Here is a 57671-nt window from a genome sequence, read left to right on the forward strand (position 1 = left end):
TTCCACCGCCACTCCTATTCGGGCTGCAAGCCGGCCATCGGCGACATCATCCTGGGCAGCGCCGCCCTGGCCGCCGAGGTGAACAATGTGCAAAAAGCTTCCCACATCCGGGAAAAACTGGCCGAAATCATCATGACCACCGAGCTGGGCTATGCGGCCGGCTATACCGCCTCCGACCTGGGCAAACCCGAGGTGTACATCCCGGGCGTCGGCTTCATGCCTTACGGCCCCGGCTCCTACATTCCCAACTCCATCTATTGCAACGTGGGCCGCTGTCTTACCGGCGAAGCGGTCTACCGCGAAGCGGAAATTCTGTGCGACATCGCCGGCGGCGTGGTGGCCACTTTTCCCCACGAAAAGGATTTCGCCAATCCGGAAACCCGGGACCTGCTACTCAAGTACACCCAGCGCAACCCCAACATGCCGGTGGAGGACCAGGCCCAATTCTGGCGCTACCTGGGCGACAGCCTCTGCTCGGCCACCGGCGGCATCAACTGCGTGGGCAACTACCACGGCGGCGGATCGCCGGTCATGGAACAGATCGCCATCACCACCCAGTACGATATCGAGTCCCGTAAAAAGCTGGTGCGCCACATCGCCGGCATGAGCGAAGGGGACCGCGAGGTATTCAGCAAGAAGCAAAAATAAAATCGACACGATATCCCCGGCGAAATCGGCGTTCGACCGCGAAAAAGCACCCCGAAAGGGCAGAGCGGCGGACGCCGCTGCCGCCGATTCAGCCGTACCACCATGCCAAGAGCGCCGGAAGGCTTGACGGCCGTCCGCAGATGCCCTTGGCCACTATTTCTTGGAGCCCGAATGTCCCAGAACAGCACCGGCCGCCTGAAGGCCAAAACCGCCATCATCACCGGCGCCGCCAGCGGCATCGGCCGCGCCGCCGCCATCCTCTTCGCCCGCGAGGGCGCCAACCTGGTCCTGGCCGACATGCAGGCGCCGGCCCTGGCCGAAACCTTGGCCATGGTCAAGGACAACGGCGCCCAAGGCGTCACCCGCATCACCAACGTGGCCGATGAGCAGGAGGTCAAGGCCCTGATCGCCTTGGCCCTGGAAAGCTATGGCCAAATCGACATCGTCTGCAACAACGCCGGCATCACCGGTCAATACGTCGGCCCCGAAGAGTGGGAAGGCGAGGACTGGCTGCGGGTCTACAGCGTCAATGTGCTGGGAGCGGTTTACACCATCAAGCACGCCGCCCCCCACATGAAAGAAAGGCGCAGCGGCGCCATCGTCAACACCGCCTCGGTGGCCGGCATCCGCTCCGGCGCCGGCGGCAACGCCTACAGCGCCAGCAAGGCGGCCTTGATCAACTTCACCATGACCGCCGCCTGCGACCTGGGCGGCTACAATGTGCGCGTCAACGCCGTCTGCCCCGGTCTGATCGAAACCGGCATGACCAAGCCGGTGTTCGATTACGCCCGCTCCAAGGGCAAGGAGGAAAAGTTGGGCAGCCGCTGCGAGCTGCGGCGCTATGGCCGACCGGAGGAGGTGGCCGCGGCCATCCTGTTCCTGGCCGGCGACGAAGCGAGCTACATCACCGGCCAGGCCCTGCCCGTGGACGGCGGCAACACCGCTTCCCTCAATTTGCCGGGCATGAAAGTGTAAGCCGGCTGCGCCGGACCTATTACAGCCGGACCTATTGCAAACGAAGTGCCGAAGGGCGGCCCGCGGCCGCTTCGCGATGGACATTGAACAGGACGAATAAGGAGAAAAGCCATGGCCCGACCCGTTTTGCGAACCCCTTTGTGTGACATGCTCAATATCGAGTATCCCATTCTCAGCGCCGGTATGGGACCGACCCTGATCGGCGAGAAAACCGGCGCGCCGGTGGAACTGGTGGTGGCGGTTTCCGAAGCCGGCGGCCTCGGCGTGCTGGGCGGCAGCGGTTATACGGTGGAAGAGCTGCGCGAGGCAATCCGCGAAATCAAGAAACAGACCGACAAGCCCTTCGGCGTGGATCTGCTGCTGCCCAAAAAACTGGACCTGGACGGCGGCATGGGCAGCAAGCAGGTGGAAAAGCTGCCTCTGCAGGCCATCCTGGAGACCATTCCCAAACCCCACAAGGATTGGGTCAATAAGATCAAGACGGAAATGGGCCTGCCCGATACGCAGATCATGGTGCGCATGAACACCACCACCATGCGGCCCAAGGAATCGGTGCAGGTGTGCATCGAAGAGAAGGTGCCCCTGTTCTGCGCCGGTCTGGGCAATCCCGGTTTCATGGTGCCCGAGGCCCACGCCAACGGCATGAAGGTGCTGGCCATCACCGGCAACGCCAAAAACGCCAAACGTTTGGCCGAGGCGGGCATCGACTTGCTGGTGGCCCAGGGCCACGAAGGCGGCGGGCACACCGGCCGCATCGGCACGATGGCATTGCTGCCCGCCGCCATGGACGCCGCCGCGCCCGTGCCCCTACTGGCCGCCGGCGGCATCGGCGACGGCCGCGGTATCGCCGCCGCCCTGGCCATGGGGTGCACCGGCGTCTGGATCGGCACCCGGTTCCTGGCCACGGATGAGGGCGGCGCCCTGCCGGTCAACAAGCAGCGCATCCTCTCCTCCACCGACGAGGACACCCGCGTCAGCACCGCCTACACCGGCAAAACGCTGCGCGCCAGCTACAACAAGTTTCACGACCTGTGGGCCGAGTCGGGCCTGGCGCCCCTGCCCTTCCCCACCCAGGTGATGATCTCATCGGCCCTGTTGGACGGTTTCATCGCTGCTAACAAGGACGAGTACGTCGGCGGCCTGGCCGGACAGATTTCCGGCATCATCAAAGAGATCAAACCCGCCCGCCAGGTGCTGGAAGAGATGGTCGCCGAAACCGTCGACATCCTGGGCCGCCGTTTGCCCCAGACCGTAAAAGTCAAATAGGAGCGCACCCCTCATGACCTCGCCCGTCTACACACGCCTGCGCGAACAGCTGGACCAATACTCGGTGGGCTATCCCGCCACCGCCTCGGGGATCGAACTCAAAATCCTGCAGCGCCTCTTCACCGAGGAAGAGGCGGCCCTCTATCTGGACATGACCATGATGCTGGAAACCCCGGAGGAGGTGGCGACACGCACCGGCGCCGACCCCGCCGTCATGGCGCAGATGCTGGAAACCATGGCCGCCAAGGGCCTTTTGTTCCGGCAACGGCGGCCCGATGAGGTACGTTACGGCGCCGTGGCTTTCGTCATCGGTTCCTACGAGTTTCAGCTCAAGAACATGGATCGCGAGCTGGCCGAAATGGTGGAACAATACCTGGAGGAGGGCTTGCTCGATTTTACGCCGGGCAAGAACATCCTGCCCCTGCGCACCATCCCCATCCGGCAAAGCATCCCCGTTTCCCACCCGGTGGCACCCTACGCCCAGGCCCGGGAGATCATCATGAAGAAGGACAAAATCGCTCTGGCTGACTGCATCTGCCGGGTGCAGCAGGGACTGCTGGACAAGGGGTGCGACAAACCCCTGGAGGTGTGTCTCTCCTTCGGCTCCCATGCCGAATATTACGTGGAAAACAAGATGGGTCGTTTCATCAGCCAGGAAGAGGCCCTGGCCGTGCTGGATGTCTGCGAAAAGGCCGGCCTGGTCAACCAGCCGGCCAACATGGTCAACCCCGGCGGCATGTGCAACTGCTGCGGCGACTGTTGCGGGGTGCTGCGTTCCCTTTCCAAATTGCCCAAGCCGGCCGAGGCGGTGCACAACGACTATTATGCCGTGGTGGACGCCGACCTTTGCACCGGCTGCGAAACCTGCATGGACCGCTGCCAGATCGCGGCCATCACCATGAACGACCAGCCGGCCGCCGTGATCGACCGGGACCGCTGCATCGGCTGCGGCTTGTGCGTCACCACCTGCCCGGTCGAAGCCATCCGCCTGGAACTCAAGCCCGCGGAGCAGCAGCTCAAACCGCCGTCCAGCGGGCGCAAACTGATGACCCGCACGGCCAAGGTGCGGGGAACCTCCTTGATCCCGCTTTCCATGATCGATCAATGAGCAATGGAAACCACGAAAGGGTATTGCAACAATTCCGGGACTTGACTATAAAGCGGAACATCCCGGCCGTATGCGCCACCCGGCCACCAAATGGAAATTGATCCAACAACGACCGCGTATGCATGCCCGGGCCCCTGCGGTCCGGCATGCACGCGCATATGCAGGCCCCGACACAAGGCCGAAATGTATAATTGAAACGGATGTGCACCATCACCCGGAACCGTCAGCCGAACACCGCAAAGGCACCGGACCGAACATCGATCTGCAACATCCCCGATTTGCCATGCAAAAGCCGTTGGACAACACAAAACTGAATGCCTGCCTTGTCGCCCCGAACTCTGTCGGACGCTGCGGGCCCACGCCCCATGTCCTCGACGGGGCCGGCCGGCGGGACCTGCTGGTCCATGGTATGGCGGCCTTCACGCCGGAGAATCCGGCCGAGGGAATCAACGGGGAGTGCTACGGTCAGCGCCAAATGACGGGTTATGCGACAGGCTGGGACAATCGGTGCAACGGCGTGCGCGCGGGCTGGGAGGAGGACAGCCGATGATCGTGCATGCAATGGATTATGGCAACAGGATGATTTTGGCGTTCACGTGCGCGTTCCGGCGCCCAGCGGGTCCGGGAACGGGTACGATTCGGCAATGGATGCAGATTGACTGAAAGATCAGGAGGCGCAAATGGAAACACGGATCTGGCACGACCACTACGATTTCAGCGTTCCGCCCACCGTTCGATATCCCCGCATTCCGGCCCATGAATTGCTCAACATCGCGGCCAACACCATGCCCGACAAGGCGGCCCTGAACCTGTACGGCACCGAGCTGACCTTCTGGCAGGTGCGCCAACAGACAATGCGCATGGCCAACGCCCTGGCCGGGCTGGGTGTGAAAAAGGGCGACCGGGTCGCCGTCCATTTGCCCAACAGCCCCCAGTATGTGATCGCCTATTATGCCGCCATGTCCCTGGGCGCCATCGTCGTCAACCTCAATCCCATGTACACCGCCGAGGAGCTGACGGCCATCGCCGGCAACACGGGCATCAACACCCTGTTCACCTTCGACCTGGTGCTACCCAACATTCAGGCATTGTGCGCCGCGGTGGAAATCCCCCATGTCATCGTCACCCGGGTCACCGACTACATCGACGGGTTCGGGGTGAGCACCGCCGCCGACTTGCAACTGGCCGAAGGGTGGCACCATTTTTCCGCCCTACTGGACAGCAGCACCCGCACCATTCCCCAGAAAATCAACGTGCTGCCGGCAGACCCGGCCCTGATCCAATTCACCGGCGGCACCACCGGCGTACCCAAGGGGGCCGTGCTGACCCACGGCAACATCATCGCCGCCACCTTGCAGGCCAGCCTCTGGGGATCGTACCTGAACAACATGACCCCGCCGGAAAAACGCAGCGTGCTGGCCATACTGCCCTTTTTCCATGTCTACGGCGACATCATCGTGCTCAACTGGGGCATGCTCAACTGTGCCACCCAGTACCTGGTGCCGCGCTTCGACATCGAGGAGATCATGGGGCTGCTGGCCGGCATCGAGCGCATCCAGTTTTTTCCCGCCGTGCCCACCATGATCAATGCCATTCTCAACCACCCCAAGGCCGAGTCCATGGAATTGGGCAAGAAATTCGGTCTGCTCAACAGCGGCGGCGCCCCTTGCCCCGTGGGCCTGATCGAACGCGCCAAGGACCTGGGCGTGGCCTTCAGCGAAGGATGGGGCATGAGCGAAACCACCTCCACCGGCACGGCCAACCCCAACCTTGGGCTCAAGAAACCGGGCAGCATCGGCATTCCCATCTGCGACACCGACATCAAGCTGGTGGACCCCAACGACGGTGTGACCGAGGTTGCGCCGGGCGAGCGGGGCGAGCTGCTGGTCAAGGGCCCCCAGGTGATGCAGGGCTACTGGAACAACCCCGAAGAGACCGCCAATCAGCTCAAGGACGGCTGGCTCTACACCGGCGACGTGGCCGTGCAGGACGAGGACGGTTACATCTTCATCGTGGACCGCACCAAGGACATGATCATCGCCGGCGGCTACAACATTTATCCGCGGGAGATCGACGAAGTATTGTTCCGCCACCCCAAGGTGGCCGAGGCCGTGGCCGTCGGCGTGCCCGACGAATACCGGGGCGAAACCATCAAGGTGTTCGTGACCCTCAAGCCGGGCCAGAGCGCCACCGAAGAAGAGATCATCGATTTTTGCAAGGACAAACTGGCACCCTACAAACGGCCCAAGATGGTGGAGTTCCGCGACACCATACCCAAATCGGCGGTCGGCAAGGTGCTGCGCAAAGTACTGCGCGCCGAAGAGGAAGCCAAATTGAAAGGTTCATCCTCCTGATGGCGCGTGTGAATCCGGAAATCCCGTCCCAATTTTTTGCGGGATTCTTTTTATCATCCATTCAACCAAGGAGAGAAAAACATGTCGGAAAGAGAAGTCGTATTTGTTGATGCCGTAAGAACCGCATTCGGCCGCATGGGCGGTACCCTGCGCGACATCCCCGCCACCAAGCTGGCCAGCATCGCTATCAAGGGGTTGTTGGAAAAGACCAAGATTCTGGAAAAGGGCAAAGTGGATAGTGTCTTCATGGGTATCGCCGCCCACTGCTCCGTGGCCGTCAACCCGGCCCGCTGGGCACTGCTGGACGCCGGCCTGCCCTACGAAACTTCCGCCTCCTACGTGGAGATGCAGTGCGGCTCGGCCATCGACTCCATCAACCACGCCGCCTGGAAAATCCTCTGCGGCCAGGCCGATGTCATCATTGCCGGCGGCTCCGAGGCCTACAGCCAGATCCCGGCCAAGTTCTCCATGTCCAACCCGCCTTACAAGTTGATCCCCCCCATGCCCCTGCGCCTGACCCTCTCCCCGAAGGACGAGGAAGCCATCGGCATGGGCCTGACCGCCGAAAACCTGCAGAAGATGTACAACATTCCCCGCGAGGCATCGGACGAATTCGCCTACAACAGCCAGATGCGGGCCAAGCACGCCATGGAAAACGGTTACTTCGACGATGAAATCGTTCCTGTCACCTTCCCGGCCACCCGCAAGACCCCCGAAGTGGTGTTCAAGGTGGATGAGCACCCGCGTGCCGACACAACACTGCAAGGGCTGGCCAAGCTGCCCCCCGCCTTCACCAAGGACGGCACCGTCACCGCCGGCAACGCCTCCGGGCGCAACGACGGCGGCGCCATGGTGCTGATGATGACCGCCGAAAAGGCCAAGGAACTGGGCTACACCCCCATGGCCAAATGGCTCAGCGGCGCCGACTACGGCGTGGATCCCAAAATCATGGGCATCGGCCCGGCCTACGCCCTGCCCATCGCCCTCAAGCGCGCCGGCATCAAGCTCTCCCAGTGCGACGTCATGGAGTGCAACGAAGCCTTCGCCGTGCAGAACCTGGCCGTGATCAAAGAGGTGGAAAACCTGACCGGCGAAAAAGTGGACATGGACAAGTGGAACCCCAACGGCGGCGCCATCGCCTTCGGCCACCCCAACGGCGCCTCCGGCGCCCGCGTCTGCATGTTCGCCATGCGTGAGCTGATCCGCCGCGGCGGCCGCTACGGCTTCTTCAGCTCCTGCTGTGGCGGCGGTCTCGGCGTGGCCACCGTGATCGAAAACCTGCAGCGCTAAAAAAGCACCAGCACCGACGCAAGATACAATGCCCCGGAACCCTTGGGATCCGGGGCATTGCTTTTCCCTTTATAGGGGCCAGTAAGGGGACGCCCTTTATATTTTTATATTTCTGCCTTTTTTGGGCAGAAATATAAAAATATAAAGGGCGTCCCCTTTTACACGAGAAGGGCTGCTATCCCGCCGCCCGCATGAGGCCGTCTATCGGGCCTTCTTCCTGAAACATGCGCCACATCCCCAGAAAGGCATTTTCGAAGGATCGCTTTTCCATGCCGGCGCGGGCGGCACGCCCCATTGACCTGCGTCGGTCGCCATCGACGACCAGGGTACGGATCGCCGCCAACAGGCTTTCGGCGTCGTCGCGCCGGCACACGATGCCGGTCCGGTCGGGGATCATGTTTTCGGCAGGACCGCCGCAATCCGAGACCACAACCGGCAAACCGGAGGCCTGGGCTTCCAGCACGACATTGCCGAAGGTGTCGGTGGTGCTGGGAAAAACGAAGATATCGCTGGATGCATAGACCGCGGCCAGCCGGTCGCCCTCCAGATAACCGGTGAACCAGCAGGGCAGACCGTGCATCGCAGTGCGCATCTCCTCCAGATAGGGGCCATCGCCCACCACCACCAATTGCACCTTTTGCCCTTCGGTCACCAACTGCCGGAATACCCGGGTCAGCAGATGCAAATTCTTCTCCTTTGAAACCCGCCCCACGTATAGCAGCTTGACACCGTCCGCCTGCACGAACCGCTTGTGCAACAGCCCGTTGCGCTTGGCCGGGTGGAAACGCTCGACGTCGATCCCCCTTGGGTAGATGCGGATTTTTGTCGGATCGATCCCTTTTGCAACCAGCTCGTCTTTTGTACTGCGCGACGGCGCATAGATGGTGTCGAGCTGATCGTAGTACCAGATCACGTACTTCCAGGCCAACTCGGCGATGGTGCTGTCCCCCGTAAGAATTTGGGCATACTGGGGAATGGCGGTGTGATACGTGCCGCTGATGGGCAAATTGAGAATGCGGGCGATTGCCAGGGCTGCCAGCCCCAGGGGGCCGGGGGTGGCGGTGTGGATTTGATCGATTTGGTTCTCGTAGCAATAGGCCAGCATGTCCAACAGGGGTGGGTAGAAAATCTTCTGCTCTGGGTACTCCGGCAGACAATAGGTGCCGATGGGCTGGAAGTTGCAGACGCCGGGCATTTCCGATGCCTCGTCGTCTTCCCGGCAGGTGATCAGCGTATAGGATTTGTGATTTTTCAGCGCCGCCTGTACCTGCTGCTGCAAGGTGAGGGCCACGCCATTGACTTCGTAAAAGGTGTCGGTGAAGTGGGCCAGACGAAAATCGTCCTCCGTTGTGCTATCCGGCGCCGGACAGAAGCGCCGCTGCAATGCCCGGCTGAAGAGCCGATCCTTGGAAAATTGAGCATAAGCGACAAAATAGGGGGCCAGCAGGGTGTAAAGCCCACCGGCCGATCCGATGGTGGAGAAGATATTGAACACATTGGCGCCGGACAAATTATCGAGCAGGTGATCGCCGAAATGGCGCATCACACCCTTTGATGCACGATTGACGAAGGCGTGCCACTTGCGCTCTTTGGTATCGCCCCCCGCCGCCATATCGTCTCCGGCGAAGAACGACGGGTCCTCATGCATCAAGTGCGCGCTTTCGTGACGCAGCAAGTGCAGCAGCGAGTCGGTCAAGGGTGCCTCGGCCCGCCTCTCCTTGCGATGCTGCCAAAACAGGTAGACCCGTGCAAACAGGCCGGTGTGCCCGTCGGCATCCGGCCGCAACTGGCGATCCATGAAACGCAACAGCGCATCCTTGTCGGTGTACCGGTCCAGGTCGAATTTACTGCGATAGAATTGATAGGCGATGCTGTAAAAGTTGTGTCCCATGGTCAGGGGGGTGGCCGGCCGACTTTCGATGCGCAGGATCGGAATCGTCCCTGGATCGTTGAGCGCCGCAGGTGTTTCGGCATGGCCGATGTCGGTGAAGGTGTGCGCGATGTTCAAGCCGCTGTGATCATCGGAGCCGGCCCACAAGTACTTCTGCCACGGGTCCGGATAATGGGGCGCCAAATCGTGGCGCTCACTGAGCCGTACCATGATGTCCGGCGTCAATCGCCCCACCACCTGGCGCAAACAGTCGTTCTCCCGGGGACTGCGGGCACCGTTGAGCTCCAGGTGCTGAAACAGCAGCAGCAATCGCTCCACGTGGTCCATGGTCAGCAAACCGTTGACGGCGAACAGCGGATGGGCCGCGATGGCGATGATCCGCTCCCGATGCAGATAGGCCACCAGGTCGAAGATGTTCTCGCGCACCTTCTGGATTTCACGGTGCTGTGCTTCGCTGATATGCAAGGCCAGGACGTGGATTTTACACCCGTTGTCGGGAAAATAGGTCGTGATCTCCTCGCTGATGAAGGCGCCGGGCAAATGGGCGATTTCCAGGGCGCCGTCGATGCAGTTGTGGTCGGTGATCGTGACATGGCTCATGCCCCGGCGTTTGGCGGTCTGGTAAAGCTTCAAGGGTTCGGTGAAACTCTCCGGGCACCCCATCTTCTGCAAAATCCATTGGCTTGGGCGTTTCGAGTGTTTCGAGTGCACATGAATGTCGATGCGCATAAGATGGCCTCCTTTGGCGGTTATTCGCATTGACCCTTCAATTGCCCCACGAAGATTAGAACGGGATTAGGATTGCAATAGAATTTGATGAAGACGCACCTTTTTTCGGGCAGTAGGAATGGTAATGACCAAAGAGCTCCGCATGCCGTTGTTGGGGTCATCCGTGTGTGTTAGATTTGTGTTAGAGAATGGTTCGGCAAAAGTGAGGCCGCTGCAATACACCTTGCCGGCGGCCTTCCGGGAGAGATGGCGATGAGACCCAAAACATTACGACGCCGTGTCGGCACGGCCTGCTTGATCGGCGCCGCCGGCCTGCTGCTCCTGGCGGCGGTGGCCCATGCCTTCCTGCAGCGTCCTTTGTCGTCCGATCACGCCATCCACATCGCCTTCGGTTTTCACGTGAACCTTTACCACTCTTTTCGCAACGACACCAACGATGCCTCGGGCTTCGGCCAGGACATCCGGGTCATCCGCCACATCATCGACGCCCTGGACCGCCTCAATGCGCAGGGCGTCCCGGTCAAAGGGGTGTGGGACTTCGACAATCTCTTCTCCCTGGAGGAGATCCTGCCCCGCCACGCGCCGGACATCATCGAAGCCATCCAGCGACGGGTCCGCCACCATGGCGATGAAGTGATCCTGATGTCCTACAACAACGGCATGGTGTCGGCCATGACCGCCGACGAACTGCGCACCGCCATGGCATGGGCGGTGTCCAATCCGCAGCGCAGCGGCGTGGCCGATCTCTTTGACACATACAGCCCCATCGTACGGCCCCAGGAGATGATGACCACCCCGGGCAGCTTCGCCATCTACCGCGAAATGGGCATCCAGGCGGTGGCTCTCTACTACAGCGCCACCCCCTTCGATGCCTTTCGGGTTTTCACGCGCCCCCTGAGCCCGGCCGAGGCCCACAACCCGATCCTTTACCACGATCCCCGCACCGGGGAAGAGATGACCATCGTGCCCACCTACCATTTCGGCGATCTGGTGGACCAGGTCAGCCTGCGCCGTTGGGTCAACCGCCTGCGGGCCCTGCAACTGCGGGGAGAGCTGAACCACGACGCCCTGATCTTCATCAACTACGATGCCGACTCGGAGTTGTGGGGCGGCATCGATCTGCCCCGCGGCCTGCGCTGGCTGCCCAACACCGGCGGCATCGAAGCCCTGGTGCGGGAAGTGAGCGATCTGGAATATGTCCGCTTCACCACCGTCGGCGAATACCTTGCCGACCGGCCGCCCGTGGGCACCTTCCATTTCGGCCAGGACACCGCCGACGGCAGCTTCAACGGCTACAGCTCCTGGGCCGAAAAGGCCGACGCCACCCGCTACTGGACCAGCATCGAACGCAACCGCCGGGTGTGCGCCGCCGCCCGCCGCGCCACGGCCCTGTCGGCGGATGACGCGATAAAAACAAGAATCAGCGCCATGATCGAACAGGCCGTGCAACTGCGCCTGCGGGCCCTGTCCACCACCCATTTCGGCATGGCCACCCCGTTTCTCGCCGCCCAGCGGCAAGAGGTGGCCGATGCCTTGCTGACCGACCTCGACCGTCTTTCCGAAAACCTTGAGCAGGCCCTGAGAACGCACTTGCAACAAACATTGAACGACCAGGCGCCATCCGACGATAATCGAGCGGAACGGTTGGACACCCTCATGGTGATCGGCACATCACCGGCGGCCGACAGCGGCGGCCATCGCTTTATATCCATGCCGCTGCCCGCTGCAACCGATATGCGTGGCCGCTTTCACCTGACGGGCACCGACGGTGTTCCCATTGTGGCCGTGCCTTTAGGCATCACCCCGGACCGTTGCGGCGCTCATCGGCACCTTTTTTATATCGACAATGCCCGGGGACTGGCCGATGGGGTGTATGGCCTTTATCGTTCCAAAACAAATCCCGCGAACAACGCGCTGTCGCGTGGAGCCGTGTCGGCGTCCCACCATGGGTTGGCCAACCAACGGCTTACCGTTCGCCTGGACCATCAAGGCGAACCGGAAGGCATCTACCTCGACGGCCGGCGCCAGGTGGAAGCCGGTAGCCTGTTGCCGCACCTGGTCTATGCCGGCCGGCGCATCGAAGTCACCGATCTGGTGGTAACGACACACACGGCGGCCGACGGCGGATCGGCCACCCTTGCACTCAGCGGCACGCTGCCGGCGCCCGGCGCCGACGCCATCTCCAATGGCCGGATGGTGTATCGCCTGAGCGTCGCGGCGCACCTGCCCTATCTCTTCCTGGAAGGCCGCCTGACCTACCCCGCCACCGCGACGACGGACCGGATCAAACCCGGTGTGCCGGGCCTGGAGCGAACGGCGGACCTGCGCTGGGAAGAGACAGCCCCGGCGGAGATCCGTTTCGCACCCCGCGCCACGCCGCGGCAGCCGCCCCGGGTGCTCAAGCACAACTACCTGGGCGTGACCAGCGCATACGCCCTGGACTACTTCCGCCATGACCGCCGCAACCTTGACCTGGACAATGTCAACAACCACATCACGGCGACCTATGCGGCCGTGGTCGCCGACCGACACGGATTGGCCCTGGCCATGGACACCGGCCTGCAAGCCAACTTCGCCTTCGCCCCCATGCGCATGGCGCACGAAGCGGACAGCGACACCCTGGCCGTGAAGATCAATCCCTTCGGCACCTACCACGGCCGGCAATACCGTCCACCCACCACCGGCAACGGCCACGGCTTCGAAGCGACCCTGCAGGCCGGCGAACAGTTCGCCGCCTCGGCCCCCACCTTCAACGGGGTCTCGCAGAATTTCGGCCTGATGCTCGCCTTCTTCCATGGACCGGAACTGCCCGCCGATCTCCAACGCGATCTGATCGCCTACGCACGACAGCCGCTGGTCTTCTCCATGCGGCATGTGCCGGCGGCGCCTTCCCGTAAAGAGACCACCGCCGCCGCGCCCTGCGGCCAAATCGAACACCGGCAGGCGGACGCACGTCTGCAAGACGATAACCGGATCCGGGCCAACAAAACCGTCCCCGCCCATCAGCCGGAGATGCCCCTTTTGCTCGGCCTGCGGGTGGTGTGGGCCAATCTGCGCGCCCTGCTTGCGGCGCATTTTCGCTAAGGGCTCACGCAAACTATGCCGTGATCTTGGAATAGCCGCGACATTCAGGGTAGGCAGCACAACGAAACCGAATCCGGCCGCTTTGACGGCGATACACGTGCATCGCAGATCCACACAACGGACAGCGGGGCCGCTGCGCCATGGGCGGAGACGACTGCTTCTTGACCGGAACGAACTGGCGGTTGCACATCAGGCACAGGAAGCGCTGCTTGCCGTTCTTGATCCTGCCGTAGGCATAGAGCGCGTCCGCACCGCACCGCGGGCATCTGATGGTTGCCGCCATGGCCCTCCCTTGCGATTCCATAAAGCAAACTATTAAGCCGGATTTATTAGGCGAGAATGAGCATACGGTCAGAAATGGGTTTGGATGGGCCACCCAAGAGGAAAACCCCAACCCACCGCTACAGCGCACGGCCCTGACGATCCGTTGTTGGCCATGAGGTTCGTGTGGGGAGGGACGCTGTGTGGAGGGACGCTGTTTCAATGTTGCAATCAGGCGGAAATTGCAATTATAAATATCAACGATGAAACAATGCAACAGCGTCCCCATTAGAGACGTCCCCTTTAGACGACATTAGGCCCCACCTGTCGAAGCCCTTTCTTGAAAACACACTTGCAACGGTGTAGAAGAAGCCCCTGATCGCAAGATGTGCCGGACGATCGGCAATGCGCATGGAGTGGACCGAATCGTGGAAACAATGACCATCGGCTTGACGCCGGGCGGGAATCTGCGGTTACACGCGCCTGAGCAGGCGGGGGCGCCGGCGTCCAAAACCGCGGCGACGCTGGCCAAGGCTTTCGCGGAGGACTGGCGCGAGGGGTTGTTCGCCCTGGCGGCGGAAAAAATCGCCACCGATGGGCAACCCACCCTGCGTTTCTGGCAACAGATGGCCGACCGCTTGCTGACCGCGTTGTGTCATATCCCCGACGAACAGACCAACTTTGAAATCCCGCCGCCGCCCGCCGCGGAGTTGCAGGCGCTTTCCCTGGCGCCGCCGCCCATGCCCGGCGGCGAGTACCTGTCCGAGGAACGCCTGGCGGCGATCTGGCACGCCCTGGCCCAATGGACCATGACAGCGACGGCCGAGGCCGGCGGGCCGGCGGCCTTGCTCCAACTGCGGGCGCCCAAATGGCGCCAGGTGGGCCGGGTCTGTTTTCACTTGGCGGAAAACAAGAAGGATCCGGACCGCCCCTTCGCCTTCATGGCCACCTATGCCACCGGTTTCGGTGCCGCGGGCCAACTCAAGCATCTGCCGTTGGGCAAGGCATTGGATCAATATGCGGGTAGCAACAACCAGGCCGCGCTGATCAAGCTGCTGGCTCCGGTGCACCAGGCCGCGGAAAGCTGCGCCTGGGTCGCCGATATCGTCAGGGACGGGACGATTTTCCGGCCCATGGCCTGGCGGCCGGAACAGGCCTACCGCCTGCTGCAAAGCGTGCCGGTGTTGGAACAAAGCGGTCTGTCCGTGCGGCTGCCCGACTGGTGGAAAAAGAGGCCCCGGCCGCGGGTTTCGGTGAGCATCGGCAACCAGACCAAGACTGTTCTGGGCGCCGGCGCCATGCTCGATTTCGACGCCCGGGTGGCGGTGGGCGACGCACACCTGAGCCCCGAGGAGCTCGCATCGCTGCGCAACAGCGGTGACGGACTGGTGTGGTTCAAGGGACAGTGGGTGGAGGTGGACCAGGCCAAACTGCAAGAGGCCATCGCCCACTGGGAGCGGTTGCGCAGGGCCAATCGCAACGGCGAAATCTCCTTCATCGAGGGCATGCGGCTGTTGGCCGGCGCATCGGCCGATCTCAAACGCAACGACCAAGCCGAAACATATCGTCCCTGGACGGAAGTGACCGCCGGCGCGGCGCTGCGCGAGGTGTTGGCTCGCCTGCGCGATCCCGAATCATCCCCGGCGGGAAAGGCCGACCCCGCGTTGAAAACGGTTTTGCGGCCCTACCAGCGCGAAGGGGTCGCCTGGCTTCATCTGTTGAGCGAACTGGGCCTGGGCGCCTGCCTGGCGGACGACATGGGCCTGGGCAAAACCATCCAGCTGTTGGCCCTGCTGCTTCATCTGCAGCGCACCGCGCCGGCGGACGGAGTGCGCCGGCCCTGCCTGCTGGTGGTGCCGGCATCGCTGCTGGGCAACTGGCGTGATGAGGCGGCCCGCTTCGCCCCGTCGCTCAAACTACTGTTCGCCCACCCGGCGGAGACCGAGCGGGCGACCCTCGACGCCTTGGCCAAGGCACCCGAAACGACCTTGGCCGGCGTGGACCTGGTGGTCACCACCTACGCCATGGTGGGCCGCCAGCCGTGGTTGGCGCGCAGCGCGTGGCGCCTGGTGATCCTGGACGAGGCGCAAGCCATCAAAAATCCGGCCACCAGCCAAAGCAAGGCGGTTAAAAAGCTCACCGCCGGTGGGCGCATCGCCCTGACCGGCACGCCCGTGGAGAACCGCCTCGGGGATCTATGGTCCCTGTTCGATTTTCTCAATCCCGGCCTGCTGGGATCGGCAACGGTTTTCAAATCCTTCATCAAGCAGCTGCACGACCACCCGGACACCCCCTTCGCCCCCTTGCGGCAACTGGTGGCCCCCTACATCCTGCGCCGCCTGAAGACCGACCGGCGAATCATCGCAGATTTACCGGACAAGACCGAAACCGCCCGCTACTGCCACCTGACCAAATCCCAGGTGCGGCTCTACGAGCAGATCGTGCGCGGCCTGCAGGAGCATCTGGCCGAATCCGAAGGCATGGCCCGGCGCGGGCTGGTGCTGCAAACCTTGATGCGCCTCAAGCAGGTGTGCAACCACCCCAGCCAGCTCTCCGGCGACATGACGTACAACCCGGCCGAAAGCGGCAAATTCCGGCGCCTGGGCGACATCTGCCAGGAGCTGGCCGAACGGCAGGAGAAGGTGCTGGTCTTCACCCAGTTCCGCGAAATCATACCGGCCCTGGCAGACCACCTGGCGGTCATCTTCGGGCGTGCCGGGCTGACTTTGCACGGCGGCACCAACGTGGCCCGTCGCCGGCGCATCGTGGAACAGTTCCAGGATGAGACCGGACCGCCCTTTTTCATCCTCTCGCTCAAAGCCGGCGGCACGGGCCTCAACCTGACCGCCGCAACCCACGTGATCCATTTCGACCGCTGGTGGAACCCGGCCGTGGAAAACCAGGCCACCGACCGGGCCTTTCGCATCGGCCAGCAGCGCAACGTGCTGGTCCACAAATTCATCACCCGCGGCACCATCGAGGAGCGTATCGACGCCCTGATGAACGACAAGCGCCGGTTGGCCGAAGAAGTGCTCTCCGGCGAAGGCGAAGTGAATCTCACCGAACTGGACGACGAAGCATTGATCCGCCTGGTGCAACTGGATGTCGGCCGGGCATCGGCGTAAACGACAGCCTCAGAAAGGGAAAGAGCACATGCGTTTTTGGAGTCGCTACGTTCCAGTAGCCGAACGACGGGCCAAGGCCCAGCGCCGGATGACGAAGCTGCAAAAACAGGGCAAGACCATCCAACCGGTGGAGATCGACGGCCGCACCATCGCCCGCACCTTCTGGGGCAAGGGATGGTGCGATCACCTGGAGTCCTTTTCCGATTACGCCAACCGCCTGCCCCGGGGCCGAACCTACGCGCGCAACGGCTCAATCTGCCATTTGGAGATTCTACCCGGTCGCATCGAAGCGATGGTCAGCGGCAGCGAACTGTACGAGGTGACCATCGCCATTGAGCCTTTGAAAGCCAAATTGTGGAAAGCGATTCGGCAACAGTGCGCCGGGCGGATCGGCTCCCTGCTCGAACTGCTGCGGGGCCGTTTTTCAGACCAGGTGATGGCCGTGGTCACCCACCGCACCACCGGCCTCTTCCCCCAGCCAGGAGAAATTCGGCTACAATGCAGCTGCCCGGATTGGGCCGTGATGTGCAAACATGTGGCCGCCGTGCTCTACGGCGTGGGCAACCGACTGGACGACCAGCCCGAACTGCTCTTCTGCCTGCGGGGCGTGAATGCCGGCGAACTGATCGCCACGCCTGTCGCCCTGCCCACCGAAACGACCGATACGGCCGCCGACACCCTGGCCGACGATGCCCTGGCCGACATCTTCGGTATCGACCTGGAAACTGAAGCGCCGGCCGAATCCAAACCGACCCGCACCCCAAAAAAATCGCCCCAACCGGCCCGGTCCAAGACCCGCCAGTCCACCGCTACCCCCAAAAGGGCCAAAAAATCGCCGCCAGCCGCGCCCAAGCGCAGCGCGGGCCGGAAAGCGGTCAAACCAACACCGATGAAAACGCCCACCGGCAAATCCCTGGCACGCCTGCGCAAGCAAATGGGCCTCACCGTGGCGCAATTCGCCACCGCCCTGGGAGTGACCGCCCCCAGCGTTTACCGCTGGGAGAAAACACCCGGCAAACTCAACTTGCAACAGCGGCCCCTGAACGCCCTTCGCGCCTTGCAGGGCCAACCTCCTGAAAAATCACCCAAACAGACGGGCGACGCACCACGCCAGGAATAAGGACACCCCATTGAACAATCGCCCTGCCAAGACACCAAGAACCGGTTCAGTGAAGTATGGTCGGCACTTGCCGTTGTCCCGCCGTACGATGAAAAAGGAGCGTCACCAATGAAAAATCCAAAGCATGGGGTCTGCCCCGTCCAAAGAGCGGGCAGCCTCGACAGCAGCATCCGCAGATGGTTTCAAAACCCGCGCAAAATCCTCGCACCTTACATCCATGAAGGCATGGTGGCGTTGGATGTGGGCTGCGGCCCGGGCTTTTTTACCGTTGCCCTGGCCGACATGGTGGGCGACGCGGGTCGGGTCGTGGCTTGTGACTTGCAGGATGAAATGCTGCTCAAACTGCGCGCCAAGATCGATGAAACGCCACAGCAGGATCGCATCACCCTGCACAAGTGCGAAGCGGACCGGATCGGCGTGACCGGGAGGGTTGATTTTGTTTTGGCGTTCTACGTACTCCACGAAATCCCGGACCAGCTCGGATTCTTCGAAGAGATGCGGTCCATACTCTTACCGGTCGGTCATGTTCTCGTGGTTGAACCGCCTTTTCACGTCTCCCGCAAAGCATTTAATGCAACCATCGGCAGGGCGCTTGAAACCGGTTTTGCGACCGTCGCCGCCCCAAGGATATTATTCAGCAAAACAGCCCTGTTACAACTGGTCCCGTAGCGACGAGGTCCGGTTCGGACTGCTATCTGAACGCACAATCATCACTCTCCCGTTTGCTACAAAATCCGCTTGCGAAAGGGATAGGTGATAGGGGGCACACCTTATCAGATGAATTCACAATTCAAGGTTTGATCTATCCCCCGCCTCATCCCCTTCATCTTTCATCTCACACAATCCTGACCAACAGCTAATACTGTCCTGACATTGCCCTGGCAGGGTGACGGCACCGGTGGCGGTGATGAACGCCCCCCCGGATCGCGGTCGCCGGCACGATAAACGTCCTCATCCAACGCCGCAGCACACGAAAGGAGGTTTTTAGGCGCGGGCACCATCGGCGCAGGCATAAAACTTGAAGAAAGCAAAACCCCATCCCCGGCAATCATTGCAACCAAAACCAAAGGAGTGTTTCCAAATGGTAAAAGGTAGAAAACTGACATGTATTATGTTGTTGATCCTTGCGCTGCTCTTTTCCGCCGCGAGCGCCGCGGCCGACCAGCCCAAGTACGTGTTCTTTTTCCTCGGCGACGGCATGGCCAATGCCCAGATCCAGGCCACCGAGGCCTACCTGACCACGATCAACGGCGGCTCGGCGGAAGTTGCGGAAGATCTGCTGCGCCGCGACAACCGCTTGAACATGAGCCGGATGGCTGTCCAGGGCATGCAGACCACCTATGATGCTTTCGCCCTGATGACCGACTCGGCCTCCTCGGCCACCGCCTTCGCCGGCGGCATCAAGACCCGCAGCGCGGTCATCGGCATGGACCACAGCCTGACCCGCAGTTTCAAAAGCGTGGCCCAACTGGCCCGGGAACAAGGCAAAAAGGTGGGCGTCATCTCCAGTGTGCCCCTCAACCACGCCACGCCGGCCGCCTACTACGCCAGTGTGACCAATCGCGGTCTGTACAACAGTATCGCCACCCAGATGGCCGAAAGCGGTTATGAATTTTTCGGCGGCGGCGGCATTCTGTCCCCCACCGGGGCGGCACGCGACGGCGACACGGGCAACGACATCTGGGCGCTGCTGGCCGAAAACGGCTACGAAGTGCTCAACGACCGGGAAACGATCCTGAACCTGCAAAACGATCCCCGCGACATGGTGTTGGCCATCAATCCTTTTCTGCAAGACAGCCAGGCCATGCCCTACGCCATCGACAAGCCGGCCGAGAATCTCTCCCTGGCGGAGATGACCGAGGTGGCCATCGCCGTGCTCAGCGCCAAGGAGAAACCGGGTCGCGGGCCGAAGGGGCCCGAGCACTGGAAGCATCCTAAGAAATTCAAGCACCCCCGGAACGACGGTTTCTTTCTGATGGTGGAAGGCGGCAAGATCGACTGGGCCTGCCATGCCAACGACGCCATGGCGGTGATCGGCGACATGCTCGATTTCGACGATGCCGTGGGCGTGGCCTTGGCGTTCCAACGCCGCTATCCGCGGGAAACCTTGATCATCGTCACCGGCGACCATGAGACCGGCGGCATGACCATCGGCCATGCCACCACGGCCTACCGCGCCTATTACGAGCGGTTGCTGGACCAAAAGCACAGCTTCACTCACTTCGGCCAGAACCAGTGGCCGGCCCACAAAGCGGCCCAAGGCGAGGGTTACGACTGGACCAACCCCGCCAACCTCGCCGGCAGCGCCGAGATGATCGCCCTGATGGCCGACGCTTTCGGACTGAGGTGGGATGAGCTGAACGAATACGAGCAGGAACGGCTGGAGGACGCCTACGACATGTCCATGGTCCGCCGCAACAAGAACAGTGGCCCCAAGAACGCCGTGCTCTATGGCTATTATGAGCCGATCATCGTAACCATCACCCACGTGCTCAACGAACGGGCCAGCATCGGCTGGACCTCCTATGCCCACACGGGCGTGCCGGTGCCGCTGTATGCCCAGGGCCCAGGGGCCGAGCGGTTCGCCGGGTTTTACGACAACACCGACATCGCCAAGAAAATCGCCCGGGTGCTGAACGTGCGCCAGGCCCTGCCCATAGAGAAGTAATTCGCCTTTCCAGCGCCATTTCAACTCACGGCGCCGCCGTTATGGCGGCGCCGTTGCTTTGGAGCCGCCATGAACCCATCCCGACGAGAGTGGGCCTTTTGCCTGCTGATCCTCGCCATCTGCATCGGCCTCGCCTTCCTCGACCTGGCCAAAATCCCCCCGGCCCCCAGCGGCCTGCACGCCCGGGCGCGGGTCGTGGCAGTGGACGACAGCCAGGTGCTGACACACCTGTTCATCCGTACCGAAACCCAGCACCTGACGGTGCAATTGCTCAACGGCCCCCACAAGGGGCAGCAGATGACCATCGTCAATACATTGACCGGCAAATTGGAGTTCGATGAGTTCTATGAAGTGGGGGCGACGATCCTGGTGGAGTACGATGCGGTGAACGGGCGCCCCGACCACGGCACTGCCCGGGGATATTACCGTTTGCGGCTGCAGGGGATTCTGATCGGCCTGTTCGGGGCTCTGCTGATCGCCGTGGCGGGGGTGACGGGGCTCAAGGCCCTGCTTTCGTTCATCTTCGCGGCCATGGTGCTGTGGCAGCTCTACTTTCCCCTGATACTGCGCGGCTGGCCACCCCTGGCCACCGGTCTGGCGGTAGTGGGGCTGCTGGCAGCGGTTATCGCCTTCGCGGTGGGTGGCTTGAACCGGCGCGGCGCGGCCACCTTCGCCGGGTCCATGCTGGGGGTGTTGCTCACCTGCGGCCTGGCGGTGTTGTTCAACCACGCATTACAACTGCACGGCGCTGTGCGGCCCTATGCCGAGGCGCTGATGTACGCCGGTCACTATGAACTGCGCCTGACCGATATCTTCATCGCCAGCGTCTTCATCGCCGCCTCCGGCGCCATCATGGACCTGGCAATGGACATCGCCGCCAGCATGGAGGAGATCAAGCGCAGTAATCCCGCCATCGGGATGCCGGCCCACATGCGGGCGGGCATGCGGGTGGGCCGGGCCGTCATCGGCACCATGACCACCACCTTGCTGCTGGCCTACACCGGCAGCCACATCACCCTGTTTCTGCTTTTCATGGCCAAAGGGCTGGCGCCGGCCAATCTGCTCAACGCGCCCTTCGTGGCCGCCGAGGTGCTCAACATCCTGGTGGGCAGTTTCGGGCTGGTTACCGTGGCGCCGTTCACCGTGGTGGTCTCCGGACTGCTGTTCCGTCGCTAAGGGGACGCCCTTTATATTTTTATATTTCCGCCTAAAAAGGCAGAAATATAAAAATATAAAGGGCGTCCCCTTTTTACCTTCTTATCCCAATCGGCAGCAGTTGCGGCCTTCGTCCTTGGCGCGGTAGAGGGCGGCGTCGGCGCGGCGAATGAGGGTTTCCTTGTCCTGGGTGGCGGCATCCAGCACCGCCACGCCGACACTGATGGTGACGGACAAGGGTTGGTCGTTGTGCATCACCTGGTGTCCGGCCACCGCCAGGCGGATGCGCTCGCCCACTTGCTCGGCGGCTTTCAGATCGGCCATGGGCAGGATCACGGCCATTTCTTCGCCGCCGTAGCGGGCCGCGGTGTCTTCGCCGCGACATCCGGTTTTGATGATGCGGGCCACTTCCCGCAGCACCTGGTCGCCCACCTGGTGGCCCCAGGTGTCGTTGAACTGCTTGAAGTGATCGATGTCCATGAGGATCACGGCGAGCTGCCGCCCGTGGCGCCGGGCGGCGTCGAACTCCTGTCCCAGCAGGTTCTGGAAGTAATCGTGGTTGAACAGTTCGGTCAGGCCGTCGATGACCGCTTTACGGGACAACTCCAGCCGGCCGGCGGCGGACATGCCGATGATCTCCAGGGTGGCGAAGCGTTCTTCGGTGAAGGTGGCGCTGGCGCGGTTGTTTTCCAGGTAGAGCATGCCGATCAGCTCACCGCCGGCGCCCCGGCCGGTCAGCAGGGGCAGGCACAGCACGGAACGCACCTTACGCTGCCGGATGCACGGATCCTTGAGCAAACCCGGTATCTGATCGTTGGGCGCCTGGGCATCGTGCACCACGACGGCGGTCAGGGTCCGGGAGACGTAATTGACCACCGCTTGGGATAGGGGCGCCTCGGCCACGGGAATGGATTGCAGAATGCGCGCATCGCTGCGGTCCACGCAGGCTTCGGCTTCCATGCACAGCTCTCCGTCGGGATTGCGCAGCAAGAGCATCCCGTGCTGGGCGCCGGCAAAGGCCATGGCGGTGGTGATGATGACCTCCACCATGCGGCTGTGGGCCGTCTCTTCGGCGATGGCCTTGAGCGCCTTGGTCAGCGCGCCGATGTCGATTTCGGCGGCACTGGCGCCCCAGGTGCCGGTTTTGGTGGTGGCGGCCTTGGCCATGGCGGGCGCCGGTTTGGCCAACCGCGGAAAGCAGGCCAAGAGATAATCCACCTTGGCCTTGGCGCCCCAATGGGCGTAAAGATCCCGCGCCTTGGCCAGATAGGGGTCGGCCAGGGTGTCGCGTCCGGCGGCGGCGTGCATGGTGCCGCACAGCTCGTAGGCCCCGGCCTCCTCGTTGAGAAAGCCATGCTCGCGGGAGAGCCGAATGGCGTCGTCATAGGCGGCGTGGGCCTCGAAATCGCGCCCCCGCGCCTGCAATATGGCCGCCGCCAGCAGCCGCTCCTTGTTGGCGGCGTTGGCCGGGTTCGAACGGGCAACGCGCTTGAGCTTGGCATGGTTGCCGGCCGCTTGCCGCAGCAGGCGGCGCCGCTGCGCCTTGCCGGCCGAAGGCACGTTGGCCATGCGAATCAGGCCGTCCGTAAGGTAGTGGGTCAGGCTCAAATACATGGCTTGCGCACCACGGCCGGTATACGGCAGCGCCTTGTTCGCATAAGCCAGCGCTTCCATGGGGCGCCCGAAACTGTAACTCATGTACATCTGCATGGTCAGATCGGTGCTGATCAGGCTCTTGTCAAGGGAACGCTCATGGTCGGCCATCATGCGCTCGATATCGTAGTAGCGCCCCTTGAGCAGGGCCGGATCCTCGGCCTGGCCGCGCAGGTTGGCCACCGTCTGCTGGGTGCACTCCAGGTAATGAACGCGCGACCCCTGCCGCAGGGGCTGAAGTGTTTCCTGGTAGCGCTCGATTTCCGCCGCCAGCCGTTCGAGTGGCACACCGCAAGAAAATTCATAGAGTTGGCGCACGCACACGGCGTGGGCCGCATACTCGAAATCGCCGTGTTCCAGACACATCCGGAACGCCTCGTCCAAAGGATCGAGGCAGTTGCGCACCGGCTCCCGCCAGTGGCGTACCAGGGCGTTGTAAACATGGCGCACGCGCCCCTCGATGGTGTGCATCTTCAATCTTTGGGTCAGCTCCAGGGCCAGTTTCCCGAAGGCGTCACCGCGTTCCACCTGTCCCAGGGCTTGCGCCAAGATCATCCCGTAGGAAGCGTAACTGGTCAGTGAGGCCCGGGTGATGCCGTGGTCCAGGGATACCTCCACCCCCTTGATGATCATCAGGGGCAGCAGGTGAGGCTGGGTGAACATGGCGGCCCCGCCGATACGCTCGCCGATGGCCATGGCGGCCAGATGGCGCGGATCGGTCATCACGGGCAATTGCCGCAGGGTATCCATCGACACCTTGCGCAAGCGCCGCTGCATGCGGAGCAGGCGCAACACCACATGTGCCTTGGTGGCCTTGGCCGGGTAGCGGTGACCGAACCGGGCCAGCAGGGGCAAGGCGATGTCGATGGCCTCCTTCAGTTGGTCGCGGGCCATGCAGGCGGAAAGTTGCACCACGTACAAGGGGACCTGGTCAACCTCCTGCTTCGCCTGTGCGAAGCCGACGGCCAACAAATCGTCCATGGTGTCGTAAGCCCCGCTGAGATAGGCCGCCTCGGCTGCTTCGGTGTGCAACGCCAGGGCCAGGGCGTAGTCCGCTTGCCAGGCATCCTCGGCCGGCAAGGCCAAGGCCTGCTGAAAATAGTCCAGGGCGGCCGGATAGGCGTTGGACTGCTTGGCCTGTCGACCGGCGGCCAGGTTGAGGCGGCACAGGTCACCGATCTCCCGGGCGTCGTTCATCAGGGAGGCGCCCAGATTGAGGTGGTTGACCGTGGCGAAGAGCTGTTCCGCTTCGGGCGCTTCGGCGGCCAGGGATTCGCGCATGAAGCGTCCGATGGTCAGATGGGCGCGCAGGCGTCGATCGTCGTCCAGCAGGGTGTAGGCCGCCTGTTGAATACGATCATGGGCAAAGGCCAGGGTGACCGTCAGTTCCTGCACATCGGCGGCCAGCTCCAGTTCGATGAGTTGATAGGCATCGCCGATGGGCGCGACCAAGGCTTCCAGGATGGGGGCCTGGAGCCGGCCGGCGACCACCTTGGCGGGCTCCCGCGATATCCGCGCCAGCAAGTCGAGGGAAAAGGTGAACCCGATACAGGCCGCCAATTCCAATGCCTGGCGCTCTTGGGGCGCCAATTGCCGCAGTTTGGCGGTCAACAAAGCCACCACGTTGTCGGTCAACGCTTGTTCCCGGATGCGTTCCACGTCCCATTGCCAGCCTCCCCGGACGTGGGAGAAAACGATCAACTCCTGCCGATGCAAAATTTTAAGAAACTCTTCGGTGAAAAAGGGGTTGCCCCCGGTCTTGCTTGCCACCAGATCGGCCAGGGGCGCCACATGGGACGGCGCGCTCCCCAGGGTGTCGGCCACCATGGCGGTCAAGGCATCGGCCGTCAGCGGCTGCAAACGGATTTCGTCACTGAAGGCGCCTTGGGCTTGCCGCTCCTTGAGCCACACCGTCACGGGATGACCGGGTCGCAGTTCGTTGTCCCGATAGGCGCCGATCAACAGCAAATGGGGCATCCGCGCATCACCGCCGATCAACAGATCGATCAGCCGCAGGCTGGCGTTGTCCGCCCATTGCAGGTCGTCCAGAAAAATCGCCAGGGGATGATCGGCCTTGCAGAACAGTTGGATGAAGGTGCGAAAGGTACGATGAAAGCGCTGCTCCGCTTCCAGCGGCGGCAAGGGGGCCGGCTCGGTTGTGGGGCCGACGATCAGGGCCAGATCGGGCACCCCGGCCACGATCAAACCGGCATTGGCGCCGAGGGCCGCCATGATGCCGCTGCGCCACTTGGCCAGGCGTTCCTCCGGCTCGGTCAGCAGTTGGCGCACCAGATCGCGCAAGGCGCCCGCAATGGCCCGATAGGGCATGTTGCGCTGCAGCTGATCGAACTTGCCGGCGATGAAGAACCCTTTGCGCTCCGTGACCGGCTTGTAAATTTCCTTGACCAGACAGGTCTTGCCGATGCCCGAGTAACCCGATACCAGAACCATCCGGCCAGGGCCGTCGCCGGCCAGGGAAAAAGCGTCCAACAGTTGTTGCACCTCCTTTTGCCGGCCGTACAACCGCTGGGGGATCTGGAAACGGTCCGCCACATCCTGTTGCGCAAGATCAAAGGGCGTGATCCGCCCTTCGGCGACCCACTCATCCAGGCAATCCTGCAAATCGGCATGAATGCCGCGGGCGCTCTGGTAACGCTCCTCGGCGGTTTTGGCCAGCAGCTTCATGACCATATCGGACAACACCCGGGGAATGCGGGCATCCACTTCGGCGGGCGGCACGGGCTGCTTGGCGATATGGCAATGGAACCACTCGATGGGCTCGCTGACCACGAACAGGGGCCGACCGGTGAACAACTCGTAAAGGGTGGCGCCGAAGGAGTAAAAATCGGTGCGGTAATCGATGGCGCGGTTCATGCGCCCGGTCTGCTCAGGGGAAATGTAGGGCAAGCTGCCTTCGAACACCTCGGCACTGGCCACCGCCGCCTGTTCGCGGGTCAAGGCGGTGGAAATGCCGAAGTCGATGATCTTGACCACGCCGCTGTCCGGATTGTAAACGATGTTGGAGGGGTTGATGTCCTTGTGAATGATGTTGGCCGCATGAATCTCGATCAACCCGCGGGCCACCTGGATGGCGATCCGCAGCAACTCCTCCACTTCGAAACGCCGGCGCCGGGCCAGATGGTTGAGCGAATCGCCGCCGAAATCCTCGAACACGATCACCGGTAAATGGTCTTGTTGCTCGAGGGCCAAGGCCCGAATGACCGTGGGCACCATCAGGCGGCGGGTGATTTCAAATTCGTGTTGCAAACAAGCCGCCGCCTGGCGCGCGGCGTTTTCATCGCGCAATGCCTTGAGCATCACCGGCATCCCGTCCCTGAGGCGCCGGGCCCGGTAAATCCGGGTCGGATCCCCGTCGAACACCACCGCTTGCACATCATAGGCGTCCAATTGGTCGATGACCGCATGGTCGGCCTGAACCATCGGTGCCATAAAAAACCCCCTTGGTTTTGAATACGAAGGGTGCACCTACGGCAACCCGGCATCGTCCGGTACCGGTTGGCGCATCCCCGACGTTGGCGAGGGTTGCGACAAGGTCGACAGGAGATCGAGAAACAGCCGCGGCACGGCTGCCGGAACAAGCGGCCGGACAGTGCCGACCGAACCCTCTGCGTCGATATCGGTAATTCGGTTGAAAACTTAAGCAAAAGTGGAGTGGGGGACGTGGAGTGGGGGACGTCCTTTATATTTTTATATTTCTGCCCAATAAGGAAAAGGAAGAAATATAAAGATATAAAGGACGTCCCCCTATGTCTGATCAAGTGGTAGCGCGATAGCACACCAGGCGTTGGCTCAAGACATCCGATTGGAGAATCAACCCCTGCTCGCGCACATCGCACACCTTTACCACAACGGCCAAGCGGCTGTCGCCGGGGGCCGCCTCGGGCAGCAGGTTGGGCAGGATTTCCAGCCAGGCGGTGTCGAGGCGCACATCGGGGTTCTCCGGGTAGATGGCCAGATAGAAAATGTTGGTTTCGGTCAGATCGTGGAAAAAGTGGGTGCCGAAGGAGAGATCGGGAATCAGGCTGCCGTCCTGGTAGCTCACTTCGGCCAGCGCACTGATGTGGTTGATCTCGGAAAAGGTGACCGGCACGCCCATGGCCGGGGTGTGAGTGCCCCAGCGGCCCGGCCCCAGCAACAGGGCGGGCATGGTGTCGGGATGGACCAGGCGGCGGTTCAGTTTGCCGATCAGGCGCGCCACGCTGTAGCGATCGGTGGTGGAAAGGGCGGTGTAGGCTTCGGCATCCACCCAAATGATCAACGCGATGGGCAAGGAGACGTTGCCGCCCATGAAACGGCCTTCGCTGCGAATGAAGGTGCGTTCTTCAGGAATGTGTTCCGGCATGACCACGCCGGCCCGGCGGCCGATGGTCTGAAACGGCCGGCACTGGAGCAGGTTCACCTGCAGATCGCCGGCCTGATTAAAATTGACGGTGAATTCGATGTCCACCGGCACGCCGTAGGCCTGTTGCAAGGCGCCCAGCATGCGGCACATGATGCGGGTGAAAGGGCTGCTGGTCAAGAAATCGTCGAAGGTGAGCACCCACTGCTCCGGGATGGGCCGCCCGGCGGCCCGGGCGCGGTCGGCCGTCTCGGTGTCGCGCACCGCCACCCGGTCCAGGCGGAGCCCCAGATCCTTGGCGGTCAATTCCTCTAGGGGCATGGTTTGCAGGGCGTTTTCCTCCAGGTTGAGGTGGTCCACGTAGTGCTGGGAATATTTGCGGATGTCCTGCAACCCCGTCAGCGGCTTGACCAGGGGTTGATCCAGAGCCACGATGCGCGGGTAGTCGTTCTCCACGCGGTTGACCGCCCGGGTACCCAGCCCCAGCACCAGGCGCAGCATGCCGGCGTCGGCATCCATGCCCTTTTTCCAGACATAGGGGTTGTGGGAAAGCCCCACGCCGGCCATCTCCGGAAAGAAGTAGTTTTTGCGATAGGCGCCCGAAACCCGCTGCACCAGCAGCGCCATCTGCTCGTCCATCTGGTCCAGGCCGCGCTGGCGGCGGTAGGCCAGCGCGTCGGGGTTCATGGTGCTGGCGTAGATCTTGCGGACCGCCTCCTCGAAGGCTTCGTAGCGCTGCTCGGGAGATCCCTGGTTGACGCAGAAGAAGCTGTCGTACTTACCGGCGAAGGCGCTGCCGAAGGCGTCTTCCAACAAGCTGCTGGAACGCACGATGATGGGCGACTGGCCGAAGTATTCGAGCATCAACTGAAAACGCTCGCGCACCGTTTCGGGAAAGGCCCCCGCAAGGATGTTGGTCTGCAAGGCCTCGGCCTTTTCGAAGAAGCCCTCCGGGGTTTTGTGCTCCATGAACAGCTTCCACCAGCCGTTTTGCACGATGTAGGAGTAGAAAACATCCGAACCGATGTAAAAGGAGTCGTGGGGCTCCAGCACCTCACCCCAGCGGTCGTCGCTGTCGGCCGCCAGAATCTGGCGCGCCAGCAACATCCCCAGGGATTTGCCGCCGATGAAACCCGTGCCGATCAGGCGCGACTTGATTTGAATCAGATCGGCCAGGGTCATGTGGCGCCGGATGAGCCCCAACAGTCGTTTGTTGCGGCTGAGCAACAAACGGCTGAGTTGTTCCACCATGTCCTGCCGCTCCTCGGCCCCGGCCGCCCCATCGACCAAGGCCTTGGCCTGCATGAACAGCCGGTCCCAGTAGTCCAGGTGCCGTTGGGCATCGGTGGCCGGATGGCGGGTCAGGGAGGCGAACAGGCGACTGGCCTCCACGCTGCTGATCACCGGGACCAGCTCGCCGCCCTCTTTGACATGGGGGAAAAACATGGTGGGCGAATAGCGGTCCTGAATCTTGATGGGGTGCACGCACAGCTGTCGTTTGTGATTGTACACATCGATCAGCACCTGGGTGGTCTCCCGGATGCGGGCGATGGCCTTGAAGGAGTGGCGATTGCGCAGAATGGCGAAGTAGGCGATGGTGTTCAGTTCGTACAGGTAGGGACAGGTGATGAAAAAGAAATTGACGATCATCAGGTCCGTGGCCCACACGTGGAGCAGATCGGACAGCGAATCGAACACATAGAAGATGTCCCGCCCCTCGCGGGTGATGATGGTGTGCACCTGGGCCGAAAAGGACTCGAATCCGCCGTCCACGTTGAGATGGTGGACGGTCACGTTGCCCCGTTCCTCCAACAGCGGCCCGTGACGCGCGAAACGCATGTACACCACCCGCTCGCCGGCGGCCGTGGCCCGATTGACGAACAGAGACACCAGCTTCTGGTAGGCCTCGATGGTGTCCACCTGCCACACCACATTGTCGCCCATGCGCAGATGGTCGATGATCCGGTCCAGACTGTCCCAACCGGTGCTGACGTGTGAGTAGAAAGCCATATCGGTTTATTGAGTTCGTTGAGTTTATTGGGTTGTTTGGGTTTGTTGGGTTGGCTGCCGGCACCGGGCGCTATGATCGGGCATAGCCCCATTGCTGACAGGCCGGCGCAACACTTATCCCAATAAACACCAACCCCCCAAAAAACGCAACCAACCCTTTCGACCCAACAAACGCTATAAACTCAACAAACCCAATCAACCCTTTCAACTCGACCACCCGCTTACGCGCCGATGTAGGCCTTGCGTACTTTTTCGTCCTTCTTCAGTTCATCGCAGGGGCCTTCGAGGGTGCAGCGGCCACTTTCCAGAACGTAGCCGCGGTCGGTGATGTTCAGGGCCATGTTGGCGTTCTGCTCGGAAAGAAAGACGGTGGTGTCCATCTCGTGGTTGATGTTCTCGATCACCTCGCCGATCTGCTTGACGATCAAGGGCGCCAGGCCCATGGAGGGTTCGTCCAGCAGCAGCAGCCGGGGTTCGCCCATCAGGGCGCGGGCGATGGCCAGCATCTGCTGCTCGCCGCCGCTGAAGGTACCGGCCTGCTGAAAGGTCCGCTCGCGCAGAATTGGAAACAGGTCGTACACTTTGTCCAGATTCTTCTGAATGCGCGTTTTGTCTCCCCGCAGGGGGAAGGCCCCGAGCAACAGATTCTTCTGTACGCTCAATTCGGGGAACAACTGTCGTCCCTGGGGGCACAGCACCAGCCCCATTTCCACGATTTTATGCACCGGCAGCTTGTCGATCGCCACCCCGTCGAGCTCGATGGATCCGGTTTTGGGTTTCAAAACACCGGCAATGGTTCTGAACAGGGTCGTCTTGCCGGCGCCGTTGCTGCCCAGCAGGGCGACGAATTCTCCTTTTTCGATGTTCAAGGAGACATCCTGGATGATGTGCAGGCCGCCGATATGGGTGTTCACCTGATTGAGTTTAAGCATGAACATCACCTCCCAGGTAGGCCTCGATCACGGCCTGGTTGGTTTTGATTTCATCAGGCGTGCCCTCGGCGATTTTTTGCCCGTAATTCAATACGACGATGCGGTCCGCCATGCCCATGATCATTTGCATCTTGTGCTCGATGATGCAGACCGTGGTGCCTTGATCGCGGACTTTTTTAATAAAAAGCGCGATGCGTTCGGTCTCCTCCTGGATCAGGCCGCCGGTCGGCTCGTCCAACAACAGCAGCTTGGGTTTGCACACCAGGGCGATGCCGATGGCCAACCGTTTTTGCTCCTCCTGGGAGAGGGTGGGAATGAACGCCAGGGCCTTGTCGGCCAGCCCCAGAAAGTCAAGGGTCTCCAACGCGTTCCGAGCCGCCTGGTCATGCTGGGATTTCCAAGCCGGCGTGTGAAACAGGGTGTTCCAGAACCCCAGGCGCGTGCGCCATTTATAGGCGATCAACATGTTGTCGATCACCCGCAGTTGATCGAACAAGCTGGTGGTCTGAAAGGTGCGAGCCACTCCTTTTTTGACGATTTGATAGGGTTTCAACCCGGTGATGTTCTCTTCATGGATGAACACCTTGCCGCTGGTCGGCGCCAAGGTGCCGGTCATAAGGTTGAAGACGGTGGATTTACCGGCCCCGTTGGGGCCGATGATGGCCAGGATCTCCCCTTCCCGGATATCGAAACTCAGCTCCTTGACCGCCACCAGTCCATCGAAATTCTTGGTCAGATATTTAACCGAAAGCATAAACCACTCCCATTAAGATTTCGCTTGGCGCCGCGCGGCGATCTTGTCGTTGAGCTGGCGCACCGCGCCAACAAACCCACGGGGAAAATAGATGATGGTGGCCACCAGCAACACGCCGAAAAACAGCATGCGGAAGTGACCCAGATCCTGCAACAATTCCATGAGGATGGGAATGGCGAAGGCACCGACCACCGGCCCCGCCAGGCTGGCCATGCCTCCGAGAATCAGGAAAATCAGAAAATTGAAGGTGAGCAGATGGGCGGCCACGCTGGGGCTCACGGCACCGATGATGGCCGCGTAAAGACCGCCCGCCAATCCGGCGAAAAAATTGGCGATCACAAAGGAGATCAATTTGGTGGTGAAGGTGTTGATGCCCACGGCGTCGGCCAAGGGCTCATTGTTGCGCACGGCCATGAAGGTCAATCCGAAGATCGAATAAACGATGCGGTGCATGATGAACAGGGTGAGCAGCAGAAACACCAGCACCAGGTAATATTGAGCGGGCTGGTCGAAAAATTCGATTGCGCCGATGAATGGAATGGGAATCGGGGTGGGTCGGGGAATGCCGAAGATGCCGTTGTGGCCGCCGGTCACCTGGACCCAGTTGCCGGCCACGATCCAGACGATGACGCCGAAGGCCAGGGTGACGATGGCGAAGTAGGACCCTCGTGTGCGCAACGCCGGCGGACCGATGATCAGCCCGATCAGCGCCGATATGGAAGCGGCGGCCGGCAGCGCCAGCCAGAAGGAGATACCGGCCTTGGTCATGATCGCCACGCCGTAAGCGCCGAAACCGAAAAAAGCGGCATGGGCCAGGGAGGCCTGACCGGTGAAACCGATGATCAGGTTCATGGCCAGCACGGCGATAGCAAAGATCAGGCTCATGATGACCACTTGAAACATATAGGGATCGGGCACATACAGCGGTAACAGCAAGGCTGCCAGAAGAATGAAACCGTACAGCAGTTTGGTGTGGAGCGGTTTGGTTATCATGGATCAGCCCTCCTTCTTGCCGAACAGGCCGGTCGGCTTGATGGAAAAAATAACGATGAGGGCTCCGAACGCGATGACATCCTTGTAGGCGGCGGAAACATACCCCCCGCCGAGGGACTCGATCAGCCCTAGAAAATAGCCGCCTATGATGGCCCCCGGAATACTGCCCATCCCACCCAACAATACGATGATGAAGGCCTTCATGCCGATAATGGCCCCCATGGCCGGCGAAATCACGAAGATGGGCGCGATGAAGCTGGCGGCCACGGCGGCGGTGCCGGAGGAGATGAAAAAGGTCAAAGAGGAGACCCGGTTCACATTGATGCCGTTGAGCATGGCCCCTTCCCTGTTCTGGGCCACGGCCTCGATGGTGGTGCCGGTGAGGGTCTTTTTAAGAAAAAGGTGCAGTAACACAATCAACAGGATCGCCCCGAATATGACCAACAGCCGCTGCACGCTCATGATGATCCCCAGAAACTCGAAGGTGTGCGGATAGGGGTTGGGAACGCGCATACCCTGCGGCCCCCAGATCACTTCCACCGCCGACTCCAACACCAGCAGCGCGCCGATGGCCGCAATGAAGGCATTGATGTGCGGCTGCTCGTTCAACGGCCGGTAGACGACCGCTTCCATAATGATCCCCACGAAGCCCAGCACCACGATGGCGATCAGCAGGCTGGGCCAGTAGCCAAGCCCCAGGGTGGCCACAAAGAGATAGGTGATGTAGCCGCCGAGCATGTAGAGATGCCCATGGGCGAAATTGGGGATGTGCAGGATGCCCATCACCAGCGTCAGCCCGAGCGCCACGATGGCATAGGTGCTGCCGAACATGATGCCGTTGAAAACCTGTTGCAGAAATAGCTCCATTGAAACACCCTTCGATCATTGGTGGAATGAGGTGGAATGCCGCGGGCGGCGCCGGCCGTCCCTATAAAACTGCCCGAGGCGCGCAAAACGACACTCACCTCGGGCAGCTTGCTGCAAGGGGTCGGTCTATTTCATCACGTATCCTTCCAACGGCAGGATTCTGCGATGTACCTTGTGTTCGGGCGGTTGCATATCCACCAGCCGCTGGAGCTCCTTTTCGTCATCGATCCACCAGAACGATTGAATCGGGGTCTTGTATTCATTCTCTTCGATGAACTGGATGGAGGCCTGCACCAGCAACCGGCTGCCTTGCAAGCCGACGTACATGATCGGGTTGTCCTCTACGGGCAAGGGCAACACTTCATTGAAGGCGGCCTTGATCTTGGCGGGATCGCTGACGGTGCCGGCCTTCACCATGGCCGCCGCCAGAATCCGCATGGCCGAGTAGTTCAGGAAATTTTCCGAAGTGGGAACCTTGATGTTCTTTTCTTGCACGAAGCGGTCGATCAGGGCCTGCGTTTCGCTGTGCACCCCCAGATCCAATGTCCGGACAACGCCCCAGACATTGTTCATCTTGGTGATATCCCCCTTGAAGGTGACATCCACGATGTAGTTCAGTTTGGCTTGATCGACCATCATGAAACCGCCCTTGAACCCCAGGTTCTTGGCTTGTTCGATAACCAGGCCGGTGGGGTCGGACGGTCCGCCGACCAACAGGAACTCGGGGTTGGTGGCCAAGGCGGCCGCCAGATGGGAGGAAAAATCGGTTTCCGTATAGTAGTTGGCCGGTTGATCGGCGGTGATTTCACCACCTTTCGCCTCCCACACGCGACGAAACTCCTTGCGCCACTCGTCGCCGTAGGCACCCAAGGTGACCACCATCGCTCCCTTGCGCCATCCTTTTTCCCAGGCACGATCGGCGAATGCGATGGCATAGGCGGCAAAAGGCGGTGGAATGGCGACCGTCAATTGATTGGGAATCTTGTCGAGGGCGGGGGTGCTGGTGTAGGCCATCATCAAAAACTCGGACCCGCGCTGTTCGTTGATCTGCATCATGGCCGCGATGGTGTTGAAAACCGGGTTGAAAACAGCCACGGCCTTCTCCCTGGAGACCAGGCGCCGCGAGTTGTTGACCGCCGCCGTTGGGTCGATCATGTCGTCATAGGAAGCCACCTTGAAGGTGTAAGCCTTGCCGTCGATCTTAATGCCGCCGGCACGGTTAATATCCTCCACGGCCAGCTCCACGCCGGCCAGACAATCACGCCCGTATTGGGCCGCGGGGCCGCTGAGGGGGCCCGTGTATCCAATCACCACCTCTTCGGCCCAGGCGCCGCCGGCGAAAACCGCGAACAGCGTGAAAAAAGCAAGTGCAATACCCAATGAGGAACATTTCAGCGTACGCATCATTTTACCCCTCCTGTTGATTGAAGACGCGACAAATCATTGATCATCCAAAACAATAGTGGTGATCGGCGGCCGAGTCGGAAAAGTCCGAAAGGCCCTTCTTGTGGCTATCGTGACAAATGGGCTGGATGTGCAACCATGAAACCATTGGCTGAAGCGTAATTCAGAATTTTCAACCCTGTCAACTACAATCTGCGGCGTTCAGCTTTATCGAGTTGGCAATATAGACCAAATCTCGTTCGACATGGCGGAACGCATCATTAACTCAACCTTGAACCGACCGAAACTGTTCTTATTATAGGCCTGCAAACAAAATCCGGATCGATCACCGCGCTTCCCGCGACGATCCACGGCAACCGACAGGAGGAGAACCCGATGCCGATCTTCGAATATCGATGTGAGGATTGCGGCCACTGTTTCGAAAAACTGCGCATGGCCGGCGACGAGGAACAAGAAAAAACCACCTGCCCTTCCTGCGGCGGCACCCGAACCGCCAAGCAGATGAGTTGCGCCAGCTTCATCGGCGGCGCCACCGGCGGCCTCTGCGCCCCCGGCGGCTCGGGCTTCTCCTGAGCCACCTGACCCAAGCCGGCGGGTCCGCCGGCACCACGAAAACAACCACACCAAACCCATGATAACACAAGGGCCGCCCACCGAACACTCGGCACCAGGCGGCCCACCACCCCATCCAACCACCGGAATTCCTTCAACTTAAAACCTAAAACTTAAAACTGGCCCGCAGGGCCTCAAAACTGGCCCGCAGGGCCCATGAATCGACCAACCTTTACGGCTACTGCGACCGATGACGAAACAGCCGGCCGGCAACCGGCAGAGTCACGGCCGCCATGACCAGCAAGGGCCACAGTTGCGGCCAGACGGCGGCGGTGTCCGCGCCTTGCAGGAAGATCAGGCGCAGGGCGGTGATGATGTAACGCACGGGGTTGAGCAGGGTGCCGGCTTGCAGCCAGCCGGGCATGTTTTCGATGGGGGTGGTGAAGCCGGAGAGGATGACCGCCGGCATCATGAACACGAAGGCACCCATCAGGGCCTGCTGCATGGTCTTGGCCATGGAGGAGACCAGCAGCCCCACCCCCACGATGGTCACCACGAAACCGATCAGGACCAGCAGCAGGGCCGCCGGGCTACCGCGAAAGGGCACGCCGTACCAGAAGACCGCTCCCAGGGAGAAAAGCAAGGCATCGATCAGACCGAAGCAGATACCGGGCAGGGATTTGCCGATTAGAATCTCCGCAGGCGTGAACGGGGCCACCAGCAGCTGATCGAAGGTGCCGAACTCCCGCTCCCGCGCCACCGACAAGCTGGTGAGGATCATCACCACCACCATGCTGATGATGCCCCCCAGGGCCGAGACGATATACCATCGGCTCTGCAAATTGGGGTTGAACCAGGCGCGCTCCACCAGTGCCACGCCCGGTCCGCTCAAGGCCACCAGCCCTTCGGCGGCCAACTGCCGGTTGAACTGTTCGACGATGGTGCCGATGTAGCCTAAAGCGAGCAAGGCGGAGTTGGAGTTGCGGCCGTCCACCAGCACCTGCACCGCAACCGGCGCGCCGTTGTGCAGATCGCGGCTGAATCCGGACCCGATGTGCACCACCAGCCGGGCCTGGCGTCCATCGAGTACCTCGGCCACCTGATGGCCGGCGGTCAAGGTGCCCACCCGCGCGAAGCTTTCGGAGCCGTCCAAACGCGCCAGCAGCCGGCCGGAGATGGCGCTGCGGTCTTCATCCAACACCGCGTAACGTACGTTTTTAAGATCGTAGGTGGCCGCATAGCCGAAGACGAAGAACTGGATCAGCGGCGGCACGATGACCACGACGCGGCTTTTGGGATCCTTGAGGATCAGCGCGAACTCCTTGCGGATCAGGGCGATGATGCGACGCGGGACGGTCATGGCGCCTCCAGCCGCTTGGTGATGTTGCGATAGGCCAGGGCGATGAACAACACCGCCATGACCAGCAAGGCCAGGGCGTTGGGCAAAAGCACGGACCAGACGTTGCCGGCCATGAAGAGCGTGTGGATGATGGTGACGAAGTAACGAGCAGGCACCACGTGGCTGACGATCTGAATCGGCAGCGGTGTGCTTTCCAGATCGAACAGCAGCCCCGAAAGAAAAACCGCCGGCAGGAAACCGGTCACGATGGAGATCTGGGCGGCCACGAACTGGACACGAACGGCCGCGGAGATCATCAGCCCCAGGCCTAGGGCCGCCAGCATGAAAAGCGCGCTGAGGACAAAGAGCACACTGAGGGAGCCGCGCAGCGGCACCTGGAACAGGGTGACCGCCAACGCCACCGATAGCCCCATGCCGGCCATGCCCAGAAAAAAGTAGGGCAGCAGTTTGCCCAGCAGCAGATCGATGCGGCGCAGGGGCGTGACCAGGATCGCCTCCATGGTGCCCCGCTCCCACTCGCGGGCCACCACCAGCGCGGTGAGCAGGGTGCCGATCAAGGTCATGATCAGGGCGATCAAGCCCGGCACCAGGAAATTGCGACTGACCGCCCCCTCATTGAACCAGACGCGCTGGACCACCGTCACGGCGGGCACGGCCGCCGCCTCGCCCCGCGCATGGCGCAGGGCACCCCACTGCTGCAACACGCCGCGGGCATAGGCCTGGATCAGACGGGCGCGGTTGGCATCCACCCCGTTGACGATCACTTGCACCGACGCTGCCTGTTGCCGCTGAATATGGGCGGCAAAGTCGCTTTGCAGGCAAACGATGCCTTCTACCTTGCGCTGATCCAGCCACCGCCGGGCCTCGGACAGGGAGGCGGCATGGCGCACATCGAAATAGCGCGATCCCTCGAAGCGCGCCGCCAGTTCCCGGGCCGGTGCGGCGCGGTCCTGCAGCACCATGGCCAGGGGCACGTGCTCGGCATCCAGGGAGACGCCGTACCCGAACAGGAACAACATCACCAGGGGCAACACCACGGCCAGGGCGATGCTGCTCGGATCGCGCAGGATCTGACGCAGCTCCTTGCGCAGCAAGCCCGCCATGCGCATCCGGAAAAGCGATTGCCGGGTCATTGGTGCGCCCCACTGCTCGCGGCGCCGGCGCGGCCCTCGGCCAAAGCGATGAAGGCATCCTCCATGGTCGGCGCGGGAAGATCCGCCGAGCGGGCCAATGCCCGGATCTGTTCCGGCGTGCCCACGGCCAGGGTGCGACCCCGGGACATGATCAGCATGCGGTCACAATACTCCGATTCCTCCATGAAGTGGGTGGTAACCACCACGGTGACCCCCTGCTGGGCAAAGCCGTTGATGCGCAGCCAGAACTCGCGCCGCGCCAGGGGGTCCACACCGGAGGTGGGTTCGTCCAGGAAAAGAATGTCCGGTTGATGCAGCAGGGCGGTGGCCATGGCCAGGCGTTGTTTGTAACCGCCGGGCAGTTCCCCGGCCGCGCGGTCGCGCCAGGCGGCCAGGCCGAACTCCGCATAAGCCCAATCCATTCGGGCCTGCAGCCGGGCACCGGCCAGACCGTAGGCGCGCCCGTAAAACTGCAGGTTCTCGCGTACGCTGAGCTGGGTATAAAGGGAAAACCGCTGCGCCATGTAGCCCAGGCGTGCACGGGCGCGGGCCCGCGACCGCCGCAGGTCCCGGCCGGCCACGGTGAGCTTGCCGCCGCCGGCGGTGGTCAGCCCGCAGAGCATGCGGAAGGTGGTGCTCTTACCCGCGCCGTTGGGGCCGAGCAATCCAAAAATCTCGCCGCGACGCACTTCAAAGGAGAGATCCTGAACGGCGGCGAAGGCGCCGAAGTACTTGCTCAACCCCTCGGTGCGCACCACCACCTCGCCGACCTCGACGGCCGCGGCGCCGTCATCGATCTGCGCAGCAGGTGCGAATGCCGCTTCGCGACGGGGCAAAAGCGCCATGAAGGCATCTTCGAAACAGGGTTCGGCCGGTTGCATGCCGGCCCGCCATGTTGCGGGCAAATCGAAGGCGGCCCCGGCGGCGGCGTCCGCCGCCGTCACCAGGCGCACCCGGCCGGCACGGATGGTCACGTCCTGGATGCCCGTCGCGCGGGCCAGGCGGGTGTGGATACGCCGCGGCGCCACCCCCGCGGGAGGCGCGATCAGGAAAACCCGGCCCCGCACGCGGTCGTGAAAGGCGCGCGGCGGCCCCTCGGCCATCAATCGGCCTTCGTGCAGCAACGCCACATGGTGGCAGCGTTCCGCCTCATCCAGATAGGCCGTGGCCAGCAGCACGCCGATGCCCTCGCCTTCGGCCAATTCATAGACAATCTTCCATAGCTCGCGCCGCGACACCGGATCCACCCCCACGGTGGGTTCGTCCAGCAGCAGCAATTGCGGCGACTTGATCAGGGCACAGGCCAGTCCCAGTTTCTGCTTCATGCCGCCGGACAGATCCCCCGCCCGGCGCCGGGGAAAAGGTGCCAGGCCGGTCATGGCCAGCAACCGGGGATAACGCCGGCGGCGTTCGGCCTTGGGCACCCCTTGCAGATCGGCGTACAGATCCATGTTCTCGGCCACGGTCAGATCCTCGTATAGTCCGAAGCGCTGGGGCATATAACCAACCCGGCTCTGGACGGCCAGGCTGTCGCGCGCACTGTCCAGCCCCAGGACGGTCACCGTCCCTTCCGTGGGCACCAGCAAACCGGCCGCGATGCGCAGCAAAGTGGTCTTACCCGCGCCATCGGCGCCCACCAGGCCAGCCACCTGCCCGCGGTCCACCTTGAGAGATACCCCTTGAAGGGCCGTCACCACCTCCGCCTTGGCCTTTGCGGCGGCAAAGGTCTTGGTCAGTCGCCGGGCCGTCAAAACCGACTCTGTGGTGACCGAAGGATCGCTATCCGGCGGACGGACCACGGTCGTCACCGCCGCGCCTGCGACCGCGCCGGGCTTGGAACCCCGGACGCGGCGGCCGGATCCACCCGCACACTGACCGGCATGCCCTGACGCAGCACATCCTCCGGATCGTTCACGTGAATGCGCACCTCGTACACCAGCTGGGTACGCAAATCGGTGGTCTCCACATTCTTAGGCGTAAACTCGGCCTTGGGAGAAATGAACCCCACCCAACCGGACAAGGGCTGTTCGGGGAACGTGTCGTTGTTCACCCGGGCCGCCATGCCGCTGTCGACCCGGCCCAAATCCGGACCCGGCAGCCAGGCCCGCACCCATTTGGTCCCGGTCAGCGCCAGCACCACCACCGGCCGGCCCGGATCGGCCATTTCGCCCGGTTCCAGAATCCGGCTGCGCACCACACCGGCGGCCGGCGCATACAACGCCATGTCCGCCAGCCGAATGCGCAGCAAATCCAGGGCGGCACGCTCGGCGGACAGACGGCTTTCGGCCTCCTCGATCTCCTCGCGCCGGGGCCCCTCCAGCACCAGTTCCAAGGCCTTGCGCCGCACTTCGCGCTGCGCCTTTGCCTCTTGCAACCGGGCGGCCGCATCGTCCAGCGCCTGGACGCTGGACGCACCGGCGGCCGTGGTCTGCCGCAAACGCGCGACGGTCATGCGGGCATTGGTTGCCCGCACCTCGGCCGCCGCCAGCTCGGAACGCACCTGGGCCACCTCCTGGTGCCGCGCCCCCGCCAGCAGGCGATCCAGAACGGCCTGCTGGGCGGCAATGCGGGCCTCGCTCTCCCGCACCCGGGCCTGCAGCCGTTCGGCATGCAGGCGGGCCACCACCTGACCGGCCGCCACCCGCTCCCCCTCCTCCACCAGGACCGCCGCCACCCGCTCCTGCTCGCTGAAGGCCAAGCGCACATCGCGCATCTCCACATGGCCGAAGAGCCGCACCACATTATCGGCTTCACGGCCGTCGCCATCGAACCACCACCAAACGGCCCCGCAAACCGCCCCCGCCAATACCACCACCAGCGGCACCATCTTGACCGACCATCTCATATCGCCCCCAATCGTTCGCATCGCCCCAAGGCCCTATCCAAGGGATACCGATGCATTTTTCTCTCCCATCCCCTGCAGAACGAAGCGGGTCTGCTCCAGCACCACCCGGCGAATCTCCTCCGTCTCGTCAGCACTGTAGCCCGCCATGTCCAGCATGCGCACCATGGACTCCCGCGCCACCCGGAAAGCCATCACCTGGCCGATCATGGACAGCGCACGGATACGCAGCCGCCGCATGTCCGTCGTCCCCGTGGCCACGGCCAACAGGCGGGCGATGGCATCGATCAGCGGGGCCATGATCCGGTTGAAAATCGTCTCGTAGGCCGACGAAGGGTGGAGCTGCTCCCTGAGCAGAATCCGCGCGAAACGCACCGCCCCGGATGAACCCACCATGAAATCGATCAAATCTCCCAACAACCGTTCGAGCAGCGCCGGCGCCGCCTCCCCGGACGGCCGCCCCTCGGCGGCCAGCGCCCCGACCGCCGCCAACGTATCGGCCATGCGTTCTTCGATGCGCTGCGCCACATGGGCCACCACCGCCAGGTACAACCCCTCTTTGCCGTCGTAATAATAAGGAATGGCCGCCATGTTCACCCCTGCCCGGCGCGCGATGGCCCGCGTGGTGGACGGTTCGAAACCGTAACGCCCGAAAACCGCCAACCCGGCCTCCAACAACCGCTCCTTTGCCGATATGTTCTCGCTGTTCGTGGCCACCTGTCCTCCTGGTGCTCAAACTTTCTGAGTAAGCATGTACCTGAGTAAGCATGTACGCAACCATATTTATTCATTCGATTGATTAAGTCAATCGATTAATTTTTGATGTTCGTAGGTAAAATGAAATGCGGTTATGCACAAAGCCCAAGTTGAGGCTTGCCCCGTTGGAAATCGAAATCGCTATCGGGATCGCTATCGACATCGAATCGAAACGATGCGCAAAACGGACAAAACGGATCTGAATCGATTTCGATCCCGACTTCCATTTCGATTTCGATACTGCTTTTGCCCGCTTCTCATCTTACTTGGGCTTTGTGTATAACCGCAAAAAAGAAAGGGCGGCGCTGCGATGTGCATGCAACGCCGCCCTGGTGGGGTGCGGAAAGCCCTGGTGCAGGGACAAGGCAGCCGTCTTAGCGTGGCGGCAATCGGTTCACGACCGGCCGCCGGTTGATGCCGCATACCCTGCCAAGGCGCATGAAAAGATTGCCTGGTGCGATCAGGCCAGGTCGAAGCGGTCCAGATGCATCACCTTGCTCCAGGCGGCCACGAAGTCGTTCAGGAACTTTTCCGGGGCGTCCTGGCTGCCGTACACTTCCGCCAGGGCCCGCAGTTGGGAGTTGGCGCCGAAGATCAGATCGACACGGGTACCGGTCCACTTGCGTTCTCCCGTTGCGCGATCATATCCCTCGAACAGATTGTCGTCCGCGGTCGCCTTCCACTCTGTGCGCATATCGAGCAGATTGACGAAGAAGTCATTGGTGAGAGTTTCGGGCCGCTCGGTGAACACGCCGTGGCGGGTCTGCCCGTGGTTGGCATTCAAGACCCGCAGGCCGCCGACAAGCACCGTCATTTCAGGCGCGGTCAACGTCAGCAGTTGCGCCCGATCCAGCAACAGCTCCTCCGCCGGTACGGCAAACTTGGTCTTGAGATAGTTGCGGAACCCATCCGCCACCGGTTCGAGCACGGCGAACGCTTCCACATCGGTTTGCTCCGGGGTGGCATCCGTGCGCCCCGGTGCGAAGGGAACGGTCACATCGTGGCCGGCGTTCTTGGCTGCCTGCTCGACCGCCGCGCATCCGGCCAGGACGATCACATCGGCCAACGACACCTTCTTGCCGCCTGTCTGCCCACTGTTGAATGCCTTTTGGATTTCTTCCAGGTTCTGCAGGACCGTCTTGAGCCGGTCCGGCTGATTGACTTCCCAATCCTTCTGGGGAGCCAGTCGGATGCGCGCCCCATTGGCGCCGCCGCGCTTGTCGGAGCCACGGAACGTGGCCGCCGATGCCCAGGCCGTGGCAACCAGTTGGGCGACCGACAGGCCCGAGGCAAGAATTTTGCCCTTCAGGTCGGCGATGTCCTGGTCGTTGATCAGCGCGTGATCGACCAGGGGCATCGGATCTTGCCAGATCAGTTCTTCGGCCGGGACCTCCGGTCCGAGATAACGCGAGCGGGGGCCCATGTCGCGGTGGGTCAGCTTGTACCAGGCGCGGGCGAAGGCATCCGCGAATTCTTCAGGGTTCTCCAGGTAACGCCGGGAGATCGGCTCGTAGATCGGGTCGAAGCGCAGCGAAAGGTCCGCCGTGGTCATCATGGGCCGATGTTTTTTCTTCGGGTCGTGGGCGTCGACCACCATGTCCTCGTCATCCACGTCCTTGGCCAGCCACTGGTGCGCGCCGGCCGGGCTCTTGACCAGCTCCCATTCGTATTTGAACAGTACTTTCAGATAGCCCATGTCCCATTTCGTCGGGTTGGGTTTCCAGGCGCCCTCGATGCCGCTGGTGATCGTATCGCCGCCTTTGCCGCTGCGAAAGCCGCTTTTCCAGCCGAGTCCCAGCGCCTCGATGGGGGCGGCTTCGGGTTCAGGACCGACCAGCGCCGCATCGCCGGCGCCATGGCACTTGCCGAAGGTGTGTCCGCCGGCGACCAGGGCGACGGTCTCCTCGTCGTTCATCGCCATGCGCGCGAAGGTCTCGCGAACGTCACGACCGGAAGCCACCGGATCCGGATTGCCGTTGGGGCCTTCCGGATTCACGTAGATCAACCCCATCTGCACGGCGGCAAGTGGATTCTCGAGATCCCGTTCGCCGGAATAGCGCTTGTCGCCGAGCCACTCGGCCTCCGAACCCCAGTAGATATCCTCCTCCGGCTCCCAGACATCCTCGCGCCCGCCGGCGAAACCGAAGGTCTTGAAACCCATCGATTCCAGGGCGCAGTTGCCGGCCAGGATCATCAGGTCGGCCCAGGAGATCTTGCGGCCGTATTTCTGCTTGATCGGCCAAAGCAGGCGGCGCGCCTTGTCCAGGTTCGCATTGTCGGGCCAGCTGTTGAGCGGGGCGAAGCGCTGGGAACCGGATCCGGCCCCACCACGGCCATCGCCCATGCGGTAGGTGCCCGCGCTGTGCCAGGCCATCCGGATGAAAAGGCCTCCGTAGTGGCCGTAATCAGCGGGCCACCAGTCCTGCGAGTCGGTCATCAGTGCAAAAAGATCCTGCTTCACGGCCTGCAGATCCAGTTTTTTGAACTCCTCGGCGTAGTTGAACGCCTCGCCCATGGGATTGCTCAAGTTCGAGTGCTGGTGCAGAATCTTGAGGTTCAACTGATTCGGCCACCAATCCCGATTCGAGGTGCCGCCACCGGCGATGGGTTTCTTCATTGCGCCCGTCACCGGGCATTTGCGCTCTTCACTCATATTGCTTGCTCCTTTCGGTGTTGGCTGTCATGCACCGCGCCGCCATGCATGGCGTGCCCCGATGCGCTTGCCTTGCACTGCCGGTACTTCAGACAATGGATTTGCGAATTAAAAAAGAAATCATCCTAATTGGTAATCAAGATCATTCGTGGACCAAAAAAAATTACCCGCCTTGTGCCTTCAGGCAATCACTGCAGATACCGAAAAAATCCAGGCGGTGGTTCAAGATTTTAAAATGGGTCTCCCTGGCCACCGCCGCTTGGAGGACATCCAAACCATCCAAGTCCGGGTCGACGATCTTTTTACACTTGATGCAGATCACGTGCGGGTGGGGCAGCGGCTTGTTGCCGTCATAGCGGTTGCTCCCGTCCGGGAACCCCAGCTCAAGCACCTCACCCATCGATTTAATCAACAGAATGTTCCTGTACACCGTTGCGAGACTCATCGTGGGAAAATCGCTTTGGATCTGTTCATAGATCACTTCAACGCTGGGATGCCCTTCACTTTTGGCGAGAATAGCGACAATCGCCATGCGCTGCGGTGTAATCTTGTGGCCACCATCCCTTAATTTTTGGATGATGGTTTGGAATCGTTTATTTGGGTCCGTCACGGAAAGTCTCATTTCTAAATAATATTTATTATCATTTAACATCACTTCTTTTTTACGTCAACCTGAAATTCAAGCCCTCCTTCTCTTTTTCAAATGCCCTGTTGCAGGCAACGGTTCAGGTATCCGCACCCCCCAAAAACCGGGGAGCACAACATGGGATCCAAGAAAAAGGGCCGCCCGTGCATCGCGCGACAGGCCCCTATGAGCGCGGGCAGGGGAAACGGCATGGCGGCGCCCGGGGCCGGGAACGCTCCCGTACCGGATCCGCCCAACAGCCGGGCAATGAGCGGGCGTTTCCAGCGTGGTCCGAAAATGAGCCGCGCGCTGTCGGACTTGATGAGGGTGCGGGCATGGGTGACGGCCTCGTGCAGTCCGCCCACCGCATCCACCAGACCGTGCTGAAGCGCATCGCCGCCCAGCCAGACCCGCCCTTCACCGAGGGCATGCACCTGCTCCGGGGCCATCCGCCGCACCTTGGCCACGCGCTCGATGAAACCATCATAGAGCGACTGGACCACCCCTTCGATGGTGCCGCGCTCGCTGTCGGTCAGCGGCCGCAGCGCCGAACCCAGATCGGCCGCCTCGCCGCACTTGATGCAATCGGCCGTGATGCCGTGTTTGCGCAGCAGCTCGGCGAGGTTGAAAAAGAGGGTCACCACACCGATGGAACCGGTAATGGTGGTGGGCAATGCGAACACCCTGCCGCCGCTGCCGGCGATCCAATAGCCGCCGCTGGCGGCGACCGGTCCCATGGAGATCACCACCGGCTTTTTCTCCTGCAAGGCCACCAGTTCGCGCAGGATGTTCTCACTGGCAATGGCCGAGCCGCCACCGCTGTTGATCCGGAAAACCACCGCCTTGACCCTTTTGCGCTCGCACAGCGCCCGGATGGCTTTGACCATCGGCCGGTCGCCAACGGCCGGCCCGAAAAGCGGATGCTGCTGGTTCTCCCCTTCGACGATCATGCCTTCGAACACCAACACCGCCACCCGGGGACCGAAAGGGGATCGAATGCGGCGCCGCCGGACCGCTTTCGGCTTGATTTTCTCCGCCTTCCATCCGTTGGTCAAATCGTTGATGGTTTGCAACGCGTCGACCACTCCGCTTTCCAGGGCTTGCGCCGCCGTCAGGATGCGCCCGCCGAGCAGTTCGTCCAACAATGTTTCCGTCCAAGCCGGTCGCGCGCCCTCCGCCGGCGCGCGCAACACCGCCGTTCGCATGGCGGCCACCGCGCCGTCGACCAACGCCTGGTACTGTTCGCGGGCATAGGTATCGTGGGCCTCGGTGCGGAACCGATCGGCGGCGCTCTTGTAGCGCCCGCGCCGGATCACCTCGACGCCGATGGCATGCTTGTCGATCAGTCGCTTGAAGAACAGGTCCCGTCGGGCAACCCCTGGAAAGGAGACGGTGCCCAGCGGGTGCAGAACGCGCCGCGTGCAGGCGGAGGCCAGCACACAGTCCAGGGCATCGTAGGTGGATGCATGGTAGTAGACCTGCTTGCCGGCGTCGCGCAGCCGTTGCAGCGCCGCGCGGATCTCCTCCAATCCCCCGAAGGCGGGCACCGCGAAGTTGTCCTGCCGCTCAACGAGCACCCGCTGAATGGACCGGCTTCGGACCAGCCCATCGACCTGTTGGTAAAACAGGTCCAAGCGAAACGGCTTCTTGAACGCCGCGTGGGCCAATGTCCCGGATTGTGGCCCGATTTCATGATATTTACCGCTCAGTACAAGCGTGTCGTAGTACATTCATCACCCCCCCGGTGGTCGGTTCCGGCGCCATGGATAACTTATTTTTTAATGGACGTCCCCCCATTTGCGCGTCCCCCATTTGCCTAAATGTCGAGTGCAAAGCGAATGGCCTGCCCGACATCAGCCATTTTGGCGGGATGTAAGAATGTTATCAACGCACCGATATTGGCTTTCGAAACCGTTTGTAAATGGTCACAATTGATGGCGCAGTCCCGTGGCATGCCATCGGATTTGGAAAGAAACACCTCGGAGGGTATGTCGCGGACCGTACCGGTAATCGGGGCGACCGTTACCTCCCCGAGATATTCTAAAACCGAGTCTCTGGTCAGGATGAGGACAGGCCGTTTTTTATCCGGATTTGCAAATTTGTACCACCGTATTTCACCGTGTTTCATTCATCACCCCAATCCTGTTCCGCCTCCCAAACCGAAAACTCATCACCAACCACAGGTTTTCGCTCATACCCAGCTCTGTGTTTGTGCTCCAATTGTTCAAGATTGTAACGGGCCAAAGCCTCTCGAAGGGCCTTTCTTGTAAATGCAGACCGATTTGTATTGAGTAACTTTGAAACATGATCGACATCCCTGACAAGATCGTCATCAAGGGTCATTTGGATCGTTCGCATACCGCACCTCCATCATGTGGATATTTATAGCTATACTAATCCACACCATAGTGGGGGTCAAGTGGATTGTTTGCAACGTTATCGCTACAACGCCTCCCGGCACAGCGCCGGCTTGCGGAAATCCGCGCCTGCATTAAAGTGGACTATCGGTTGATCGCCAAATCCGGCGCGAACCCTGTCCGCTTTCCATCTGCTGCCAACCTGTCACCCGGAGGAGGCCGGCGACGCCCCGAACGTCCATCTCCCTACCCACCGACCTCGAACAGCTCACCATCCTGGATGCGGACGGCCATCTGGACGCCGCCCTGGAGCCCGGCATCCCCACCGACACGCTCAAACAACTGCACCACACCCTGCTGCTGGCCCGACGCTTCGACGAACGGCTGCTCCATTTGCAGCGCCAGGGCCGCATCGGCACCTTTCCGCCCTGTACGGGCCACGAGGCGGCTCACCTGGGCGCGGTGGCCCATTTGCGGCCCACCGACTGGCTGGTGCCCTCTTTCCGCGAACTGGCCGCGCTCCTCGGGCGGGGCGCCGACCTGGAGCAGATGCTCATCTTCAACAACGGTTTCAATGAAGGCGGCGCCCTGCCTGCGGATGCCCGGACCCTGCCCCTGGCCGTGCCGGTGGGGCCCCAGATGCTCCACGCCGTGGGGCTGGCCTGGGGCGCCCGTTATCGCGGCACCGATGAGGTGGTGATGACCTTTTTCGGCGACGGCGCCACCTCCGAGGGCGATTTCCACGAAGCCATGAACTTCGCGGCGGTCTACCAGGTACCGCTGGTCTTCGTGTGCCAGAACAACCACTGGGCCATCTCCATTCCGGTGCACAAGCAGACCCGCACCCCCACCCTCTCCGAAACCGAGAGCGAAGCCGCCGAGATCTTCCGCGGCAGCGCCACCCCACATGCTTTCGTCCTGATGCCATCGACAGATTGGACTGCTGTTTTAGCTGGGTAAAGTTCTGCCGCCCTCTTTTAGAATTCGGTTAGGGCAGATAACATGAGTGGCCTAAGCTGCATTCTGAAAACACGCATGTGAGGGCGCATTCAGCGCCCTCAAGCAAGTATTAATCGGCGTATAGATCGCCGAAAGATTTGCGCATTTCCCGTTTTAAAATTTTACCCGTGGGTGTTTTGGGCAGCGCCTCGCTGAAAATAATCTTCTTGGGCACTTTGAATTTGGATAATTTGGTTTCACACAAGGCGATAATCTCATCCTCCGTGATGGTTTCGCCTTTGCGCGGCACCACCACCGCCGTAACGGCTTCGACCCACTTGGGGTGATTGACCCCGATGACCGCGACTTCTTCGACGCGTTTGTCCAGGTAGATCGCTTCCTCCACCTCTCTGGTGGATACATTTTCGCCACCGGTCTTAATCATGTCCTTCTTGCGGTCCACGACCGAGATGTATCGATCTTCGTCCAAAACGCCGACATCCCCCGAGTGGAACCAACCGCCTTTCATCGCCGCTTCGGTCTTCTCAGGCTCTTTAAAGTACATGATCATCGCATGGGGGCCCTTGCCGCAAATCTCCCCCGGCAGATCCGTCCGGGTGATGACCCGGCCATCGAGATCCTCGAGACGGCTTTCCATGTTCAGGCCGGCCATGCCGGCGCTGCCTAACTTGCGGGTGGCGTCTTCGGCTTTCAAGATGGTGTGGTAGGGGGCCAGTTCGGTTTGCCCGTAATAATTGTAGATTTTAACGCCCGGCAATCGCTCGAGCATCTCCTTGAGGATTTCCACCGGCATGATGGACGCGCCATAGTAGCACTTTTTGAGGCTGGACAGATCGTGTTTGCTGAAATCCGGATGCCGCAGCATTCCGATCCATACGGTCGGTGGTGCAAAAAACATGGTCGCCCTTTGTTCGGCGATGGTTTTCAGGATTTGCCCCACATCCGGCATCATCAGGATATTGGTGCCCCCCACGTAAAAAATGGGGTTCAGGAACACATCACGCTGGGCGCAGTGGTAGATCGGCAATGCATTGATATTGATGTCGTGCGAATCGTATTGCCCATCAATGATGCATCCCATGTATTCGGCCAGCAATGCCTGGTTGCTGATGATCACTCCCTTGGGCAGGGATTCGGTCCCGCTCGTGTAGGTCATTTGGCAGGGGTCCTCGATGCGCAGCACCACGTTGGGTTCGGTTGCCGGATAGGCTTGGTACCACTCATTGAACGATTTGAATTGCCCGCTGGGCGGCGCCTGCCCCGCCACGTCATCGGACCAGATGAAGTTTTCGACGGTCGGCATGTCGTCCAGCACATCCTGCACCAATTCGTACAAAGCGTCCTCGACCACGAATAATTTGCTTTCCGAATGATTGATGCAGTAGGTGATATCTTTTCCCTTGAGCAGATAATTGATGGCCAGGTAGATAGCGCCGATTTTGCAGCAGCCCAGCCACGTGAGCACATGGTGGATCGTATTGTGGGCCAGTATGGCCACGCGATCGTATTTGCGAATGCCGAGAGCCGTCAAGGCATTGGCCACTTGATTGGCGGCATCTTCGAGTTCGGCATAGGTCAAAGTTCGGCCGTTATAGACCAAGGCGATCTTGTCCGGGTAATGGTAGCGGCTGCGCCGGATCATATCCGCGATCACCCAACGGTTGACCCGATTGTAGCGGTTCATCAAAAAATCGAGGTTCTCTGCGTTAACGGAAGCAAAACGGGCTTTTTCATCTGAACCAAGTGTGTCGGACATAGAGCGATCTCCTTTTTCTGATTGGATTTTCGTAAGGAGGCTTTCCCTGCCGTTCAAACCCCCCTGAAGCATCTCAATTGCGCACGCCATGGAAACGCCGCCGCGGGCACATGAGAAAGAAGGCCCATGAGCGCCGGGTGACATGCGCCTTTGCCGACCGTCTTGATACGCACCAGAGGCGTCAGCCCAGGCTTGCGAGCCTTGCGATAAGGCGCCATAAGAATCCGTGAAATACCCGAAGGCGTGACAATAGTCACGTCAGGTTGATTCCGTTGTTAGCTGCGTATCCCTCAAGAAAGATCGTATTTGGATTTTAAATATTTCCTGGCTGTATTGGAACTTTTTCTCATTTTTTTGGAACTTCTTGTCATATTCTGCCGCATCTATCTGACTATATTTGAAAACATCACTTTGTCTTGCTTTCCATTTTCTTGTTCCAAAGAATCCGGGCTTAAGCTCTAAAACAAGCAACCCCAAAGGAAATTCACCGTCCATATTGCTGACTTTATAATCCATACCGTTCTTAAATCCATGCTTACAGTAATTGTGAGGATCTCCGTAAATGACAATTGCAGGAATGTCCGTCTTTTCCACCAAGCTTTTGGTTCGTTCTATTAACGCAGTACCTATTCCTTTTCTCTGATATTCAGGATGGACACATAAGGGACCAAAGGAAACTATCGGAACCTGTTCGAAATCATCACTCAACAAGCAAGACTTCGAATACATAATGGAACCTGCAATATTCCCATCCACTTCAGCAACATAATCCAGTTCCTGAATAAAGTCCTCATGCTCTCGCAAAATATGACATAAATAGTGCTCCTCACAACCCGGCACATATAAATTCCAGAACGCTTCCCGCGCCATCTCTTCAACTTTCGGGTAATCCTCTTCATTTTCCAGCCGTATGTTAACAATCATTCTATTCCTCATTTCGCGCGAAGTGTATCGTGAACGCCAGCCATCGCCCCCACGAGGAACGAGCGGCGACTGCATGGCCTGGTTATTATGCCTCTTCATCCTTCGGACCGACCCAAAAGAGGGGGTTGTGCGCGACCTCCCACAGATAGCCGTCCGGATCGGCGAAGTAGCCGGAGTAACCACCCCAGAACACCTTCTGAGCAGGTTTTACCCGTTTGGCGCCTGCTGAGACCGCCTGTTCCAAGAGTTCGTCAACTGCCGCTTCCGAATTCACGTTATGCGCAATCGTGAAACCGGCGAAGCCGGTGCCGTCGGCAGGCACTCCCGCGTCTTCCGCCAAGGACTCGCGACCATATAGTCCGAGCCAGCTACCATTGAGCGTAAAAAACACAACCTCTGGCGGTGAATCCATCCTCGGCAGGCCAAGACCCTCCTCATAGAAGCGTACCGACTTTTCCAGATCCCTGACGCCCAGGGTAATCATGCTGATCCTAGGTTTCATGCAGAATCCTCCTCTTATGCATCTCGCTCGGCGCAGACTTTCCAGGGGCGTTGCTCTCCATCTCGCCCTCTGTATCCCATAGGCCTACAAAAGGATTTATCCGTTCAAGATCAGGCGATGCCGCTGTCTGTGCCATCACGGCTTCTCCTTGATGGGCCTAACGTTATAGTAACCCCCGCTCCAAAATTTTTCGGTCAAAGAGGCGGGCCGGCCCGCGTCCGGTTTAATGGCAGGTTAAGGAACTCCTCTATTTCATTATCTTCAACATTTCACCTGTCTTCAGAAAATGGTTTATCATTTTCTGCAATATCGTCATTTCACCATCATATGCGTCGTCTGTTAAATGGTTTACGAAGGTGTCGCCATCGGTGTTCAAAGCAGTAATGACCTGTTTCCATGTTGCCTGTGTACTTCCATCATCTTGCTGAATTACATTAATACAATACCGGATGCTTCGAATTGCGTTTATGCGGACAAACTCGAGGAGTTTGGGAGGTTCATATCTTGAAACAACCCAAGTGTCTTCTGGTCCATCATCAGGGAAATTTGTTTTGAATACACAATCCAATTCGGCTCTGCCTGAATCCGTATAAACCATTTCACATTGCCATGGCTGGATCCACTCATATTCACGAACAGGACACAATAAGGGGAAAATTTCATCAGCCCCTCCATCCAGGTTCATCGTAAAGCTCTTTATTGTCCGATTTCTTTTCATGGTGTTCCTTACCAAAGTTGCGCCTTACCGGCGCGCTGCGGGCTAACGTACGACATAGGAAAAGCGCGGATTGGACGCCAACGGTTGAGTTCTCAAGGTTTACGTTCCATGAGATTCTCTCGGGACGTCAGCTGCCCGAGCTGTTGGGCGAGCCCGATGAGAATCCCCTCGGGACCCCGGATGTAGCAAGGTCGGTAGATGCCTTCGTAATTAACGACTTCACCGACCACTGTCGCACCGAGCTTGCTCAGCCGCGCGAGGGTGTCGTTGATATCCTCGACGGTAAACATGACGCGCAGGTATTCCAACGAGTTCACGGGAGCTGTGCGATGATCCGACGCGATGGCGGGAACATCGAAACGCGAGAGCTCGAGGCGGCTGTGTCCGTCAGGGGTGCTCATCATGGCGATCTCGACGCGCTGCCCACGCACGCCGGTAACGCGGCCTGCCCATTCGCCCTCAATGGGCATGCGCCCTTCGAGGGTCAGGCCAAGTTCGGTGAAAAACGCAATGGCGGCATCGATATCTTCCACTACGATGCCGACGTTGTCCATGCGCTTGACGGTCATGATGTCTCCTTGACGTCTAACGTCCACCATCACAGGAGAGAAAAGTATGCTGAATTCGCAAATGAGAGTTCAACACGAAAATATGCCAAAACCATGGTACTGGTCGCCGCCAATGCGCGCATCGGCGTGGCCAAAAAGCAGCCCTGTTTCCCCAAATCGGCCTGACCGGCGCCTTCGGCGTGCAAAGCACGGCGCTGTCCGACCTCTTCACCCGGCCGTCACGCATCTGGACTTTCGGCCCCGTCGTCACCCTGCCGATCTTCAACTCCGGCCGCAACCGGGCCAACATCGCGCTGGCCGAAGCCCGGCAGCAGGAACTACTGATCCGTTACGAGCAAACCATCCTGCACGCTTTCCGGGGACTGGAAGACGCCTTGACGGCCCATCACAAGACCCGCGAAGCGCTGACCGCGCACCGCAAAACCGTGCAGGCCTCCCGCGAAGAGCCGGGAATCGCCGAGTACCGCCACAAGAGCGGCCTGACCAGCTACCTGAACGTCCTGGACGCCCAGCGGACACTGATCACCCAGGAGATCGCGGAGAGCCGCACCCTGCTTGCCCAGCTTGTGACTGTGGTCCGGATCTACCGCGCCTTGGGAGGTGGATGGGATACGGATTTGCATCAAGGGGGTTGGCTGCCCCCACAACCTGCAAACCACACCCATGGACAAGCCATGACGAGTGCAAGCCGGTGGGTTAACAGGGCTCGGAATTCGGCGAGCAGAGCACGAATCCTTCGCCATACCAGGAATCTCTGAAGTCGATCAGCGTATTGTCGAACAACTCCTTATCATTAGCCGGGTAGACAATTTCGATGCCTTTGCAATGGACCACTTCGTCGTTTGTTCGCGGTTCATCCAGAACCATGCCCAACCGGGGACCGATTCACCCGTCGCCCTGCCGGATCAAACGAATGGATCGGGCGGAGGACCGTTCAATGATTTTGAGAAGTTTCATCCGGGCATTGTCGGTGACAGTAATCTCGATCATCTCATTTTCCTTGCGCAGAGCACTTCGGTTTTCTGGTTATCTCGTTCGTCACCCCGGGCCACCGGGAAGAAACATAATGTCCGAGGGCACACCTGTCATCCCCCCTTTGAAAGGTGAGATCACGAAGGTCGAGCACCGAAGCGAGCGCACTGGTGGCACTGGGGACGTCCATAAATTAATAAATTAACCTAAGAGAGCTTCAAAATCATCTATGTCGTTTTCATTCGACAATTTCTCGCCGCGCTTGACCGAAATGCTGACCGCCGGTTGGGCCAACCCCATTTTTGCATCAAGTTCAGTATTTTTACAGCAAGTTCAGTTGCCTGCATTCCCAAAAACCTCACCGCCCAAAAGCACAACAGACTGCGCGCCTGCATCACTTTCGGATACCGTCCCGGTGCAAAGAGCTGTTCGGACCGCACATCGTGGATCTTGGCGGCATACTGCGTAAGGATTTGCAAATCGAAACCCTTTGCGATCAGGCGGTAACGCCGCTCAAGCCGCTCATTGCTGGATTCAAGAACGTTGAGAACAAAATCGCTATCGCCCAGGATGCGTACACTCCCCTTGAGAAAAGATCCAGCGCCTTAAGATCGGCCACAATGCTCGCTCTGAGGGGGTTAAGGTGAATGTAGCGCGGCAGCACAAGCAGATAGGCATCTTCCCGGCGAAGAATCGATTTGCATCTGTTTTGAAAAAGCGGGCCATGGCGTCGGTAACGGCGGTTAAAATATTGTGCATAACCGGTCAGCAAACGACGCATCAACGTTGATAGAGCAACCGTGCCGGTTCGAACCAGCAAATGCACGTGATTGCTCATCAAGGCCCAAGCAAAACAGGGTGTTTCGGATTCGGCTGCAATTTGCCCCCAACGCTCAAAAAAGTTGTTGCGGTCGGTGTCATCCTTGAAAATGGCTTTGCGTTCAATCCTCCGCACTATGACATGATGCAAAGCCCCGGGAGCATCTATTCTGGCTTCTCGCAGCATACACGAGGATTATCAAAGCGTTTTTCGCAAGTCAATTTATTTACTTATGGACGTCCCGTTTGCCCCACCTTCATGCATCGCACAGCCGTTTGCTCAGGCAGCTTTCCTGATCAGCAGCGCCCGGGTTTCTTCGACTTCCTTGCTTGCGATATACGCGTCAAAGGTCATGCGGCGATCGATGACACCGCCGGGCGTGATTTCAATCACCCGGTTGACGACGGTGCTGAGGCACTCGTGGTCTTGGGAGATGAACAGAATCACTTCAGGGAAATCCGACAAGCTATTATTCAATGCGGTGATCGCTTCGAGATCGAGGTGGTTGGTGGGTTCGTCGAGCATCAGGACATTGGCTTCGGAAAGCATCATCCGCGAGAGCATGCAACGCACTTTTTCCCCACCGGAGAGCACGTTGGTTTTTTTGAGGGCCTCCTCCCCGGAAAAAAGCATCCGGCCCAGGAAGGTTCGGGCAAAGTTTTCGCCCTCCGTGGGCGGCGCAAACTGAAGTAGCCAGTTGATCAGGTTCTGGTCGCCTGTGAAATAGGCGCTGTGCTCCTTGGGAAAATAGGCGTGGGTGATGGTAAGGCCCCAACTGAATGTACCGCTGTCCGGCGCCATCTCACCGGACAAAATTTGAAACAAGGTGGTCTTGGCCAGACTGCTCACGCCCATGAAGGCGACTTTATCGCCCGCGTTGACCGTAAAGCAGACGTTGTTCAGTACCTTTTCGCCATCGATGGTTTTGGTGAGTCGGTCCACTTTCAAAATGATATTGCCACAGGGGCGGCCCGGCTTGAAGCTGATAAAGGGGTATTTTCTGGAGGACACCGGCATGTCCTCGAGGGTGAGTTTTTCGAGCAGTTTCTTCCGGGACGTGGCTTGCTTGGATTTGGAGGCGTTGGCGCCAAATCGCTGGATAAAGGCCTTGAGTTCGTTGGCGCGGTCGGTGACCTTCCGGTTTTCGGCCTGCTTCTGTCGCAGGCGCAATTGGCTGGCCTGGTACCAGAAATCGTAGCTCCCTTGATATACCGATATCTGTCCGAAATCGATATCGGCAATGTGGGTGCACACCTGGTTCATGAAATGGCGATCATGGGATACCACAATGACCGTATTCTGGAACTTGAAAAGAAATTCCTCCAACCAGGCAATGGACTTGATGTCCAGATTGTTGGTCGGTTCGTCGAGGAGCAGGACGTCCGGGTTGCCGAACAGGGCCTGGGCCAGAAGCACGCGCACCTTTTCGCCGCCTTCGAGTTCTTTCATCTTTTTCTGGTTCAATGCCTCCGGGATGAGCAGTTTTTCCAGCAGCACCGACGCCTCGGACTCTGCCTCATAGCCGTTCATCTCCTCGAATCGCACCTCGAGCTCACTTGATTCGATGCCGTCCGCTTCGGTGAAATCGGCCTTGGCATACAGGGCGTCCCGCGCGATCATAATTCGGTATAGCTCTTCATGACCCATGATCACGGTGTCTAAAACCGTCTGCTCGTCAAAGGCGAAATGGTCCTGCCGCAATACGGCGATGCGCTCCCGGGCGCCGACAGATACCGTTCCCGAATCCGATTCGATCTCCCCGGCCAGAATTTTCAGGAATGTGGACTTGCCGGCGCCGTTGGCGCCGATGAGCCCGTAACAGTTCCCCGGTGCAAATTTAATATTGACCTCTTTAAACAGAACCCGCTTGCCATAGGCCAGGGTCACATTGGTTGCGCTAATCACGATGATGGTTTCCTTTCTTGCATAAAAAAGCCACAGGATCGGCTCCTGCGGCTGCGAAAACGCGTCTTATACCACCATGCGTGCTGAAAGGGAATCGATTTATGTAAATCCATCCGGTTCATTCATTGCGGCATCATCACGGACGTTGTCCGCATCGAAAATCTCATCCAAGCGGTACCACGCGACGCCGGGCGCCCGCGACCGGCTGACCTGGACCATTTTCGCCGCCACCTGCCAACCGGCAATCGGTCGATAACGCCGCAAACCCGGGATGGCGCAGAACACCGGCAGCAACCAGCCACCCAGCTTTTCCGCCCAGCGTACCTGTTCCCTTTGGCCGATCAGCAGGGAAGGTTGAAAAATGCTAATGCGCTCAAACGGCAAGGCCAGGACCTTTTGCTCCAACTCCCCCTTCATCCGCAAATAGGCGTTGCGGCTCCGGGAATCGGCCCCGCTGGAGGAAACAAGCAAATAATGGCGCACCCCCTGGTCGGCCGCCAATCGGGCCGCCCGGTACTGGTACGCCAGGTCCACCACCCGCTGGGCGTGGCGGGAGCCGGCCTTTTTTCGCGTGGTACCCAGGCAGGAGAAGAAAATATCCCCGCGAAAGGCCTCGGCATATCCTTCCAAACGGTCGAAGTCCACAACCTGATTGAGCACCTTTGCATCGCCATGCGGCGCCGGGCGCCGGGTCAGCGTGACGATGCGCTCGACGTGGCCGGCAGCCGCCAATCGTTCCGTCAATGCCCGGCCCACCAAACCAGTGGCGCCGATGACAATCGCCGTTTGATTCATAGCGCGCACCCCTCAAGTCGGCAGACGTCTCTTTCCATATTCAAAGGATTTTAATGTAGTAATAAAGTGCAACATTCCTTGGGCGCGTCTCCTTGCCGCCCTTATTTTCCGTAGCACCGATCCGTTCATGGGCTGTATTGGGCGAACCATCCTCACCTTTGAAACTTCTTCCCCAAATACCTGCTGTTGAAATAGCATGATTATGATTCAGAAAATCATCTGCCTGAAAGTCACCGACATTTCGATTCTGGCCATCCGGGTCTTGCTTCCCATCATTACGGTTAACATTTAAACCTCTTATAAATACGCCCCTTAAATCCGGTAACTTCGTTTTACCAGTAAGCGTATAAAACGGTGTTTTTGTAGAGACCTCATCGCCATTTGCCAATACCCATTGGTTCCCATAATTCTCTTTCATCTGATTAGGTGCTAAGTATGAAGCGAGTATTGTACCAACGGGCAAATTGGTAAGGACACCATCTTGTTTCTCACCTCTCTTGGGATCGATTTTTATCCCCCATATATCAATTGCGGAGTCGCCTCGAATTACGGCAATCGAAACCAAAACCGTGAGAACCGCAATGCAAATTGCTATAATTGAAACAGGGATTTTTTTAATAAGCTCTTCCACTTTATCCTCCTTGAGCCATTTGCACAAAAGATATGCCCAGGCACAACTAAAGTCACGCTGACACAGTATACATCAAGTCTTTCATGGTCGAACATTTTGCACCTTTTCGAGTACGTGTACGTGAACCGCCCCTTCGGGGCTGACTACGCGTACGACTATCATGGATCGCCAACTATGATTCGACAGCCCAAAAG

At 60.3% G+C, this 57671-nt stretch carries 45 protein-coding genes (1 of these 45 cut by a window edge); 16 read left to right on the top strand and 29 right to left on the bottom strand.

What is annotated here, in order from left to right; translation table 11 throughout:
• From MRX98_RS06665 to MRX98_RS06695, 7 genes are all read left to right on the top strand, one after another.
• Nucleotides 1–648 carry the final stretch of a 4-hydroxyphenylacetate 3-hydroxylase family protein gene (locus tag MRX98_RS06665; RefSeq protein WP_246904157.1) on the top strand. 849 nt of this gene lie to the left of the window's left edge, so 648 of the gene's 1497 nt are visible here — the last part of the coding sequence; its start codon lies beyond the left edge, outside the window; the stop codon is at nt 646–648.
• A 171-nt stretch (nt 649–819) separates the two neighbouring features.
• Entirely contained in the window at nt 820–1623 is an 804-nt protein-coding gene (locus MRX98_RS06670) for an SDR family NAD(P)-dependent oxidoreductase (protein WP_246904159.1), read from the top strand.
• 111 nt (nt 1624–1734) lie between these two features.
• Nucleotides 1735–2889: an NAD(P)H-dependent flavin oxidoreductase gene (locus MRX98_RS06675; RefSeq protein WP_246904161.1), complete on the top strand. Its 1155-nt coding sequence runs from the start codon at nt 1735–1737 to the stop codon at nt 2887–2889.
• A gap of 13 nt (nt 2890–2902) precedes the next feature.
• On the top strand, nt 2903–3997 hold the full coding sequence (locus MRX98_RS06680) for a 4Fe-4S binding protein (protein WP_246904163.1): 1095 nt from the start codon (nt 2903–2905) through the stop codon (nt 3995–3997).
• A gap of 202 nt (nt 3998–4199) precedes the next feature.
• The gene (locus MRX98_RS06685; protein ID WP_246904165.1) at nt 4200–4547 is read left to right on the top strand and encodes a hypothetical protein; all 348 of its coding nucleotides are present in this window, start codon (nt 4200–4202) and stop codon (nt 4545–4547) included.
• A gap of 130 nt (nt 4548–4677) precedes the next feature.
• Complete coding sequence (locus MRX98_RS06690; RefSeq protein ID WP_246904167.1) at nt 4678–6351, top strand: long-chain-fatty-acid--CoA ligase; 1674 nt, start codon at nt 4678–4680, stop codon at nt 6349–6351.
• An 81-nt stretch (nt 6352–6432) separates the two neighbouring features.
• Entirely contained in the window at nt 6433–7641 is a 1209-nt protein-coding gene (locus tag MRX98_RS06695; RefSeq protein WP_246904169.1) for a thiolase family protein, read from the top strand.
• Nucleotides 7642–7816: 175 nt separating this feature from the next.
• Here MRX98_RS06695 and MRX98_RS06700 read toward each other — a convergent pair whose 3' ends face one another.
• Nucleotides 7817–10261 carry a glycosyltransferase gene (locus MRX98_RS06700; RefSeq protein ID WP_246904171.1) on the bottom strand — a complete coding sequence of 815 codons (2445 nt, stop codon included), beginning with the start codon at nt 10259–10261 and terminating at the stop codon, nt 7817–7819.
• Nucleotides 10262–10513: 252 nt separating this feature from the next.
• Here MRX98_RS06700 and MRX98_RS06705 point away from each other — a divergent pair, with 252 nt between their 5' ends.
• Nucleotides 10514–13345 (top strand): polysaccharide deacetylase family protein, encoded by a 2832-nt coding sequence (locus tag MRX98_RS06705; RefSeq protein ID WP_246904173.1) that lies wholly within the window; start codon nt 10514–10516, stop codon nt 13343–13345.
• A 13-nt stretch (nt 13346–13358) separates the two neighbouring features.
• Here the strand turns inward: MRX98_RS06705 and MRX98_RS06710 are convergent, their stop codons facing one another.
• Nucleotides 13359–13628: an IS1/IS1595 family N-terminal zinc-binding domain-containing protein gene (locus MRX98_RS06710; RefSeq protein ID WP_246904175.1), complete on the bottom strand. Its 270-nt coding sequence runs from the start codon at nt 13626–13628 to the stop codon at nt 13359–13361.
• 415 nt (nt 13629–14043) lie between these two features.
• Here MRX98_RS06710 and MRX98_RS06715 point away from each other — a divergent pair, with 415 nt between their 5' ends.
• From MRX98_RS06715 to MRX98_RS06735, 5 genes are all read left to right on the top strand, one after another.
• Nucleotides 14044–16731 carry a DEAD/DEAH box helicase gene (locus MRX98_RS06715; RefSeq protein WP_246904314.1) on the top strand — a complete coding sequence of 896 codons (2688 nt, stop codon included), beginning with the start codon at nt 14044–14046 and terminating at the stop codon, nt 16729–16731.
• 28 nt (nt 16732–16759) lie between these two features.
• Nucleotides 16760–17851, top strand: a complete 1092-nt coding sequence (locus MRX98_RS06720) for a helix-turn-helix domain-containing protein (RefSeq protein ID WP_246904177.1) — start codon at nt 16760–16762, stop codon at nt 17849–17851.
• Nucleotides 17852–17959: 108 nt separating this feature from the next.
• Nucleotides 17960–18520, top strand: coding sequence for a class I SAM-dependent methyltransferase (locus MRX98_RS06725; protein WP_246904179.1), 561 nt, complete (start codon nt 17960–17962; stop codon nt 18518–18520).
• Nucleotides 18521–18932: 412 nt separating this feature from the next.
• The gene (locus tag MRX98_RS06730) at nt 18933–20519 is read left to right on the top strand and encodes an alkaline phosphatase (protein ID WP_246904181.1); all 1587 of its coding nucleotides are present in this window, start codon (nt 18933–18935) and stop codon (nt 20517–20519) included.
• Nucleotides 20520–20588: 69 nt separating this feature from the next.
• Complete coding sequence (locus tag MRX98_RS06735; RefSeq protein WP_246904182.1) at nt 20589–21695, top strand: YibE/F family protein; 1107 nt, start codon at nt 20589–20591, stop codon at nt 21693–21695.
• Between the two features lie 81 nt (nt 21696–21776).
• On the opposite strand, the gene MRX98_RS06740 is transcribed toward MRX98_RS06735, so the two are convergent.
• The 7 genes from MRX98_RS06740 to MRX98_RS06770 all read right to left on the bottom strand — a co-directional run bounded on the left by MRX98_RS06740 (nt 21777) and on the right by MRX98_RS06770 (nt 34650).
• A complete protein-coding gene (locus tag MRX98_RS06740) occupies nt 21777–26777 on the bottom strand; it encodes a diguanylate cyclase (RefSeq protein WP_246904184.1) in 5001 nt (1666 codons plus the stop codon).
• A gap of 325 nt (nt 26778–27102) precedes the next feature.
• Nucleotides 27103–29697, bottom strand: a complete 2595-nt coding sequence (locus MRX98_RS06745; RefSeq protein ID WP_246904186.1) for a PEP/pyruvate-binding domain-containing protein — start codon at nt 29695–29697, stop codon at nt 27103–27105.
• A 221-nt stretch (nt 29698–29918) separates the two neighbouring features.
• The gene (locus MRX98_RS06750; protein WP_246904188.1) at nt 29919–30629 is read right to left on the bottom strand and encodes an ABC transporter ATP-binding protein; all 711 of its coding nucleotides are present in this window, start codon (nt 30627–30629) and stop codon (nt 29919–29921) included.
• Nucleotides 30622–31383 (bottom strand): ABC transporter ATP-binding protein, encoded by a 762-nt coding sequence (locus tag MRX98_RS06755; RefSeq protein ID WP_246904190.1) that lies wholly within the window; start codon nt 31381–31383, stop codon nt 30622–30624. The genes MRX98_RS06750 and MRX98_RS06755 overlap by 8 nt, the downstream gene beginning before the upstream one ends.
• Before the next feature lie 12 nt (nt 31384–31395).
• Nucleotides 31396–32376: a branched-chain amino acid ABC transporter permease gene (locus MRX98_RS06760; RefSeq protein ID WP_246904192.1), complete on the bottom strand. Its 981-nt coding sequence runs from the start codon at nt 32374–32376 to the stop codon at nt 31396–31398.
• Between the two features lie 3 nt (nt 32377–32379).
• Nucleotides 32380–33243: a branched-chain amino acid ABC transporter permease gene (locus MRX98_RS06765; RefSeq protein WP_246904194.1), complete on the bottom strand. Its 864-nt coding sequence runs from the start codon at nt 33241–33243 to the stop codon at nt 32380–32382.
• Between the two features lie 126 nt (nt 33244–33369).
• A complete protein-coding gene (locus MRX98_RS06770; protein ID WP_246904196.1) occupies nt 33370–34650 on the bottom strand; it encodes an ABC transporter substrate-binding protein in 1281 nt (426 codons plus the stop codon).
• Between the two features lie 372 nt (nt 34651–35022).
• On the opposite strand from MRX98_RS06770, the gene MRX98_RS06775 reads away from it, so the two are divergent.
• Nucleotides 35023–35220 (top strand): FmdB family zinc ribbon protein, encoded by a 198-nt coding sequence (locus MRX98_RS06775; RefSeq protein WP_246904198.1) that lies wholly within the window; start codon nt 35023–35025, stop codon nt 35218–35220.
• A gap of 217 nt (nt 35221–35437) precedes the next feature.
• Here the strand turns inward: MRX98_RS06775 and MRX98_RS06780 are convergent, their stop codons facing one another.
• From MRX98_RS06780 to MRX98_RS06830, 11 genes are all read right to left on the bottom strand, one after another.
• Complete coding sequence (locus MRX98_RS06780; RefSeq protein ID WP_246904200.1) at nt 35438–36559, bottom strand: ABC transporter permease; 1122 nt, start codon at nt 36557–36559, stop codon at nt 35438–35440.
• A complete protein-coding gene (locus MRX98_RS06785) occupies nt 36556–37692 on the bottom strand; it encodes an ABC transporter permease (protein WP_246904202.1) in 1137 nt (378 codons plus the stop codon). The genes MRX98_RS06780 and MRX98_RS06785 overlap by 4 nt, the downstream gene beginning before the upstream one ends.
• Nucleotides 37689–39500, bottom strand: a complete 1812-nt coding sequence (locus MRX98_RS06790; protein ID WP_246904204.1) for an ATP-binding cassette domain-containing protein — start codon at nt 39498–39500, stop codon at nt 37689–37691. Before MRX98_RS06790 ends, MRX98_RS06785 begins: the two co-directional genes overlap by 4 nt.
• Nucleotides 39497–40537, bottom strand: coding sequence for an HlyD family secretion protein (locus tag MRX98_RS06795; RefSeq protein WP_246904206.1), 1041 nt, complete (start codon nt 40535–40537; stop codon nt 39497–39499). The genes MRX98_RS06790 and MRX98_RS06795 overlap by 4 nt, the downstream gene beginning before the upstream one ends.
• 33 nt (nt 40538–40570) lie before the next feature.
• Nucleotides 40571–41251: a CerR family C-terminal domain-containing protein gene (locus MRX98_RS06800; protein WP_246904214.1), complete on the bottom strand. Its 681-nt coding sequence runs from the start codon at nt 41249–41251 to the stop codon at nt 40571–40573.
• A 499-nt stretch (nt 41252–41750) separates the two neighbouring features.
• On the bottom strand, nt 41751–43943 hold the full coding sequence (gene katG / locus MRX98_RS06805; RefSeq protein ID WP_246904224.1) for a catalase/peroxidase HPI: 2193 nt from the start codon (nt 43941–43943) through the stop codon (nt 41751–41753).
• Between the two features lie 163 nt (nt 43944–44106).
• The gene (locus MRX98_RS06810; protein ID WP_246904226.1) at nt 44107–44595 is read right to left on the bottom strand and encodes a Fur family transcriptional regulator; all 489 of its coding nucleotides are present in this window, start codon (nt 44593–44595) and stop codon (nt 44107–44109) included.
• Nucleotides 44596–44642: 47 nt separating this feature from the next.
• Complete coding sequence (sppA, locus tag MRX98_RS06815) at nt 44643–46298, bottom strand: signal peptide peptidase SppA (RefSeq protein ID WP_246904227.1); 1656 nt, start codon at nt 46296–46298, stop codon at nt 44643–44645.
• Nucleotides 46299–46384: 86 nt separating this feature from the next.
• Complete coding sequence (locus tag MRX98_RS06820; RefSeq protein WP_246904229.1) at nt 46385–46696, bottom strand: type II toxin-antitoxin system PemK/MazF family toxin; 312 nt, start codon at nt 46694–46696, stop codon at nt 46385–46387.
• Nucleotides 46693–46926 (bottom strand): CopG family transcriptional regulator, encoded by a 234-nt coding sequence (locus MRX98_RS06825; protein ID WP_246904231.1) that lies wholly within the window; start codon nt 46924–46926, stop codon nt 46693–46695. Before MRX98_RS06825 ends, MRX98_RS06820 begins: the two co-directional genes overlap by 4 nt.
• Nucleotides 46927–47171: 245 nt before the next feature.
• Complete coding sequence (locus MRX98_RS06830) at nt 47172–47318, bottom strand: hypothetical protein (protein WP_246904240.1); 147 nt, start codon at nt 47316–47318, stop codon at nt 47172–47174.
• Between MRX98_RS06830 and MRX98_RS06835 the strand changes: the two genes are divergently transcribed.
• Complete coding sequence (locus tag MRX98_RS06835; protein ID WP_246904242.1) at nt 47319–47885, top strand: thiamine pyrophosphate-dependent enzyme; 567 nt, start codon at nt 47319–47321, stop codon at nt 47883–47885.
• Nucleotides 47886–47994: 109 nt separating this feature from the next.
• Here the strand turns inward: MRX98_RS06835 and MRX98_RS06840 are convergent, their stop codons facing one another.
• From MRX98_RS06840 to MRX98_RS06860, 5 genes are all read right to left on the bottom strand, one after another.
• Nucleotides 47995–49641, bottom strand: coding sequence for an acyl-CoA synthetase (locus MRX98_RS06840; protein ID WP_246904244.1), 1647 nt, complete (start codon nt 49639–49641; stop codon nt 47995–47997).
• Between the two features lie 258 nt (nt 49642–49899).
• The gene (locus MRX98_RS06845; RefSeq protein ID WP_246904246.1) at nt 49900–50565 is read right to left on the bottom strand and encodes a GNAT family N-acetyltransferase; all 666 of its coding nucleotides are present in this window, start codon (nt 50563–50565) and stop codon (nt 49900–49902) included.
• Between the two features lie 85 nt (nt 50566–50650).
• On the bottom strand, nt 50651–51067 hold the full coding sequence (locus MRX98_RS06850) for a VOC family protein (RefSeq protein ID WP_246904248.1): 417 nt from the start codon (nt 51065–51067) through the stop codon (nt 50651–50653).
• Between the two features lie 247 nt (nt 51068–51314).
• Nucleotides 51315–51752, bottom strand: a complete 438-nt coding sequence (locus tag MRX98_RS06855; RefSeq protein WP_246904250.1) for a BTB/POZ domain-containing protein — start codon at nt 51750–51752, stop codon at nt 51315–51317.
• A gap of 125 nt (nt 51753–51877) precedes the next feature.
• On the bottom strand, nt 51878–52354 hold the full coding sequence (locus MRX98_RS06860) for a VOC family protein (protein ID WP_246904252.1): 477 nt from the start codon (nt 52352–52354) through the stop codon (nt 51878–51880).
• 143 nt (nt 52355–52497) lie between these two features.
• Between MRX98_RS06860 and MRX98_RS06865 the strand changes: the two genes are divergently transcribed.
• On the top strand, nt 52498–53112 hold the full coding sequence (locus tag MRX98_RS06865; RefSeq protein ID WP_281432230.1) for a TolC family protein: 615 nt from the start codon (nt 52498–52500) through the stop codon (nt 53110–53112).
• 710 nt (nt 53113–53822) lie between these two features.
• Here MRX98_RS06865 and MRX98_RS06870 read toward each other — a convergent pair.
• The 4 genes from MRX98_RS06870 to MRX98_RS06885 all read right to left on the bottom strand — a co-directional run bounded on the left by MRX98_RS06870 (nt 53823) and on the right by MRX98_RS06885 (nt 57477).
• On the bottom strand, nt 53823–54332 hold the full coding sequence (locus MRX98_RS06870; protein WP_246904256.1) for a transposase: 510 nt from the start codon (nt 54330–54332) through the stop codon (nt 53823–53825).
• Between the two features lie 93 nt (nt 54333–54425).
• Entirely contained in the window at nt 54426–56051 is a 1626-nt protein-coding gene (locus MRX98_RS06875) for an ABC-F family ATP-binding cassette domain-containing protein (protein WP_246904258.1), read from the bottom strand.
• A 99-nt stretch (nt 56052–56150) separates the two neighbouring features.
• Nucleotides 56151–56846: an NAD(P)H-binding protein gene (locus MRX98_RS06880; RefSeq protein WP_246904260.1), complete on the bottom strand. Its 696-nt coding sequence runs from the start codon at nt 56844–56846 to the stop codon at nt 56151–56153.
• Between the two features lie 40 nt (nt 56847–56886).
• Nucleotides 56887–57477: a hypothetical protein gene (locus MRX98_RS06885; RefSeq protein WP_246904262.1), complete on the bottom strand. Its 591-nt coding sequence runs from the start codon at nt 57475–57477 to the stop codon at nt 56887–56889.
• Nucleotides 57478–57671 lie beyond the last annotated feature (194 nt).

The sequence above is a fragment of the Desulfatitalea alkaliphila genome (genome assembly GCF_022968795.1).
GTDB lineage: Bacteria > Desulfobacterota > Desulfobacteria > Desulfobacterales > Desulfosarcinaceae > Desulfatitalea > Desulfatitalea alkaliphila.

Excerpts from the sequence above, each read along its gene's own strand:
- MRX98_RS06755 (WP_246904190.1), bottom strand. The coding sequence starts at position 31,383 with ATGCTTTCGGTTAAATATCTGACCAAGAATTTCGATGGACTGGTGGCG.
- sppA (WP_246904227.1), bottom strand. The coding sequence starts at position 46,298 with ATGTACTACGACACGCTTGTACTGAGCGGTAAATATCATGAAATCGGG.
- katG (WP_246904224.1), bottom strand. The coding sequence starts at position 43,943 with ATGAGTGAAGAGCGCAAATGCCCGGTGACGGGCGCAATGAAGAAACCC.
- MRX98_RS06785 (WP_246904202.1), bottom strand. The coding sequence starts at position 37,692 with ATGACCCGGCAATCGCTTTTCCGGATGCGCATGGCGGGCTTGCTGCGC.
- MRX98_RS06850 (WP_246904248.1), bottom strand. The coding sequence starts at position 51,067 with ATGAAACCTAGGATCAGCATGATTACCCTGGGCGTCAGGGATCTGGAA.
- MRX98_RS06860 (WP_246904252.1), bottom strand. The coding sequence starts at position 52,354 with ATGACCGTCAAGCGCATGGACAACGTCGGCATCGTAGTGGAAGATATC.
- MRX98_RS06720 (WP_246904177.1), top strand. The coding sequence starts at position 16,760 with ATGCGTTTTTGGAGTCGCTACGTTCCAGTAGCCGAACGACGGGCCAAG.
- MRX98_RS06760 (WP_246904192.1), bottom strand. The coding sequence starts at position 32,376 with ATGATAACCAAACCGCTCCACACCAAACTGCTGTACGGTTTCATTCTT.
- MRX98_RS06870 (WP_246904256.1), bottom strand. The coding sequence starts at position 54,332 with ATGCTGCGAGAAGCCAGAATAGATGCTCCCGGGGCTTTGCATCATGTC.
- MRX98_RS06680 (WP_246904163.1), top strand. The coding sequence starts at position 2,903 with ATGACCTCGCCCGTCTACACACGCCTGCGCGAACAGCTGGACCAATAC.
- MRX98_RS06735 (WP_246904182.1), top strand. The coding sequence starts at position 20,589 with ATGAACCCATCCCGACGAGAGTGGGCCTTTTGCCTGCTGATCCTCGCC.
- MRX98_RS06795 (WP_246904206.1), bottom strand. The coding sequence starts at position 40,537 with ATGAGATGGTCGGTCAAGATGGTGCCGCTGGTGGTGGTATTGGCGGGG.
- MRX98_RS06820 (WP_246904229.1), bottom strand. The coding sequence starts at position 46,696 with ATGAAACACGGTGAAATACGGTGGTACAAATTTGCAAATCCGGATAAA.
- MRX98_RS06670 (WP_246904159.1), top strand. The coding sequence starts at position 820 with ATGTCCCAGAACAGCACCGGCCGCCTGAAGGCCAAAACCGCCATCATC.
- MRX98_RS06840 (WP_246904244.1), bottom strand. The coding sequence starts at position 49,641 with ATGTCCGACACACTTGGTTCAGATGAAAAAGCCCGTTTTGCTTCCGTT.
- MRX98_RS06765 (WP_246904194.1), bottom strand. The coding sequence starts at position 33,243 with ATGGAGCTATTTCTGCAACAGGTTTTCAACGGCATCATGTTCGGCAGC.
- MRX98_RS06745 (WP_246904186.1), bottom strand. The coding sequence starts at position 29,697 with ATGGCTTTCTACTCACACGTCAGCACCGGTTGGGACAGTCTGGACCGG.
- MRX98_RS06770 (WP_246904196.1), bottom strand. The coding sequence starts at position 34,650 with ATGATGCGTACGCTGAAATGTTCCTCATTGGGTATTGCACTTGCTTTT.
- MRX98_RS06750 (WP_246904188.1), bottom strand. The coding sequence starts at position 30,629 with ATGCTTAAACTCAATCAGGTGAACACCCATATCGGCGGCCTGCACATC.
- MRX98_RS06705 (WP_246904173.1), top strand. The coding sequence starts at position 10,514 with ATGAGACCCAAAACATTACGACGCCGTGTCGGCACGGCCTGCTTGATC.
- MRX98_RS06825 (WP_246904231.1), bottom strand. The coding sequence starts at position 46,926 with ATGCGAACGATCCAAATGACCCTTGATGACGATCTTGTCAGGGATGTC.
- MRX98_RS06880 (WP_246904260.1), bottom strand. The coding sequence starts at position 56,846 with ATGAATCAAACGGCGATTGTCATCGGCGCCACTGGTTTGGTGGGCCGG.
- MRX98_RS06725 (WP_246904179.1), top strand. The coding sequence starts at position 17,960 with ATGAAAAATCCAAAGCATGGGGTCTGCCCCGTCCAAAGAGCGGGCAGC.
- MRX98_RS06715 (WP_246904314.1), top strand. The coding sequence starts at position 14,044 with ATGACCATCGGCTTGACGCCGGGCGGGAATCTGCGGTTACACGCGCCT.
- MRX98_RS06810 (WP_246904226.1), bottom strand. The coding sequence starts at position 44,595 with ATGTTAAATGATAATAAATATTATTTAGAAATGAGACTTTCCGTGACG.
- MRX98_RS06845 (WP_246904246.1), bottom strand. The coding sequence starts at position 50,565 with ATGATTGTTAACATACGGCTGGAAAATGAAGAGGATTACCCGAAAGTT.
- MRX98_RS06675 (WP_246904161.1), top strand. The coding sequence starts at position 1,735 with ATGGCCCGACCCGTTTTGCGAACCCCTTTGTGTGACATGCTCAATATC.
- MRX98_RS06695 (WP_246904169.1), top strand. The coding sequence starts at position 6,433 with ATGTCGGAAAGAGAAGTCGTATTTGTTGATGCCGTAAGAACCGCATTC.
- MRX98_RS06730 (WP_246904181.1), top strand. The coding sequence starts at position 18,933 with ATGGTAAAAGGTAGAAAACTGACATGTATTATGTTGTTGATCCTTGCG.
- MRX98_RS06775 (WP_246904198.1), top strand. The coding sequence starts at position 35,023 with ATGCCGATCTTCGAATATCGATGTGAGGATTGCGGCCACTGTTTCGAA.
- MRX98_RS06830 (WP_246904240.1), bottom strand. The coding sequence starts at position 47,318 with ATGGAGCAGCCGTTCGTCGAAGCGTCGGGCCAGCAGCAGGGTGTGGTG.
- MRX98_RS06700 (WP_246904171.1), bottom strand. The coding sequence starts at position 10,261 with ATGCGCATCGACATTCATGTGCACTCGAAACACTCGAAACGCCCAAGC.
- MRX98_RS06855 (WP_246904250.1), bottom strand. The coding sequence starts at position 51,752 with ATGAACCTGGATGGAGGGGCTGATGAAATTTTCCCCTTATTGTGTCCT.
- MRX98_RS06710 (WP_246904175.1), bottom strand. The coding sequence starts at position 13,628 with ATGGCGGCAACCATCAGATGCCCGCGGTGCGGTGCGGACGCGCTCTAT.
- MRX98_RS06780 (WP_246904200.1), bottom strand. The coding sequence starts at position 36,559 with ATGACCGTCCCGCGTCGCATCATCGCCCTGATCCGCAAGGAGTTCGCG.
- MRX98_RS06740 (WP_246904184.1), bottom strand. The coding sequence starts at position 26,777 with ATGGCACCGATGGTTCAGGCCGACCATGCGGTCATCGACCAATTGGAC.
- MRX98_RS06690 (WP_246904167.1), top strand. The coding sequence starts at position 4,678 with ATGGAAACACGGATCTGGCACGACCACTACGATTTCAGCGTTCCGCCC.